We start from the raw sequence: 57,671 nt of genomic DNA on the forward strand, positions 1-57,671 counted from the left end.
CGGCGCGGGAGCCGGGGCCGCCGCGGCGGGGGCCGGCGTGGGCGCCGGGCCGGGTGCGGGCGGGGTCGTGGGTTCCGGCGCCGGCGGCGGGGCGGCGGCGGTTTCGGCAGCTTCCGCCGCCTGGCGGGCTTCCTCCTCGGCAAGCGCCTGGGCCTCGGCGGCCTCGCGCTCGCGGGCGGCCTCCTCCTCCTCGGCCTGGCGCCGGGCATCCTCTTCCGCCTTGCGGGCGGCTTCCTCGGCCGCGGAGCGGACCATCAGCGCCTGGCGCTCGCGCTCCTCGCGCTGGCGCTGCGCCTCCAGCCGGCGCTGCTCCTCCAGCACGCGCTGGCGGGTGGCCAGCTCAGCCTGGGTCAGCGGGCGGCCGGCCGCCGGGGCCGGGCCGCGCGCCTGCGGGCCGGCGGGGCGCTGGCCGCTCGTGCCACCCGCCGGGCGGGGGCCGCCCGGTGCTCCGCCGCTGCCGCCCTGGCCGGGCGCGGGGGGGCCGGCCGGGCGGGGGCCCGGCGTCACCACGCGCTTCTTCACCACCTCGACCTGCACGGTCTTGCTGCGACCATGGCTGAAGCTCTGGCGGACGCTGCCGGCGTCCACCGTCTTGCCGAGCTCCAGGCGGCTGCCGGCCGGCCGGAGGCTCAGCCTGCTCTTGCCTGCATCCTGGTCGTTCTGGTCACTCATGCGCTGGTCCGAACCCGATCCGTCTGCCGTCATGCCACTCATTTGCCATGGGAGTCAGACCGCATCGCCGCAGCCCTCGCCCCCGTTCCAACCCTGCGGCGCGACAGCCCGCGCCTGGCGTCAACTCTCCCTCCCCGGGCCGGGATTTTCCCGGCCCGTCCCGGCCGGCTGCGCCGCCGCCCCGGCCAGGCCGGAGAGGCGGCCCGCCTCCGCCAGGATGGCGTCCGCCAGCCGTCCGGGGGCGATCGCCACATGCACCGCGTGGTCGCGGCCGAAAATGCCGCCCAGTTCCGCCGCCGGCAGGGGCGCCACCACCGGGGTGCCGCGGCTGCCGACCAATCGCGCCCGTTCCGCCGGGCTGCCGTCCGAAGCCTCCACCAGCAGGCCCACCTTGCCGGCCTGCAACCACTCGCGTACCGCGACCCACCCGCTGACCGCCTGCCCGGCCCGCCGGGCCATGCCGACAAGGTCCCGGAGCCGGCCCCGCAGGCCATCCTCGATCCGCGCGCGAAGGTCGGGGGGCAGGTGCACGGTACCGCGGGCCGCCTTCTGGAAGGCGCCGCGCGTCACCGCGCGTTCTAACACATCGGCCCTGGCCGACAACCACATTCCCCGGCCCGGCAGCTTCCCCTGCAGATCCGGCACCAGATGCCGGTCCGGCCCGAGGACGAAGCGCAGCATTTCCTGCTTCGGCCGGACCTCCCGCGTCACCACGCAGCGGCGGAGGGGCCCCTTTTCCGGCAGCTCCTCCGTCTCGGCCGCCTCGGGCTCAGGCGGCCGGGCTGTCGCCATCCTCCGGCGCCTCCGTTTCCTCGCCCCCGCCTTCCCCTGCGGCCTCGGCCCCGCCTTCCTCGCCCTCGAACCAATGCTGGCGGGCCGCCATGATGATGGCGTTCGCCGTCTCCTCATCAAGGTCGTCGGCGCCGATGATCTCGATCAGCTCGTCGGAGGCGAGGTCGGCCAGGTCGTCCAGCGTCTTCACCCCCTTCTCGCCCAGCGCCACGAGCTGCGCCATGGTGAAGCCGCCGGCCTCGGCGACCGCATCCTCGACGCCCAGCTCCTGCCGGCGGGTATCCAGCTCCTCGTCGCGGCGGGCGAGGAAGGCCTCGGCCCGGCGCTTCAGCTCGGCGGCGACGCTCTCGTCGAAGCCCTCGATGCCGGCCAGCTCGTCATCCTCGACCGAGACGATGTCCTCGACCGAGGTGAAGCCCTCGGTCACCAGCAGGCCGGCGATGACGTCGTCCACGTCCAGCGCCTCGACGAAGAGGCCGCTACGCTTGCGGAATTCCTCCTGCCGGCGCTCGCTTTCCTCGGCCTCGGTCAGGATGTCGATGTCCCAGCGGGTGAGCTGGGAGGCGAGCCGGACATTCTGGCCGCGCCGGCCGATCGCCAGCGACAATTGGTCGTCCGGCACCACCACTTCAACCCGCCGCGCCTCATCGTCCAGCACCACCTTGGTTACCTCGGCCGGGGCCAGGGCGTTCACCACGAAGGTGGCGTTGTCCGGCGACCAGGGGATGATGTCGATCTTCTCGCCCTGGAGTTCCGCCACCACGGCCTGGACGCGGCTGCCGCGCATGCCGACGCAGGCGCCGACGGGGTCGATGGAGCTGTCCCGCGAAATGACCGCCATCTTGGCGCGGCTGCCGGGGTCCCGCGCCACCGCCTTGATCTCGATGATGCCGTCGTAGATTTCCGGCACTTCCTGGGCAAAGAGCTTTGCGAGAAAGCCCGGATGGGTACGGCTCAGGAAGATCTGCGGGCCGCGCGGCTCCTCGCGGACGTCGTAGATATAGGCCCGCACCCGGTCGCCGTTGCGGAAGGCCTCGCGCGGGATGGTCTCGTCGCGCCGCAGCAGGGCCTCGGCGCGGCCGAGATCGACCATGAGATTGCCGTATTCGGTGCGCTTGACCACGCCGTTCACGATCTCGCCGACGCGGTCCTTGTATTCCTGGAACTGCTTGCCGCGCTCCACCTCCCGCACCCGCTGGACGATGACCTGCTTGGCGGATTGGGCATTGACGCGGCCGAAATCGATCGGCGGCAGCGGGTCGATGATGAACTCGCCGGCCTGGATGCCGGGGCGGATCTTCTGGGCGATGCGCAAGGGAAGTTGCGTCGCCTCATTCTCCACCGGCTCCTGATCCACCACCTCGGTCCAGCGGGAGAGGCGGACCTCGCCGGTCTTGCGGTCGATGACCGCGCGGATGTCCTTCTCATGGCCGTATTTGGCGCGGCCGGCCTTCTGGATGGCCTCCTCCATGGCCGCCAGCACCTCGTCGCGCTCGATCATCTTTTCGCGCGCGACGGCATCGGCGACCTGCAGCAGCTCGGGGCGCGCGATGGCGATATCGACGGCCATGGGGTCAGTTCCTCTGGGTGGGCGCCGCGGTGGCGGCGATGAGTTCGTCGGTCAGCACCAATTTGGCCCGCCGGATATTGCCGCGCGGGAAGCTCATATCCGTCCCGTCCTCCAGCCGCAGCCGGGCCGTCTCGGCATCGGCGCCGAGGGCGATGCCCTTGAAGCGCTTGCGGCCCTCCTGCGGGACGAGAAGCTCGAGCTGCGCCAGATGGCCGGCGAAGCGGTTCCAGTCCTTGGTGCGGGTCAGGGGGCGGTCGATGCCGGCGGAGGAGACCTCCAGGGTCCATTCGCCCTTGATCGGGTCCTCGACATCCAGCACGGCGCCGACGGCGTGGCTGATCGCCTCGCAATCCTCGACGGTGAAGGGGGCCTCGTCGGCGCGGTCCGCCATGATCTGGACCACCGGGCGTTCCTTGCCGCTCACCTGCACGCGGACCAACTCGTAGCCCATATGCTCGATGGTCGGCGCCACCGCCTCGGCGATGCGCCCCTCCAGCCCCTCATGCTGCGGACGTTCGTGCTGCAAAAACAAAAAAGGCGGCCCGTGAAGGCCACCCCCCGAGAAACGGATGGTGTTTGATGCTGCCCTTTATAGGGGGGCGGGGGCGGGAATGCAAGCACGAGGTGCAGCAGCCGGCGGCGCCACGCCAGGCCGCGGCCAAGGCGTCAGCCGCCTCACCTGCCGGGCCGGGCAACCAGCCGGGCGTCCTCGGCCTGGTTCATTCGGCGAGGCCGGGACCGCTGCGACGCGTCCTCGGCGGGTTGCCGGTGCAGGTCGGCCACCGCCGGGGCTTCGGCCGCAGCGTCCTTCGCCTGCGACGGGCGGCACGCCCCCGGCCGCATCTCCTCCTCGAACCAGGCGATGCAGGCCCGCAGCCCGGTCTCCAGCGGCACGCAGGGCGACCAGCCGAGCAGGCGGCGCGCCAGGGTGATGTCCGGCCGCCGCCGCCGCGGGTCGTCGGCCGGCAGCGGGCGCCGCACCACGGCGGAGCGCGAGCCCGTCAGCGCCAGGACCCGCTCCACCAATTGCGCGACGTTGAGCTCCACGGGGTTGCCGAGGTTGACCGCGCTCGGCACCGGCGTCGCCAGCGATCCGAGCCGCCGCAGCCCGTCGATCAGGTCGCTGACATAGCAGAAGGAGCGGGTCTGGCTGCCATCGCCATACAGGGTGATGTCGGCGCCGGCCAGCGCCTGGGTGACGACGTTCGACACCACGCGCCCGTCATCCGCGCGCATGCGGGGGCCATAGGTATTGAAGATCCGCGCCACCCGCACATCGGCACGCCCGGCCCGCAGATAGTCGAAGCAGAGCGTCTCCGCCGCGCGCTTGCCTTCATCATAGCAGGCGCGGGGTCCGGTCGGGTTGACATGGCCCCAATAGCTCTCGACCTGCGGATGGATCTCGGGGTCGCCATAGACCTCGCTGGTCGAGGCCTGCACGAAGCGCGCGCCCGTGCTTTCCGCCAGGCGCAGCAGGTTGCGGGTGCCCAGCACGCAGGTCAGCAGCGTGTGCTCCGGATCCCCCTGGTAATGCGGCGGCGAGGCGGCGCAGGCCAGGTTGAACACCGCTTCCGGGCGCCGCGCCGCCAGGGCCGCCGGAAGCGGCTCCGTGATGTCGGCTTCGATGAGGGTGAAGCGCGGATCGCGCGCCAGATGCCGCAGGTTCTGCCGCCTTCCGGTGACGAAGCTGTCGAGGCAGATGACCTCGGCGCCTTCGGCCAGCAAGGCATCGCAGAGATGCGAGCCGAGGAAGCCTGCTCCGCCCGCGACGAGGGCTGTCCTATGCCTGCCGTTCCGCACCGGGTCACCTTTCAATCCACAGGTCCAGCAGCCATGCTCAGAAGCGATCCGCCACGAAGCGCCGGCCGCGCTGCCGCGGCCCGCAAATGGCCTTCGAATTCGGCGGCTCGATGGGCGGCCGTGTGCTGCCCGAGCACCCGGCGCCGGGCCGCCGCGGCCAGCCGGTCGCGCGGCGCGTCACGGCTGTCGAGCAGCACGTCCAGGACGGTTCCGGCGTCTGCCGCCAGCAGGATCTCCTCGCCCGGCATGAACAGCGTCTCCAGCCCGTCCCAGGCATCGGAGATCACCGGCGTGGCGCAGGCGGCGGCCTCGAAGAGCCGCACGCTCGGGCTGTAGCCGGCGCGGATCATGTCGGCGCGGGTGACGTTCAGGGTGTAGCGGCTGGCGGCGTAGAAGGCGGGGTGGTCGATCGGCGGCACATGCTGGATGCGCTCGACATTCGCCGGCCAGTCGATCCCGTCCGGATATTGCGCGCCCGCCACGGCGAAGCGGAGCTGCGGCGCCCGCCGCGCCGGCTCCAGCAGCAGCCGCTCCAGCGTCGGCTGCCGGTCGTCGCTATAGGTGCCGAGATAGCTGAGATCCCAGCGGCGCGGCAGGTCGAGTGGGCGATAGGCCTCGGCATCCGCGGAGCAATACAGGACGCGCGCCGCCGGCGAGCCGTAGCGGCGCATCAGCAGGTCGAGCGTCGGCCCGCCGGTGAAGGAGAAATAGACATCATAGCCCGGGATCAGCGCCGGCGAGAGGTAGTCCGCGTCACCGTGCGCCAGCCTGGCCAGCGTCACCGGCGTGTCGATGTCGTAGAAGGCGGTGACGCCGCCGGCTTCCTGCTGCACGAAGCGCCCGACCGCGACGCCCTCCGGCACGTAGGAGCCGACCACGACGGCATCGGCTGCGGCGATCTCCGCCCGCCAGTGCGCCAGCTCGTCGAGCCCGCGATAGAGCGCAAGCCGGCAGAAATCGGGTTCGGGCAGGTCGCGGTGGGCGGCGTACCAGGGCACGTCACGCTCCAGGAACAGCATTTCATGCCCGCGCGCGGCGAAGGCGCGCAGCAGGGCGCGCCAGGTGGTGGCATGCCCGTTCCCCCAGGCGGAGCTGAGGCTGAGGCCGAGAACGACGAGGCGCATGGGCGGCTCCGTCACGCCGCGCTCTCCCATTTGCGGCCAGCCTGCTCCCGCAGCAGCGCATCCACCGTGGCGCCGCGGCTGACATAGCAATGCTCGGCGAGGATGCGGGCCCGCGCCGCGGCGCCGATCCGCCGCGCGCGCTCCGGCGTCAGCGCTTCCAGATGCGCCGCGACATCGGCGCCGTCCCGCGCCACCAGCACCTCCTCCCCCTCCTGCAGAAACAGCTCGAGCCCGATCCAGGCATCGGTGATGAGGCAGGCGCCGGCGCCCGCTGCCTCGAAGACGCGGGTCGCGGGCGAGTAGCCGATGGCGGCCATGCTGTCCCGGGCGATGTTCAGCACCGCCAGCGGGGTGGTGTTGAAGGCGTTGTGCTCCCGCGTATAGACATGGCCAAGATGCCGGACATTCGCTGGCATCTCTTTGCTCTCCCAGCCATTGCCGCCGATCAGGAAGGCCCGCTGCGGCAGGGCGGCGGCGGGGCGGAGGAAGAATTCCTCCACCCGCGCCTCGCGGTCCGGCAGCCGGTTGCCGAGGAAGGCGAGGTCGGCGGCGAAGCGCGGCTCCGCTGGCACCGGATGGTGCGTCGCAGGGTCGAGCGCGTTGTAGACCGGGACGCAGCGCCGTGCGCCGAAGCCCTCATAGGCCGCGACGACCGGCGGCCCGCCGCCATAGGTGAGGACCAGGTCGAGTGTCGGCAGCGCCTGGCGCAACGGATCCCCGGGCCCGGCGTCCCGCAGCTCCGCCAGGGTCGCCGGCGCATCGACATCCCAGAAGATGCGGATGGCGTTCGGCCGCGCCGCCTGCAGGACGCCGGTGAGCAGCTCCTCATCATAGACGCCGACGCCGCTGGCCTTCACCACCACATCCGCCAGCGCCGCCTCGGCCACCACCTCGTGCAGCCCCGCCTCGGTCGCCGGCCAGACCCGGACCTCGGCCCAGTCCGGCGGGTCCATGTCGCGGTGCTGCTGCCGGCCGAAGGCGTCCGGCTCGTAGAAGGTGATGCGGTGTCCGCGCCGGGCGAGGTCCGAGAGCAGGCCGCGGTAATAGGTCGCGGCGCCGTTCCAGTAGGAGGACAGCAGGCTGGAGCCGTAGAAGGCGATTCTCATGCATGCACCCCCGTCATGGCGCCGATGATGTGCAGCAGCTCCTCGGCACGGTGGGCGCAGCTATGGCGCGCCCTGATCGTCGCCAGGCCATTCGCCACCAAAGCAGCCCGCAGCGCCGGATCGTCGCGCAAGGCGCCGAGATGGCGCGCCATCTCGGCCCCGTCGTGGGCGACCAGGTAATCCTGGCCCGGGCGGAACAGCCCTTCCTCATCGCGCCACGGCGCGGTCACCAGCGGGATGCCGCAGGCCAGCGCCTCGAAGACGCGGATGGTCGGAATGCCGGGCAGCAGGTCCACATAGAAGCGGCGTGGCACATGCACCGTCGCCAGATGCCGGGCGAAGGCCTCCGGGGCCCCGACATTGGGCAGCCAGCCGTGATAGCGCGCGCCGTACCGCGCCAATGTGGCCAGCGCATGCTGCGGGTAGCGGACGCCATGGATGTCGAGCGGCAGCCCGACCTCCCGTGCCGGACGCAGCAGGAATTCCTCCAGCTCCACGCTGCGCTCGTCATCGCCCCAATTGCCGATCCAGATGAGCCCATCGCGCTCGGGCTCGCGCACCGGCGGATGGAACAGGCCGGTATCGGCGGCCTCATGCCAGACGACGACGCGCCTGCCCCAGCCCCAGCGCCGATAGACGCGGGCCAGGGCCTCGCCAAAGGCCAGGATGCCGTCATAGCTTTCAAGGTCGTCGCGGCGCATCGACTCGGGGTCGCTGACCGCGCGGTGATGCGTGTCATGGAACAGCAGAAGGAAACGGCCGCCCTGCCGCCGCGCGCGGCCGAGCGCGGCGATCAGCCAGGGCTCGTTCCACTCATGCGCGATGATGACGTCGGCGCCCTCCAACGCTGGCAGCATCTCCGCCTCGCCCCGGTAGCGCTGCGACCGCAGCCCCGGATAGGCATTGCGCCAGATCTCCAGCGCCGCCGCGCCATGGTCGCGGCGCAGATTCTCGGCGCTCCATGCGTCGGCGGGCTCCCAGGCGCAGACATCATGGCCCCGCGCCTGCAATGCGCTCAGCACGCCCCGCAGGAAATGCGCGTTGCCATGATTCCAGCAGGAGGTCAGGGAGTGGGTGAAATAGACGAGCTTCACGCTGCCTCCCCTGCCGCCGCCGCGGCGGGCGCCTGCAGCAGCTCGGCATAGATGCGCAGCATGTCCCTGGCCATGGTCCCCCTGCCGTAGCGGCGTGCCCGCTCCCTGCTCGCAGCGCAGGACGCGGCCCGGCGTTCCCGGTCTTGCAGCAGGTCGCCGATGGCTGTGGCAAAAGCGCGCCCATCGCCGGGTGGCACGAAGAGCGCGGCGCCGTCCCATAGCTCACGGAAGCTCGGGATATCCGAGAGCACCAGGGCGCAGCCGGCCTGCGCCGCTTCCAGCACGGCGAGGCCGAAGGGCTCGTACCGCGCCGCGCTGACGAAGACGGGCCCCTGTGCCAGTACCGCGGCCATGGCTTCGGCGTCGAGCCGCCCGAGCAGCCGAAGGTGCTGCAGCGCGACGCAGGCGCCGTTCGGCCCGGCGACGGACCCGGCCGCGAGCACGGGCCAGCCGAGCTGCGCCGCCGCCCGGTCGAGGGTGGCGACATCCTTACCCTCGTCCCAGAGGCGTCCGGCGGTGAAGGCGAAGCCGGCCTGTGCGATGGCGGCTGCGCGTGGCGCGGCGCAGCCATTGTGGACGACGCGCGGCAGGCGCGGCAGGGCATAGGCCGCCGCCGTGGCCGCGGCGAAGGCGGCCGTCGGCGCGACCAGCATGTCGCTGGCGGCGTAGCCGGCAGCGAGCAGTCTGCTGCGCCAGGCGAAATCCGCCGGCATCGGCCCGCGGCGCATGCTGTGCCACCAGGTGGCGAGGCAGGAATGGCAAAGCCCGACGACCGGCACCCCGAAGCGCGTCCCGGCCGCGAGGGCCGGGTTGTTGAGATGGAGGAGGTCCACCCCCTCCCGTGCTACCCAATCGGCCAGCGCCCGGGTCGCCGCCGCCACTGCCTCGGGCGTCTCCGCCAGCCAGTCCAGCGGCAGGTTGCTCTCCCGCAGCTCCAGCCCCGGCACGGCAGCGGCCGCCGCCCGCTGCGCCGCATCGGCTGGCGGCCCCAGCAGAAGGAGCACCGTTGCGACGCCCTGCTCGGCAAGGCCGGCGGCAAGGTTGAGCGCATAGGTCCAGATCCCACCGACCGTGTCCGCGGTCATCAGGATGCGGCGCGGCCCGGGCCGCGCGCCTAGCGGCAACAGCTCGCCTCGAGCTCGGCCAGCGAGGCCGGATGCTCCTCCTGGATATCGCTGAGCCTGTCGAATTGCGCGAGGTAGTGGGCATGCGCGCGCTCCCAGGCTGCCTCGTCCGGCGCGCCGAACAGCCGGTGGTAGTCCGGTGAGCTGGGATAGGGGTAGAGCGGCACCGGGTCATTCGCCCATACGCCGCCACGCTGCAGCCGCTCTCGCCAGGCGGCAATCATCGCCTGGTCGTCGCCTTCCGTCCTGATGAGGTTGGCCTGGACGAAAGGGACCCGGCGCCTGGCGTAGAGCAGGCGGTCCGTCAGCTCCTCGGTCGAGCTGCGGCAGTTCTTGTCGAGCGCGGCGCGGCCCGCCTCGGTCAGGCTCTCGACGCCGGCTTCGATGGAGACGCAGCCGGCTTCGCCCAGCAGGTCCAGCATCTCGGGCTTCCAGAGGTCGATCCGCGTCTGCATCCCGAATTGCAGGTGGCGGGTCGCCAGCGCCTCCAGGAGGGCGCGCTGGGGCAGGAAGATCTCGTCGATGAAGTAGAGGTAGCCGACACCCTGGGCGCGCAGCCCGTCGATCTCCTCGAGCAGCAGCGGAAGGTCGCGGCGGCGATACTTGTCGCGGAAGTCGATCTTGGCGCAGAAGGTGCAGTTATAGGGGCAGCCGCGGGAGGCCTCGACCTCGGCGCCCGGCACATCCGGATGCGCGTCGAAGCGGTGATGGTGGTGCCGGTGCCGCGCGATCCAGGCCTCCGGCCAGCGCAGCGCCGGCAGGTCGGTGAAGCGCCCGGCATGCGGCGCCCCGGTGACGCGCACGGCGCCCGAGGCCTCGTGGAAGGCGATGGAGGGCGTGGCGGAAAGCGGGCCGCCTTCGGCCAGACGGGCGACGATCTCCTCGCACTCCCCGCGCACCACGACATCGGCGCCAAGCTTGCGCAGCGCCGCGCCGGGGGTGGCCGAGCCATGCGGGCCGACTGCCACCGTCCGGCCGCCGCGCGCGCCGAGCAGGGCGAGGAATTCCCGCGGCAGCCGCAGCTCCGGCTGGGCGCAGCGCCAGAAGAGATAGCTTGGCGCCGTGGTGACGACCGTCATCTCCGGTGCGTAGGCGGCGACCTGGGCCACCAGCTCCGCCATCGGCAGCCCGCAGAGATGCCCGTCCAGCAGCAGCACATCATGGCCCGCTGCTTCCAGCAGCGCCCTGCTGTAGCCGAGCTCCAGCGGCAGATGCGGCTCGCGGCAGCCGAAATAGATGCTGCCGGCGAAGTCCCAGGGCGGATTGACGAGGGCCACCCTCATCGCAGCGCCTCCATCACCTGCGGCCTGGGCCGCGGCAGCGTGGTGGCAACTGGCCCCTGTTCCCGCCGCAGCCATTCCAGCAGAAGGGCAACGCCGGTGCGCCAGGGCGTCGCCGGGCGCAACCCCAGCGCCTGCATCGCGCGCCTGGTGTCGGAGACATAGTAGCGCTGGTCGCCGGCCCGCCAATCGCCATAGGCCACGCGGACCGGGCGGCCGGTCAGCTCCTCGATCGCCTGCAGCAACTGCTGCAGGCTTATGGCATTGGCGGGGCCGCCGCCCAGGTTGAAGGCCTGGCCCGCCACCGCGCCGATCCGCCGCCAGGCCGCCAGATAGGCGTCCACCGCGTCTTCCACATAGAGCACGTCCCGCACCTGGCAGCCATCGCCATAGATGCTGATCTCCTCGTGGCGCAGGGCGCGCAGGAGGAAATGCGCCACCCAGCCTTGATCCTCGGTGCCCATCTGGTGCGGGCCGTAGATGCAGCTCATGCGGAAGACGGCGGTGGGGATGCCGTAGCTGCGCGCCCAGTCCAGCACGTACTGATCCGCCGCGCCCTTGGAGCAGCCATAGGGCGTGTGGAAGTCGAGCGGCCGGTCCTCGCCGATGCCGCGGGCGCGGAGCGCCGCGTCCCGCGGTAGGTAGGCGTTTTCCACCAGCGCCAGCGGGATATCGACCAGATTGCCATACACCTTGTTGGTGCTGGCGAAGATGACCGGCGTGGCAGTGCCACGCCGCCGCACCGCGTCCAACAGCAGAAAGGTGCCGTGGAGGTTGGTGCCGAAATCCTCCTCCGGCGCCAGCATGCTGGTGGTCACCGCTACCTGGCCGGCCAGATGGTACACCACCGCGACATCGCGGACGGACTCCGCCACCGCCGCCGCATCCCGGATATCGGCGATCCGGACGGAGATCCGCTGCGGGTGCTGCGCCTGCAGCCAGGCGAGGTTGCGCTCCACGCCCGGCCGCAACAGGGCGTCGAGGATCAGGACATCATGGCCTTCGCGGGCCAAGCGGTCGCAGAGATTCGCACCGATGAAGCCGGCGCCGCCGGTCACCAGCACCGGCTTGCGGCCGCCCGGCAGGGGCGCGGCGACATCGCCAGCCACCGTCACGCGACCAGCCCCCGCGCCTCAAGCTCCCGCCGTGCCTGCTGCACGCGGTCCTCCGCCTGCTGCTGCGCCACCCATTCCGCCAGCTCCGCCAGGCCTGCGCTGAAATCATGCCGCGCGGCATAGCCCAGCACCTCGCGCGCGCGGGTGAGGTCCGGAATGCAGTGGCGGACATCGCCGATCCGGGCCTTGCCGGTGATCTCCGGCGCCAGGGCGCGCCGGCCCATCGCCTCGGCCAGCAGCGCGGCCACTTGGCTCACCGTGCGGTCCTCGCCGCTGGCGATGTTGAACACGCCGCCGGCCGCACGCGGATGCTCCAGCGCGAGGATGAAGGCCTCGGCCACATCCTCGACATGGACGAAATCGCGGCGCTGCAGGCCATCCTCGAAGATCATCGGCCGCTGCCCGTTGTGCAGCCTGGCGGCGAAGATGGCGAGCACGCCGGTGTAAGGGTTCGAGAGAGCCTGGCCCGGGCCGTAGACATTCCACAGGCGGAGCGCAACGCCTTCCATGCCGTAGGCGGGCGCCAGGGTCAGCGTCAGGCGTTCCTGCACATATTTGGTGATGGCATAGACGGAGGCGAGCGCGGGCTGCTTCCATTCCGGCGTCGGCAGCGGCCGCAGCGGCTTCCCCCTGGAATCCACCGGATCCCAGGGGGCGTTGTCGGCCGCCCTGGGCAGCCGCACGACATCCTGCAGGCAGTTTCCCTGCGAGTCCTGGTACAGGCCCTCGCCATAGATGCTCATCGAGGAGGCGACGACCACGCGGCGGACCGGTTGCTCGATGAGCTGCTGGAACAGCACCGCGGTGCCGTGGTCGTTCACCGAGACGTAGCGGTCCACGGCATACATGCTCTGGCCGACGCCGACCTCGGCAGCCAGGTGCACCACCTTGTCCACGCCCTGCAGCGCGCTTTGCACCGCCGCCGTGTCCCGCACATCGCCGATGCGCAATTCTGCATCGGGATCGAGGCCCACCGGCTGCAACGCATTGCCATGAACCTGCTCGATCATGCTGTCCAGAATCCGCACGCGATGGCCGCGCGAGAGCAGCGCCCGGGCGAGGTGCCTGCCGATGAAGCCGGCCCCGCCGGTGATGAGGATGCTGTCACCCACTCTCTGCCTCCGATCCCGCGCGGGGGAGCATGGTCCGTTGCGGCCGAGCGCCACCGCGCGCGTGCGATCCTCGCGGCGCCGCGACATGTGACTGGTTGCTCGACCGTTCGCGCAACGCTGGGACCGGGGCGGAGATCAAACAAGAAGGTCGTCACAAATTGGTGTTCCCGGGATGATTGCCACGGGCAAACGGAACGCGAAGCGTTGCGCAGCGATCTCTGACCCGGGTGGCGCGGAACCTCGCCGCGACCCCGGGACCGATGGAGGGGAAGCTTGGGATCCAAGGCAGTGCGGGTGGCGCTGATCGGTATCGGCAACTGCGCGTCCTCCTTTGTGCAGGGCCTGTCCTACTACCGGGATACGCCGCCGGGGGCCGCGGTGCCGGGTCTCATGCACAGTGAACTCGGCGGCTACCGCATCGCCGATATCGAGCTGTCCGCGGCATTCGACGTGCATGCCGGCAAGGTGGGGCGCGATGTCTCGGAGGCGATCTTCGCCGCGCCCAACAACACGCAGCGCTTCAGCGCCGTGCCGCCACTGGGCGTCCCCGTGCAGCGCGGCCCAACGCTGGACGGCCTCGGCCGCCATCTCCGCGAGGAGGTAGAGGAGGCGGAGGCGCCGGTCTGCAACGTTGCCGAGGTGCTGGAGCGGTCCCGTACCGATATCGTCGTGTCCTACCTGCCGGTCGGCTCTCAGGCGGCGACGGAGTGGTACGCGGCACAGGCGCTGCGCGCCGGCTGCGCCTTTGTCAATTGCGTTCCGGTCTTCATCGCGTCGGACCCCGCCTGGCAGGAACGCTTCGCAGCGCGCGGCCTGCCGCTGGTCGGCGACGACATCAAGAGCCAGGTGGGCGCCACCATCGTGCACCGGCTGCTGGCCAACCTGTTCCGCGAACGTGGCGTACGCCTCGACCGCACCTACCAGCTCAATTTCGGCGGCAACACCGATTTCCTGAACATGCTGGAGCGCGAGCGGCTGGAGAGCAAGAAGATCTCGAAGACCCGCGCCGTGACCAGCCAGCTCGACGCGCCTCTGCCGGCGCAGGATGTGCATGTCGGGCCCAGCGATTTCGTGCCGTGGCTGGGCGACCGCAAATGGGCCTATATCCGCATGGAAGGCACCAGCTTCGGCGACGTGCCGCTCAATATCGAGCTCAAGATGGAGGTCTGGGATTCGCCCAACTCCGCCGGCGTGGTGGTCGATGCGGTGCGGTGCGCCAAGCTGGCGCTGGACCGCGGCATCGGCGGCGCGCTCGTCGGGCCGTCCTCCTACTTCATGAAGTCGCCGCCGCAGCAATTCACCGACAGCGAGGCCCGGGAGCGGACGCTGCGCTTCATCGCCGGCGAGAAGTAAGGCACGGGCGTGGCGACGACGGTCCTGCTCATCCGCCATGCCGCGCATGGCGTGGTTGACCAGCTTCTCTGCGGCCGCATGCCCGGCATCCATCTGGGCGAGGCGGGGCGGCGGCAGGCAGAGGCCCTCGCCGCGCGCCTCGGCGGGGCAGGGCTGCGGGCCATCCATGCCAGCCCGCTGCCGCGGGCCTGGGCAACGGCCCTGCCGATCGCGTCCCGGCATGGCCTCAGGCCGATGGCCTCAGAGGAGCTGATCGAGATCGATTTCGGCGCATGGACGGGCAGGAGCTTCGCGGCGCTGGGCGACGATCCGCATTGGCGGCGCTGGAACGCCGCACGTGCCGCCGAACGGCCGCCGGGCGGCGAAACCATGCAGGAGGCCGGGCAGCGTGCCTTCGCCTTTCTCCAGCGCGCGGCCGCGGAACATCCGGACGGTGTCATCGCGGCGGTCAGCCATGGCGATGTCATCAAGGCGGTGATCGCCCGGGTGCTGGGCGTCTCCGTCGATACCCATGCGCGGTTCGAGATCAGCCCCGCAAGCCTCAGCCGGATCCGGCTCTGGCCGGACGGTGCCAAGCTCCTCAGCATGAATGAGCTGCCTGACGAATGACCGACTCCTCCAAAGGCGATCCGCCGCATCACCTCGGGCCGGAGGCGATCCGCCGCCGCGCCGAGGCGCTCGGCCCCTGGTTTCACAACCTCGACCTGGGCGGCGTCCGTACGGCACCGGACCATTTTCTCGGTGATTATCCTGCGGTGAAATGGCGGCGCTTCGCGCATGCGGTTCCCCGGGATCTCAGCGGCAAGAGCGTGCTCGACATTGGCTGCAATGGCGGCTTCTACGCGCTGGAGATGAAGCGGCGCGGCGCGGCGCGCGTCGTCGGTATCGATTCGGACCCCGGCTACCTGGCGCAGGCCCGCTTCGCGGCCGAGGTGACCGGGTTGGACGTCGAGTTCCGCGCCCTTTCGGTCTACGACGTCGGCGTATTGCAGGAGCGGTTCGATCTCGTTCTCTTCATGGGCGTGCTGTACCATCTGCGGCACCCCTTGCTGGCGCTCGACCTGATCCATGAGCATGTCGCCGGCGACATGCTGATCTTCCAGTCCATGCAGCGCGGTTCGAGAAGGGTGGGCGCGGTGGTCGAGAACTACGAATTCTGGGAGACGGCGCAGTTCGACCGGCCCGACTATCCGAAGCTGCACTTCGTCGAGCATCGCTATGCGCATGACCCGACGAATTGGTGGGTGCCGAACCGTGCCTGCACCGAAGCCATGCTGCGCAGCGCGGGCTTCGAGATCACCGCGCATCCGGAGGAGGAGGTCTATATCTGCGGCTGCAACGCGGCCCGGCCGGCGGATGGCGCGGTTTATCCCGCACGGGGGAAGCACGCATGATCGAAGCGGCGATGATCTGGAATGAGCCGAACAACAAGTCGCATTGGGACCCTGAACTCGATCCGGGCTGGGGGCTCTTCGCCGAGATGGCGATCTGCGCCGCCCAGGCGATCCGGGCGGAGCATCCTGGCCTGCCGCGCGTGCTTGGCGGGATCTCGCCGATCGACCCCGCTTTCATTCGCACCCTCGAGACCCGTGGCGTCCTGGCGCATCTCGAGGCGGTCGCGGTGCATGGCTTTCCGCTCGACTGGAATCTGTGGCAGATCCACGAATGGCCCGCGAAGATCGAGGAGATCCGGGCGGTCACCAGCCTGCCGGTCTGGGTGTCGGAAGTCGGGGTATCCTCCTTCGGCGCCGAGGAAGTGCAGCTCTGGGGCTTGCAGCGGACGGCGGAACTGCTGACGGGCGTCGCGCCGCGCATCCAATGGTACAGCCTCTACGACCTGCCCCGCAGCTGGGAGGCCACGACCCGGCACAAGGAGGCGGAGGGCTCCTCCTACTACCGGCATTTCTACATGGGCCTCCTGCGCGAGGACGGCACGCCGAAGCCGGCGCTCGAGGTCTTCGCGCGGCACACGCCGGCGCTTGGCCTTTGCCAGTGGTTCCATTTCGAGGATCACCGCCTCGACGACGCCGTGGCGTGGATGAAGCGTCTGGGCGTGCGCTACCTGCGCACGGGCCTGTCCTGGGCCGACAGTTTCCGGCCCGATGCGCTGGCGTGGTTCGACCGGCAGATGGCGGCGCTGGAGGATTTCGACGTCACCATCACCTTCTGCTTCACGCCGGAGCATCGCGGCATCGCGCCGCACCACACCAGCCCACCTTTGGTGAAGGAGGAGTTCGCCGAGTTCTGCGCCGCGATGATCCGCCGCTACGCACGGCGCTGAGGCGGGGCGCCTATCCGGCGGCGCATGCCTGAGGGCCGTTCCGCCGCGCTGCGAGTTGGCGCAGCTCGGCGGCGACCCGGGTGATGACCGTGGACCAGTCGCCTGGCCGCGGCTGCCGGAACAGGCGCATGGTCGGGTACCAGGGCGTGTCCTCCCGGTCCTCCATCCAGCGCCAATCCGCCTCGTGGGCGAGAAGTGTCCAGACCGGCAGGCCGAGCGCGCCGGCGAGATGCGCTGGCATGGTGTCCACGCTGATGACCAGGTCCAGCCGGCACATCACCGTCGCGGCTTCGAGGATGTCATCCCTGCCCGCGGGAATGCCGAAACCCCCGGGACAGTCCCGCAGCGCCTCGCCCCGTTGCAGGATGTGCAGCGCGACGCCGGGGATGTCGCGCAACGGCGCCAGGGCGGGGAAGGGGACCGAGCGCTGCGCGAAATTCCAGTCTCCGGCACGCCAGACCAGGCCCACCGCAAGCTTGCGCCCGTGCCGCGGGCGTATGGGGGCAGGGGGAAACAGGTAAGGGATTCCGGCGGGCAGCGTCGCGGGCGTGACGCGCAGGATGTGCGGCAGCTCCATGATCTCCGCATCGACGTCATATGCGAATTCGGGCGTGCCGTTATGCAGGGGGAGCAGCCTGCCGCCATTTGGCATGGTGCGCAGCAGCGGGATCAGTGCCTCCTGCGCCCATATCGTCAGCTCGGCGGCACGCGCCTTCACGATGGGCGCAAAGCGGATGAACTGGATGGTGTCGCCCAGGCCATGATAGCAGCGCAGCAGCACCCGCCTGCCGTCGAGGGGCGTGCCGTTCCAGATGGCCTGCAGGTGGCGGGGCCGGTGCCAGTCCTGCGCATCGCCGCGTTGGTGCAGCACGGCATCGCTGATCCGCCAGGCGAGGTCCCATTCCCCCCGCAGCATGTGGCGTTTCCAGACAGCACCCAGGTCGCTGGTCACGAAGCGCTACTCGTCCGCAGTCCCGACGAGGCAGGAACGAGCTGCCCTTGCAGCGGTTCCACAAGGGCGGTGGAAATCGTTGCGCACGCGCCTCGGCCTGAACGGGCGATCGCCGTCGAGGTGAGCCGCCGCTCGAGCCAGGAATAGGGCCTGCGGCTGCTTTCCTCATCCGCGCCACTGCCCCGAAGTGGACGAGACGGTGCGCAGCAGGCTCAAGCTGCCCGGCCGCGGCGGAAGCCCCGAGCACAATGGCCGGGCGGCACCGCCCGCCTCACAGAGCGCTGGTCCGGGCATGGGCGAACCGCCTGGCAGCGGCCTGCAGCACATGGACCAACGAGGCGGTTCATGGTATGTTCCAGGCTTGCTATGGTGGCATGGGATGGACCGCCGATCTCCTCGCAAGATCATCCATGTGGACATGGACGCCTTCTACGCATCCGTGGAACAGCGCGATGACGCAACGCTGCGCGGCCGGCCCGTGGCGGTCGGCCATGGCGCGGCCCGCGGCGTCGTGGCCGCGGCCAGCTACGAGGCCCGGGCCTCCGGTGTCCGCTCCGCCATGCCCTCGATCACGGCGCTGCGCAAATGCCCCCAGCTCATCTTCGTACCGCCGCGCTTCGAGGTGTACCGCGCCATCTCCCAGCAGATCCGCGCCATCTTCGCCGAGTACACGCCCCTGATTCAGCCGCTCTCGCTGGACGAGGCCTATCTCGACGTCACCGAGAACCTGCGGGGCCTGCCGACGGCCTGGGCGACCGCCAAGGAGATCCGCGCCCGCATCCGAGAGGAGACCGGCCTGACCGCCTCGGCCGGTATCTCCTACAACAAGTTCCTGGCGAAGCTTGCCTCGGACCAGCGCAAGCCCAATGGCCAGTTCGCCGTCACGCCGGAGATGGGGCCGGCCTGGGTGGAGACGCTGCCGGTCGCGCGCTTCCACGGCGTGGGGCCGATGACGGCGAAGCGCATGCAAACCCTCGGCATCGAGACCGGCGCCGATCTCCGGGCGAGGTCGATGGAATTCCTGCAGGAACATTTCGGCAGCGCCGCCGCCTGGTACTACGCCATCGCCCGCGGCCAGGACGACCGGCCGGTGGACCCCGACCGTATCCGGAAATCCTCCGGTTCGGAGACCACCTTCGGCCGTGACCTGGTCGAGCCGGCCGAGATCGAGGCCGGCGTGCTGCGCATGGCCGATGATGTCTGGGCCTGGTGCGAGAAGATGCGGGCCTTCGGCCGGACCGTGACGGTGAAGGTGAAGTTCGCGGATTTCCGGCAGATCACCCGCAGCCGCAGCCACGCCTTCGTGCTCGCGGAGCAGGAGCAGCTCCGGCAGGTGAGCCTGGACCTCATCCGCTCGGTCTATCCGCCCCGGACGGGCATCCGCCTGGTTGGCGTGACCGTTTCCAACTTCGCCTCCGGCGAGCCTGGCGACCTGCCCCTCTTCGCGGAGGCGAGTTGATGGCGCGCCGCGCGGGCAGCGCCGACCTGCCGCTGCATGGCGGCCGCGTGCCGCCCTGGCTGGGCCGGCGCATGACGCGGCTGGGCGCGGTGATCACCGAGGCCATCATCCTGGAATACGGGCGCGACGAGCTGCTGCGGCGCCTCGCGCATCCCTTCTGGTTCCAGTCCCTCGGCTGCGTGATGGGGATGGACTGGCACTCTTCCGGCATCACCACCAGCGTGATCGGCGCGCTGAAGCGCGGGCTCGCGCCGCTGTCGAAGGAGCTGGGCCTGCATGTCTGCGGCGGCCGGGGCCGGCACAGCCGGGAGACGCCGGCGGAGCTCCTCGCGGTCGGCGAGCGCGTGGGGCTGGACGGCGAGGCGCTGGCCCGCGCGAGCCGCCTGGTCGCGAAGGTGGACAGCGCCGCGGTGCAGGACGGCTTCGACCTCTACCTGCACGCCTTCATCGTGGCGGATGACGGGCGCTGGGTCGTGGTACAGCAGGGGATGAGCGACGAGCGGCGGCAGGCCCGGCGCTACCACTGGCTCTCCGAGGGGATGGCGAGCTTCGTCGAGGCGCCGCATGCGGCGATCGAGGGCCGCGGCCAGGGCCGGATCGTGAACCTGACGGACCGCCGCGCGGCGGCCTCGCGCGGGCGCCAGCTCGACCTTCTCGGCGGCATCGGGCCGGACGGCATCCTGCGCGAGCTGGCGCGGATCGAGGGTCGGTCGGCCGGCCCGCAGCCTCTCCTGCCGCATCTCGTCATGCCCGCCCATCACGATGTGCGGGCGGAGGACGTGGTCGCGCGGCGGCTGCACGGCGCCCTGGCCGCGGCGGCGGATCGCGGGCCGCAGGATTTTTCCGAGCTCCTGCTGGTGCCGGGCATCGGGGCGCGGACGGTCCGCGCGCTGGCGATGGTGGCCGAGGTGGTGCACGGCGCACCCTGCCGCTTCACCGACCCGGCCCGCTTCTCGCTCGCGCATGGCGGCAAGGACCGGCATCCCTTCCCGGTGCCCATACGGGTCTATGACCGGACGATCGAGGTCATGAAATCGGCCGTCCTGAAGGCGAAGCTCGGCAATGAGGAGGAGCTGGCCGCGATCCGGCGGCTGGACGACCAGGCCAGGCGGCTGGAACGGGCGGCGACGGGCCCTTCGGTCCCGGCGCTGATCGCGGCGGAGCGCGCCAGCTCCCATGAATATGGCGGCCGCAGCGTCTTCGGCTGGGAGCCTCCGCCGGGCAAGGCGGAGACGGGCGGATGACCGATCTCTTCGGCACGCCGGTGCTCCCCGGGCTGGAGGCCGCGAGCGGGCTCGTGACGCCGGCGGAGGAGCGCGCGCTGATCGCCGCGATCGACGGTGCCGGCCTCGCGCCCTTCCGCTTCCAGGGCTGGGAGGGCAAGCGGCTGACGGCCTCCTATGGCTGGACCTATGATTTCGCGACCGGCCGCCTGAGCCAGGGCCAGCCGCTGCCGGGCTGGCTGCTGCCCTTCCGCGACCGTGCCGCCGCCTTCGCCCGGCTGCCGGCGGAGGAGCTGGTTCAGGCGCTGCTGATCCGCTACGGCGCGGGCGCCGGCATCGGCTGGCACAAGGACCGCCCCGCCTTCGGGCATGTCGTCGGCCTCTCGCTCGGCGCCCCGGCGGTCATGCGCTTCCGCCGGCGGCGCGGCGAGCGGTTCGAGCGCGCGAGCCTGCCGCTGGAGCCCCGCGGGGCCTATCACCTCAGCGACGAGGCCCGGCACGGCTGGGAGCACAGCATCGCCGAGATGGACCGGCCGCGCTGGTCGGTGACCTTCCGCAGCCTGGCTGGGCGGGTGCCCTAGTGTTCTGGTTCCGAACCCCTGCGGACTTCGAAACCAGGACACCAGCTTTTATTTTCAGTGGTCTGCTTGTCCGCTCCCTGTGCATTTGCCGCTCACCGCGCAGCCCCACAGCTTCACCGCGGCTCCGCACCGCCAAATGCCGGACGAGACATCCAGGTCTGAAGTCGGGCGCAGCGCATCATGTCCCCCGCCCGCCGGACCGTCGGTGGAGCAGCGAGAAACGCGATTGACAATCAGTCGCATATAGCCTGAGTTCTCGCCCGGGCCGCTTGCAGACGGAGGCTGACATGCCGCCAGGGCCGTTGGCGCGTCGGGACAGCTTGTGTCGCGGGTCAGCGCAGTGGACCCGTCGATGCCCGTCCGTATCCAGGATCATTTCCGGCGGCCGTGGCCCGGCATGCAGGCCAGCGCCTCGGCCGCTCCGACCGTCTGGCGCCCGCCGGTTCGGATGCGTGGCCGCCCCTCTGGCCAGCGCTTGCGCCGAGGTCGCCGCGCTGGACGTCCCCGGCAACGATGTGCTCGGCGCCGCAAGTGTGATCCTTGGCGTCGTTCTCGGATCAGGTGCCGCGGTCGCGGTGCCCGCCCGCAGGCAGGTCGTCGGCGGTGGCCCAGCGGTGCGCCTCTGATGGCTACCGTTCCGGCGACGGTGTCCTGGCGCTTGCCGGGTTTCGCGCCGGTGCTCGCCATCGCTTGCGGCGCTCTTTACGTCCTGAGGGGCAAGGCCGACTGGGCTGCCCTCGCATGGCTGGCAGGCTTTGTCGCGTCGAGCCTGATCCGGGCGCGTCGCACGCCGGGCTGGCGCGACAACCGGATCGACGATCGCCGTGATGTCGGGGAGGAGCGTATCCTGCTGGCCTTGGCTTTCCTTGGCATGATGGCGCTGCCACTGCTCTGGCTGGCGACCCCGCTGCTGGACTGGGCCGCGCGCCCACGCTCCGCCGCAGCGGCCTGGCTCGGCGTGGCGCTGTTGCCCCCCTATCTGTGGCTGTTCCACCGCTCCCATGCCGATCTCGGGCGCAACTGGTCGCCGACGCTGGAATTGCGCGACAGCCACAGGCTCGTCACGGCCGGCGTGTATGCCCGCATCCGCCACCCGATGTACGCTGCGATCTGGCTCGGCACCCTGGCGCAGATGCTGCTGCTGCCGAATTATGTCGTCGGGCCGGCTGGCGCGCTCGCCTTCGCGATCATGTATGCGCGGCGGGTGCCGCATGAGGAGGCCATGATGCGCGCGCGCTTCGGCGACGCGTATGACCGCTACACCGCCCGGACCGGGCGCCTGCTGCCCCGCTTTTGCGCCGCACCCGACCGCTGAGGAGTCGCAGCCAAGCCATGCATAGCCATTCGCCGGAAGCCTACGCCTACGACCACAGCTTCGGCCAGGACGCAAGACGGCCGCAGGAACGCGGCGTCGTGCTGGTCGCCTGGGTGACCGTCGCGGCCATGGTCGTGGAGGTCGCCGCCGGGCTCGCCACCGGCTCGGTCGCCCTGCTCGCGGATGGCGCCCATATGGGCACGCATGCGGCCGCGCTCGGCGCCGTGGCCCTGGCCTATCGCTTCGCCCGCGCCCGCGCCGGCGACGCGCGCTTCGCCTGGGGCACCGGGAAGGCGAATGCGCTGGCGGCCTTCGGCGCGGCGGTGATGCTCGGCGTCGTGGCGCTGGGCGTTGCGGGCGAGGCGGTGGAGCGGCTCTTCGCGCCAGCCCCGATCGCCTTCGGGCCGGCACTCTGGGTGGCGACATTCGGCCTGCTGGTGAACCTTGGCTGCGCCTGGCTGCTGCATGCCGGAGGGGAGCATGCCCACCATGAGCATGAGCCCCACAACCACGGGCACGGGCACGGAGACCATGCCCACCGCGCGGCCCTGCTGCATGTCCTTGCGGACGCGGCCACGTCCGTCGCAGCCATCGTGGCTCTCTGGGCGGCCTGGGGTACCGGGCTGTTCTGGCTGGACCCGCTGATCGGCCTCGCCGGCGCGGGCCTTGTCGCGCGCTGGGGCTGGTCGCTGGCGCGGGACAGCGCCGGCACGCTGCTCGACCGTGAGGCGCCGGCGCCGCTGCGCGACGCCGCCCGCACGGCATTGGAAGCCGACGGAGATGCGCGCGTTGCCGACCTGCATCTATGGTCGGTGGGCCCCGGCGCCTGGACGCTCGTCGCCTCCGTGGTCGCGCATGACCCGCGGGAGCCGGAAGTCTACAAGGCGCGGCTACCGGGCCATATCGCGATCCATCACCCGATCGTCGAGGTACGGCGGTGCGCGTGATTCCGCGTCGCGCGGCGCCATCGGCCTCGCCACGCCCATGGCCATCTCAGCGCGAATAGCCCAACCGGTCGACGCCGCGGCGACCGAAGGTCAGCCCTGCCGCAGCAGCACGGACGGGTTGACCCCGTAGCGGTCGCGGAAAAGCTGCGTGAAGTGGCGCGGATTGGCATAGCCGACGCGCCGTGAGACCTCGCCGACGGCCGCCCGGTTCTCCAGCAGTAATTGATGCGCCATGCGCAGTCGTGCGCGCGTCAGGCACTCATTGACCGTCGTGCCGAATTGCGCGCGGAAGCCGCTCTTCAGCTTGCGCTCGTTCAGGCCGACCTTGCGGGCCAATTCGCGGATGCACCAGGCATGGCCAGGGCAGGAATCCAGCATGCGCCGCGCTTCCCGCAACCGGGCGTGGTCCCGGTCGCAGCAGCAGATGTCGGGCGGCCGCCGCAACGCGCTCAACCCGGCGGTGGCCAGCTCCAGCGCGCCATAGGCGAGCAGCAGCAGCTCCTCGCCCCCGCCGGCCGTGCCGCGCAGGGCGATCTGTGTGGCGATGGATCCCATGGTCTCGGGCGTCGGCATGGCACCCGCCCATAATTCCGGGACATCCAGGCAGCATAGAGGGTGGCAACTGCCCAGGGATGGCGCTTCGTCGCCAAGCCGGTCCAGGAAGCAGAGCGAGAGCAGCACTTCCACGGCCAGCAGCCGCGCCCCCGGCGATATGTGCCATCGCCCCGCCAGCTCCCTCCGGGCGAAGCGCAGCGTGGTCGTTCCGCTTTTGCAGGGGAGGCTGCTGCCGGCTCCATCGCGATGCCGCAGCCTCTCCTGCCCGGCCCCGTCCAGCACCACCGTCAGGCTCAACCCCGGCTCGCGGGAAAACTCCACTACCGGGTCGGATGCCAGCTGATCCCAGACGGCCAGTTGCAGCCCGGGATGGATAGCCACGAACCGCGAATTGGAGCCGTATTCGGACTGGCGCCGGCTGGTTGGGGAGTGCGCCGGGCAAGCCTCGCAGCTTCCCGCGCAGCTTTCTCGGGGGATCGGCATGACTCGTGCATAATGATAATGACTATCATTTGCATGTCAACGCTCCTGCTCCGGCGATGCCGTCCTGTGCGATTTCGTCCCGATTGCTGCGATCGCCTGGCCCGTTCCCGGTAGTGGGCGGCGAGCAGCCACCGCAAGGTTACGCCCCTGAAGCTCACCGCATGTCCAGGATCCTATGGCCCGCTCCCGACCCTCCAGCCATGGCCTCAGGGGCCCCCGCGCCGTATTCCTGCTGGGCCTGTCCCTTGCTCCCTGCACATCCCTGGCCCAGGTGACAGGCCCCGGGGGCGGCCCTGACGCCTCCCCGGTCCAGGCGGAAACGCCCGGCATCGCCCTGCCCGAGCTGGTCGTCACCGGCACCAAGCGGGCGCAGGACCCGATGCGCGTGAACGGCACGCTGGAAGCGGTGGAGGCGGAGGATTTGGCCGCGCGCAATCTGCGCTCGATCGACTCCCTGCAGCGGATCTTTCCGGACCTCACCGTCCAGCCGCGCTCCGGACGCATCTATTCCAACGTCACGATGCGCGGGCAGACCTCGTCCGATTTCTACAACCCTTCGGTCCAGCTTCTGGTCGATGGGCTGCCGCAGGATTTCTCGCTGTTCGGCCAGCTCCTTCCGGTGCAGGTCGAGCGGGTCGAGGCGCTCTACGGTCCGCAGGGCACGCTCTACGGCGCGGGCGCGGTCGGCGGCGTGCTGAACGTCGTCACGCGCCGCCCCGACGACACCTTCCGCATCGGCGGCTCCGCCAGCTACAGCAGCCGGCAGCGCGACACCGGCGTGCTGCTGAACACGCCGATCGTGCCAGGCGCCCTCTATGCCGATCTCTCGCTGAATTGGCGGGAGCAGTTCGGCAATTACCGCGCCCCGCAGGGCGACGATGCCTTCGGCGGCACGCGCGACATCGGCGTACAGGGCCGCCTGCGCTACGCCCCGGCCGGCAGCCCCTGGGACATCATGGTCACCGCCCTCCACAACGTGGTGCATTCCGCCGAGGAGCAATTCGTGCTGGGCGATGCCGGGATGCGCAGCCGCCGCGTCGTGCCTTTCGATTCGCACTACCGGCTACGGACCGACAGCTACGGGCTGATCGCCTCCTACGACCTGGGCGGCGCGGTGGTCTCCGCCCTCACCGGCTACCAGGACCGCGATCTCGACCGCACCATTCAGGGCTTTCACACCCCGGAGACCCAGCGCTCCTTCAATCAGGAGCTGCGCATCGCCTCCACCCGCGGCGCGCTGCGCAGCCTGGACTACGTGGCCGGCCTCTACTTCCAGAACCTGGATTTCACCCGGCGCGTGCCACGGAGCCTGCAGACCTCCAGCCAGACGATCCGCTCCTACGCCGGATATGGCGAGCTGACCTGGCACGTCACCGACCGGCTGGACCTGACCGCGGGGCTCCGGGTGGACCGGATCGAGACGGAAGCGAAGGCCGAAGGGTTCATCAATTTCCGACAGAACCGGGACGACACCGCGGTCACGCCCAAGGTGGCGGTCGGCTACCAGATCACGGAAGGGCTGCGCGCCTTCGCGCTCTACAGCACCGGCTTCAAGCCGGGCGGCTTCACCCGCACCGTCTCCGCCCTCAACGCCTCCTTCGCCTACGGCACCGCGAACACCGATAATTTCGAGATCGGCCTGCGCGGGCTGCTCGATGAGGGGCGGTACGAATTCAGCATCAGCGGCTATTACAGCTACACGGATGGCTACCAGGCCTTCGTCGGGGCGCAGCCCTCCCAGTACCTGCAGAATGTCGGGGATGTGCGCTCCTACGGCCTCGATGCGCGGGTCACGGCGCGGCCCTTCCCGGGGGCGCGGATCACCGGGGCGCTGGGCCTGAACGACGCCCATTACGCCCGCTACCGCGACCCGACCGGCCAGGGCCAGGATTTCAAGAACAACCGCCCCGCCTACGCGCCGCCGGTGACGGCGAGCGCCGAGGCATCCTACGCCATCGACCTGCCGGGCACTGCCGGCCAGCTCATCCCCTTCGTGGCGCTGACCTATGTCGGCCGCACCTGGTTCGATGAGGCCAATACGGTGGGGCAGGGCTCCTACACGCTGGTGGATGCGGGGCTGAGCTGGGTGCTGAACCCCAACCTGCGCGCCGATTTCTACGCCAACAACCTCGGCGACAAGCGCTACGCCACCTATGGCTTCAGCGGCGGGCCGCTGGGGAATTTCTACCAGCTCGGCACCGGGCGCGATGTGGGCCTGCGGCTCACCGCGAATTTCTGACGGCGGCCATGGACCGGGCAGGCGCCCTTGCCGCGCTGGGCGGCATCTATCTCGGCCAGTCGCTCATCGGCGGGCTGACCTTCCAGGCGACGCCCGCCTTGCTGCGCGCCAGCGGCCATGGGCTGGAGCTGATCGGGCTGCTGCCGCTGCTGATGCTGCCCCAGGCGCTGAAATTCCTCTGGGCGCCGGCGGTGGAAAGGCTGCGCCTGCCCGCCGCGGGCGGGCGGCGATCCCGCCGCATCATCCTGGCGGGGCAGGTCGTGGCGGCGGCGCTGATCCTGCTGCTCGCCACGGGGTCGGAGCCGGGGCGCGTCCTGCCGCTGCTCGCCCTGGCGGCGGTGGTCGCCGCCACCCTCGACATCGCCTGCGACGCCTTCGCCACGGAGCAGCTCCCGCCACGCGCCTATGGCTGGGGCAATGCGATGCAGGTGGGCGGCGCCTATCTCGGCCTGATGCTGGGTGGCGGGCTGTTCCTGGTGGCGGTGGAGCGGCTCGGCTGGACCCCCGCCATCATCGCCCTGGCCGCCCTGCTCCTGCTCGCCGGGGTGCCGCTCTGGCGGATCGTCGAGGCGCCGCTGCCCGTTCCGGGCCAGGCCGCGCCGCCCGGCCGGCCGTCGCTGCGCCTCGCCCTGGCCAGGCCGGAGATGCGGCGCGGCCTCGGCGCGGTGGTGCTGGTCCAGCTTGGCCTGCGCATGGTGCTCGCGATCCAGACGCCCTTCCTGGTGGATGCCGGGCTGCGGCTGGAGGCGCTGGGCCTGCTGAGCGGCCTGGCCGGCACCGCCGCCAGCCTGCTGGGCACGCTGCTGGCGGCCGCGGCGGCTGCGCGCCGGGGGCCCTTCGCGCTGATCCGGCCGCTGCTGGCGGCGCAGGCCGTTCTCTTCCTGGCGCTCGCCGCCGCCGCTGCCGCGCCGGGCGTGCCGCTGGCCGTCCCCGTCGGGCTGGCGCTGCTGCTCGCCCTGGTCACCGGCATGACCTTCGTCTCGGTCTATGCCGCGATGATGGGCTGGGCCCGCGGCGCGCAGCCGGGGGTGGATTTCAGCCTGCTGCAATGCGCCGATGCGCTGACCGCCGCCCTGGCGGGGTCCGGCGCCGTCGCCCTGGCCGGGTGGCTGGGCTACCAGGCCGGCTTCGCCCTGGCGGCGCTGCCCGCGCTGCTGGCGGCCGGGCTGCTCGGCCGGACCGTCGCCGGCCGACCGGCGCTGGCGGAAGAGTCGCGGGCGGGATGACGCAGGCGGCAGCCGCGCCCCTGCGCGTCGCCATCCATTGGCGCTTCGTGGGCGGGTGCGGCCGCCCGGCCTTCGACGCCGCCGCGCTCACCGCCGAGGAGCGGGCGGCGGCTTGCCGCTTCCTACGCCCGGCCGATGCGGCGCTGTGGCTGGAAAGCCGCTTCCTGCTGCGGACGACGCTGGCGGCGCGCCTGGGGGTTGCCCCGGACCGGCTGACCTTCCGCCGCTCCCGCCATGGCAAGCCGGCGCTGGATGGGCTGCTGCGCTTCAACCTGTCGCATGCCGGCGGGCTGGCCCTGCTCGCCGTGGCGGAAGATCGGCTGGCCGAGCTGGGCATCGATGTCGAACGGGCGGACCGGCCGGTGACGGAGGCGCTGATCCGCGCCGCCACGGCGCCGGCGGAGGCGGCGGCGCTGCTCGCCCTGCCCGAGGCGCGGCGGGGCGCGGCCTTCCTGGAGCTGTGGACCCGCAAGGAGAGCCTGCTGAAGGCTGCCGGCTGCGGCCTCTCCCAGCCGGTGCGCGCGGTGGCGCTCGATCCGCGGGACGGGCGGCTCCTGGCCCTGCCGCCCGCGCTGGGCCGGCCGGAGGAGCACCGGCTGCTGAAGCTGGCGCTGCCGGCCCCCTACCTCGCCGTCCTCGCCGTCCGCGACCCGCTGCGCCGCCCGGTGCTGCCCGAGATGACGCCTCCGGCGTGAGGCGCGCCGCTGCCCGCCAGGGGGCGGTCCGGCGGGGCTGGCGTCGCCGCCCCGGCCCGCGCCACCTGGGAGGGCGGGGCGCCGTATTCCCGGCGGAACAGGAAGGCGAAATGGCTCGGATTGGCGTAGCCCACCGCCAGCGCGGCCTCGGTGATGCTCGCCCCGTCCTCGGTGATCATGCGGTGCGCCGTCCGCAGCCGCACCTGCTGCAGGAAGCGGTTCACCGTCACGCCGAAGCGCTGGCGGAAGCCGAGCTTCAGCCGCTTCTCCGTCAGCCCGGCTTCGCGGGCCAGGGCCGCAATGGTCCAGGGCTCCTCCGGCCGGGCGGAGAGCAGCGCCCTCGCCTGGTGCAGCGCCTCCAGGTCGCGCGGCGCCGGGCCCGCGAGCACGGGCGGCTGCCGGATCAGCCCGGCGCAGGTGAAGAGCATGTCGAGCGCCCCGCGCTCCAGCACCAGGTCGCCTTCCGGCCGCGTGCTCGGCAGGCGGCTCAGCATGGCCGCGACGGTGGCGAGCCGCTCCGGCGTGGGCAGGAGGCCGATCCAGACGGAGTCGAGGGCGATGTGGGTCAGGGGATGGCCGCGCCCGGCGCCGGCGAGCGGCTCGAGCAGGCCGAGGCCGCGCAGGAAGTCGAGATCCATCCGCAGCTCGGCCGCGCGGAACCGGGAGCGCCGCGGCAGGCGCATGCCGCCGGTCACGGCCTCCTGGCAGAAGCAGAAATAGGTCATCCCGCCGGCATAGGGGATGGGGCGGGAGGCGGCGCGGCCAGGCTGCCGCACCCAGCTCTGCCCGGCCCCTTCCAGCAGCACGGTCACGGTGAGGCCCGCCGAGATCTCGCCGCCATCCGGCATCTCCCCGGTGAGGGTGATATCGTAGAGCCCCAGGTCGAAGCCCGGGCGGATGCAGAGGCGGCGGCAGGCGCCGGTCATGGTCTGCGGGCCCGCCAGGCGTGCCGCCAGCTCGGCCTCCAGCATGGGGAGGATGTCCGTCGCCTCGGCGTGGCGCAGGGCGCGCTCCTCCAGCGTCAGTTCGTCGGTCAAGGCATAGGTCGGTGGCATGGTCGCCCCGGCTAAATGCGAATGCGTCTCATTATCAAAATGTCGCCCCCGACGCAATGCCAACTTGTGCCAAATCCGTCCATCCCCGGCCCTGCATCCGGTGGTTGTACCGCCCCCCCTTGCTTTAGCCATTCGCCCCGCAAGCCCTGGCAGGGGGACAGCCGAATGGATCGCGCAGACGCTGCGGAGGAAGGGCCCCCGGACAAGCCCGCGGCCCACGGCAAGAGCCCACCGGGGGGCGTCGGAGCCCTGTTGCGCCTGGTGGCGCCGGTGCGCGGGCGCCTCTTCCTCGCCTGCCTGCTCGCCGTGCTGGGCACCCTCTCGGCGATCGCGCCGCTGCTGCTGCTGGGCGGGATGATCGCCGCCGCCGCCGCGGGGCAGGTGGAGCGCGTGCCCGTCCTGGCGCTCGGCGCAGCGCTCGCCCTCCTGGTGCAGGGCCCCGCCATGGGCGCCTCCACCGGCATCGCCCACCACGCCGCCTTCGATTTGCTGCACAGCCTCCGCCGCCGGCTGGTGCGCCACCTCGCTACCCTGCCGCTCGGCTATTTCACCGCGCGGCAGACCGGCTCGATCAAGCGGGTGCTGAACGAGGAGGTCGAGGCGATCGAGCTGTTCGCCAGCCACCAGCTACCGGACGTGGTGGCGGCCGGCGCGACCGTGCTGGCCCTGGCCGGCGTGCTGGTCTGGGCCGATTGGCGCATGGCCCTGGCGGTGATCGCCGTCATCCCGCTCGCCAGCCTGGCGCAGATGCTGATGATGCGCGGGCACGGCACGAAGATCGGCAGCTATTTCGGGCGCATCGGCCAGGTGAACGCCGCCGCCGTGGAACTGGTGCAGGGGCTGGAGACGCTGCGCACCTATCCCGGCGCCCGGATCATCCGCGACGGCATGCACCGCCAGATCCGGGAGCTGCACGCCTTCTCCGAGGCATGGCGGCGCGAATGGATGCCGCCCTGGGTCTTCTACACCGTCATCATCGGTGCCTCGCCGCTCTTCGCCCTGCCGCTCGGCCTCTGGCTGCACGGCACCGGGCGGATCGAGGTGCCGACGCTGATCTTCTGCCTGCTCGGCGCGACGGGCCTCGGCCTGCCGCTGCTCAAGCTCGCCCTCTACACGGAGATCCTGCTGCGGGTGCAGCAGGCCGAGAGGAAGATCCGGGCCCTGCTGGAGACGCCCTCCCAGCCCGTGCCCGCCGCGCCGCTCGCGCCCGTGCCGGGCGACATCGTCTTCGAGGGGGTGTGGCTGGAGCAGGAAGGCCACGCCACGCTGCAGGAGGTGGATCTGCGCATCCCGGCCCAGGGCATCACCGCCATCGTCGGCCCTTCCGGCGCGGGCAAGACCAGCCTCGCGCGGCTGATCGACCGCAGCCTCGACCCTACGCGCGGGCGCGTGCTGATCGGCGGCCAGGATATCGGCGAGGCCGACCCGGCGGCGCTGGCGCGGCTGGTCGGGGCGGTGACGCAGAACATCTTCCTGTTCGACGACACGATCCACGAGAACATCCGCATCGCCCGGGCCGGCGCCACGGATGCGGAGGTGGTGGCGGCGGCGCGCGCGGCGCATTGCGACGGCTTCATTGCCGCCCTGCCGGAGGGCTACGCGACCCGGGTGGGGGAAGGCGGCGCCAGGCTGAGCGGCGGCCAGCGCCAGCGCCTGGCCCTGGCGCGCACGCTGCTGGCGGAGCTGCCGATCCTGGTGCTCGACGAGGCGACGAGCTTCGTCGACCCGCTGCACGAGGTGCTGCTGCAGGATGCGGTCGGGCGGCTCGTCGGGCGGCGCACGGTGATCGTCATCTCCCACCGCCTCGACAGCGTCGAGCATTGCGACCGGATCGTGCTGATGGAAGGCGGCCGCATCCTCGGCGCCGGCACCCATGCGGCGATGCTGGAGAGCGTGCCGCGCTACCGCGCGCTGTGGCAGATGCAGAGGGAAAACCTGGCCTGGGAGCTGGGGCAGGAGGGCGCCCAGGCGGCACCGCCCGAGCCGGGCCGCGTCGCGGCGGGAGGCGTGCCATGAAGGCGATCCTCCAGCTCTTGCGCGTGGCCAGGGAGGAGCGGCAGGCCATCCGCCGCGCCATCGCCTGGCGCCTGGCGGAGAGCGTCTGCTCGATCCTGCCCTTCCTGGTCCTGTTCCTCGCCTTGCTGCCCCTGCTGGACCCGAACGATGCCCGCGCGCCGGACTGGCTGCGCGGGCCCCTGGCGCCGCTCTGGGCGGCGCTGCTGATGCTGCTCGCCTATCTGGGCCAGGCCTTCTGCGCCAACCGCGCGGCGGAGCTGGGCTACGGCGCTGGCTACCGGATGACGGCGCGGCTCCGCGCGCGGCTGGTGGATCACCTGGCGCGCCTGCCCATGGAGTATCTGCGCGGCCGCGACACCGGCGACCTGACCGCCGTGCTGATGCAGGACGTCACCGCCGTCGAGATGATGCCCGGCCTGCTGCTGCCGCGCTTCGTTGCCGCGGTGAGCCTGCCGCTGCTGGGCGTCGCGACGGCCTTCGCGGTCGAGCCCCGCGCCGGGCTGGTGCTGCTCCTCGCCCTGGCGGTGGCGGTGGCGGTGCTGGCGGTCTGCCAGCGCATGCTGCGCGTCGCCAGCGAGCGGCGGAGCGAGGCCATGGCCCGGCTGAACGGCCGGCTGCTGGAATTCGTGCAGGGCATCCAGGTGGTGCGCGCCTTCGGCCTGGCCGAGGGCCGGCTGCGCCGCCTGGAGGAAGCGCTGGCGGAGGGGCGGAACAGCGGCCGCGCCATCACGCTGCGCTTCGTGGTCCCCGCCGTGGCGGTGCCCGTCGCGCTAGCCCTGGGGGCCGGGCTGCTGCTGGCCCTGGTCGCGGAGCGGCTGCTGGCCGGCGGCCTGGGCAATGCCGAGGCGCTGCTGCTGGTCCTGGTGGCGCTGCGCCTCTTCGCGCCGCTGGCCGAGGCGGTGGAGTTCTCCGCCATGGTCCGGCAGATGGAGGTGGCGGTCGCCCGGGTGGACGCCGTGCTCGAGGTGCCCGCGATGCCGGCGCCGGTGGCCGGGCCCCGCCCGGCCGACACCACGATCCGGTTCGAGAACGTCTCCTTCAGCTATGGCGGCGTGCCGGTGCTGCGCGACGTCTCCTTCACCGCCGGGGGCGGCGGCGTCACCGCCCTGGTCGGCGCCACGGGCGCCGGCAAGACCACCATCGCGCGGCTGCTGACGCGGGAGTGGGACCCGCAGGCAGGGCGGGTGACGATCGGCGGCATCGACCTGCGCGACCTGCCGCCCGGGGCCATCGCCGAGCTGATCGGCGTCGTCTCGCAGACCATCGTCCACTTCTCCCTCTCGGTGCGCGACAATCTGCGCATCGGACGGCCCGAGGCCACCGAGGCGGAGCTGCGCGCCGCCCTGCGCGCCGCGCGCTGCGAGGAATTCGTCGAGCGGCTGCCGCAGGGGATCGACACCGTGCTGCGCGGCGCCGGCGCCGCCCTGTCCGGCGGCGAGCGGCAGCGCCTGGCCCTGGCACGGCTGTTCCTGAAGGACAGCCCGATCATCGTGCTGGACGAGGCGACCTCCGCCCTCGATGTCGAGAATGAGCGGCTGGTTCAGGAGGCGCTGGCGGAGCTGGTGCGCGGCCGCACCGTGCTGGTGATCGCCCATCGCCTGTGGACCGTGCGCGGGGCGCAGCGGATCGTGGTGCTGGACCAGGGCCGGGTGCTGGAGCAGGGCGACCATGCGTCGCTCTGGGGCACCGACGGCGCCTATCGCGCCCTGTGGCAGGCGCTCCGCCAGGCGCCCGGCTGGCGCCGCCTGGACCCCGCCGCCCCCATCCCCAGCCTGCCAGGAGCCGCCGAATGAGCCGCACCGCCGTGCAGCCCCACAGCATGCCGGTGCTGACGCCCGACCCGGCGAACCGGCACGCGCCCTTCCCGCTCACGGACATCCAGCACGCCTACTGGATCGGGCGCGATGCCACGCTGGAGCTCGGCAACGTCTCCTGCCACGCCTATTTCGAATGGCGCCTCGCGGCACTGGACATCGCCCGGCTGGAGGCGGCTTGGAATCGGCTCGTCGCTCGCCATGACATGCTGCGCGCCATCGTGGAGCGCGACGGCCGCCAGCGCATCCTCCCGGAGGTGCCGCACCACCCGGTTCCGGTGGAGGATCTCTCCGCGCTCCCCGAGGCGGCGCGCGCGGCGCGGCTGCTGGCGGTCCGCGAGGCGATGCAGCAGCGCGTGCCGGAGGCGTCGCACTGGCCGCTCTTCGCCATCCGCGCCACGCGCCTCTCGGCCACCGAGCTGCGCCTGCATATCGATCTCGACCTGCTCACCGTGGATGTGCAGAGCTTCCACATCATCCTGGGCGAACTGGAACGGCTCTATGCGCGGCCGGAGGCGGAGCTGCCGCCGCTCACCCTCTCCTTCCGCGACTATGTGCTGGGGCGCGGCGCTTTCGGCGACCAGGCCCGCCATGCCGCCGACCGCGCCTGGTGGCTGGAACGGCTGGAGACGCTGCCGCCTGCGCCGCAATTGCCGCTCGCCGTTGCGCCGCACAGCATCGCGCGGCCGGATTTCGTCCGCCGCCACGCCACCATCCCCGCCGATGCCTGGCGCCGGTTCGAAGGCTTCGCCGCGCAGCGCAACCTCACCGCCTCCGGGGCGCTGCTCGCCGCCTATGCCGAGGTGCTGGGGCAATGGTCGCGGCAGGAGGCATTCTGCCTGAACCTCACCCATTTCCACCGCGAGCGGCTGCACCCGGACGTGGACTCCATGGTGGGAGATTTCACCTCCGTCGTGCTGGTGCCGCGCTCCGCGCCGGAACCGGGTGCCGGCTTCGCCGCCCGCGCCCGGCAGATGCAGAAGGAGACCTGGTCCGCGCTGGCGCATCGCCAGTTCAGTGGCATCGAGGTGATCCGTGCGCTGGGGAAGCGCGATGGCGGCGGCCGCGGCACGCCGATGCCGGTGGTGTTCACCAGCCTGCTCGGCCTTGACATCGATGCGCTGGTCGCCCATGGCGGCGAGGGCGCGCCGCTGCTGCCGGAGCCGGAGATCGTCTACACCGCGACGCCGCAAGTGTGGTTCGACCACCAGGCGATGGTCCGCCAGGGCTCGCTCGTCTTCAACTGGATCACCATCGACGCGCTGTTCCCGGACGGCATGGTCGCCGCCATGTTCGGCGCCTATTGCGCCCTGCTGCGCCGCCTCTGCGAGGAAGAGGCGGCCTGGGACGCGCCCGTTCCCGCCCTGCTGCCGCCGGCGCAGCGCGCCGTCCGCGCCCAGGCGAACGCGACCGCGCGCGAGATCCCGCCGCGCCTGCTGCAGGCAGGCTTCCTGGACAACGCCGCGCGCAGCCCGGAGCGGGTGGCGCTGCGGTGGCGCGACCAGACCTGGAGCTATGGCCGCCTCGCCGCCGCCTCCGCCGCCATGGCGGCGCGGCTGCGCGACGCGGGGGTGGCGCCGGGCGGCCGCGTGGTGCTCTCCCTCCCGCGCGGCCCGGCGCAGATCGTGGCCGTGCTCGGCATTCTCCAATCGGGCGCCGCCTATGTGCCGGTGGCCACCGACATTCCCGCCGACCGCCTCCGCCTCATACTCGAGGATGTCGGCGCCGCCGCGCTGGTGACGGAGCGGGCGGAGTGCGCCTGGCCCGTGCGGCTGGCGCCCGGGCTCGATGCCGCCGCCATGCCGGCGGCGCCAGCCGGCGCGCCCGGCAGCCTCGCCTATATCCTCTACACCTCCGGCTCCACCGGCCGCCCCAAGGGCGTCGCCATTTGCCACGAAGCGGCGTGGAACACCGTGGCGGATGTCAACCACCGCATCGGCCTCGGCGGGGATGACAGCGTGCTGGCCGTCTCCTCCCTGGGCTTCGACCTTTCCGTCTATGACATCTTCGGCCCGCTCGCGGCCGGCGGCGCCGTCGTGCTCTGCGAGGATGCGCGCCGCCTCGATCCGCGCCACTGGCTGGAGCTGCTGCGGGCGCATGGCGTCACGCTGTGGAATTCCGTGCCGGCGCTGCTCGACCTGCTGCTGGACGAGGCCGGCGACACCGGTAGCCTGCCGCTCCGGGCCGCGCTGCTGAGCGGCGACTGGATCCCGCTCGGCCAGCCCGCCCGGCTGCGCAAGCTGGCGCCGGCGGCGCGCTTCATCGCCATGGGCGGCGCCACCGAGGCGAGCATCTGGTCCAACATCATCGAGGTGGAGAGCGTGCCGCCGCACTGGCGCAGCATCCCCTACGGCTTCCCGCTGGCCAACCAATCCTACCGCGTGCTGGACCGGGAAGGGCATGACCGGCCGGACTGGGTGACCGGCGAGCTGCATATCGGCGGTGCCGGCCTCGCGGAGGGCTATTGGAACGATGCGGCGCAGACCGCGCGCGCCTTCATCGCCGCGCCGGATACCGGCGAGCGCCTCTACCGCACCGGTGACCTCGCCCGGTACTGGCCGGATGGCATGCTGGAATTCCTCGGCCGCGAGGACACCCAGGTGAAGATCGCTGGCCATCGCATCGAGCTCAGCGAGATCGAGGCGGTGCTGGCGGCGGCGCCCGGCGTGCGCGAGGCGGTGGTGACGGTGGTGGAGCGCGAGGCCGGCACCCGCCAGCTCGCCGCCTTCGTGCTGGACGAGCCCATGCCGGCCCCGCACCCGCCCGCCGACGCGGCCGCCATCGCCTGCGCGGCGGGCTATGCCGAGGCCGCCATCTCGCCAGAGGGCCTCCGCCGGGTGCGGGAATTCCAGGCCGCGGCAGACCGCGTGGCGCGCATCGCCGTGACGCGCACCCTGGCGCAGCTCGCCGCCGGTGCGCTGCTGCCCGACCCACGCTTCGCCATGCTGCTGCGGCAATGGCGGCGCATGCCGGCGGAGCAGGGCGATCTCGACGCCGCCTGCGCCGCGCTGCGGGACATGCCGGCCTGGCCGGGCGCGGAGCTGCTAGCCGGCTGGATCATTGCCTGTGCCCATCAGGCCGGCGAATTGGTTGCCGGCCGGCAGGCGCCGCTGGAACTGCTCTTCCCGGGGGCCGGGCTGCAGCATGCCGACAGCCTCTACCGCCACAACCCGGCGGCCGAGAGCCTGGGCCAGGTGGCGGCCACCATGCTGGCCGCGGCGCGGCGGCCGGCGCCGCTGCATGTGCTGGAAGTCGGGGGTGGCGTCGGCTCCGCCACGGCACCGCTGCTGCCGGTGCTGGAGGCGCCGGGCCTGTCCTATCACTTCACCGATGTCTCGCTCTTCTTCCTCGATGCGGCGCGCGAGCGCTTCGGCGCCTCCGGTGCGCTGTCCGTCGGGCGCTTCGACATCAACCGCGACCCGGTGGGCCAGTCCCTGCCACGGGAGAATTTCGACCTCATCATCGCCTCCAACGTGCTGCACGATGCGGCGGACCTGCCGCGGAGCCTTTCCTGGCTGCGTGGGCTGCTGGCGCCGGGCGGGCGGCTGCTGATCATCGAGGCGACGGTGAACACGCCGGTGCAGATGATCACCGGCGGCTTCCTGGAAGGCTTCGTCGCCTTCGCCGATTTCCGGCGCGCCGCGGGGCTGCCGCTGCTCAGCCTGCCGCAGTGGCAGGAAACCCTGGCCCATGCCGGCTTCGACCTGGTGCATGTGGCGGGCGAGGCGCTCGGCCTCGGCCAGCACGTCCTCCTGGTGCAGCGCCAGGACGGGGCAGATGCCGCCGCGCTGCGCCAGCACGCGGCGCGGCGCCTGCCGGGCTACATGGTCCCCGCCTTCCTCCGCGTGCTGGACCGGCTGCCGCTCAGCGCCAATGGCAAGGTGGACCGCAATGCGCTGAAGGCGCTGCTGCCGCCGCTGGGAAGCGGCGCTGCCGGGACGGAGGGCCGGGAGCCCCGGACGGACGCCGAGCGTGCCCTGGCGGAGATCTGGTCCGGGCTGCTCGCCACGCCCATCCGCTCGGCGGAGGCGCATTTCTTCCGCTGCGGCGGTGACAGCCTGCTGGCCATCCGCCTGGTGCAGCGCGTGCGCGAGAGGCTGGGGCGCGAGCTGCCGCTGCGCAGCGTGTTCGACCTGCCGGTGCTGCGCGACCTCGCCGCCTCGCTGGACGCCGGGCCGCAAGCGGGCGAGGGGTCGCGCCCGGTGCTGCTGCTTTTCCCGGGCAGCGACGGCGTGCCCCGGGCTTTCGCCGCGATCGAGGCGGCGCTCGGCGAGGCGGTGGAATGCCGCGCGCTGGACCTCGCCTCGCGCGATCCCATGGCCTTCGCGCGCGACCCCTTCGCGGCGGCGGCGCGCGTCGTGGAGGAGGCGCTGGGCGGCAGGCCGGAAACCCGTGCCGTGCTGCTCGGCGGCTGGTCCTCCGGCGCGGTGCTGGCGGCGGCGGTGGCCGCGCGGTGGGAGGCGGCCGGCCGCGCGCCCGCCGGGCTGGTGCTGCTCGATCCGGTGGACTGGCACCGGCACGAGGCCTTCGCGCGGCGCGCGGAAGCGCTGGCGCACCAGGCGCCGGACTGGATGCGCCGCATCGTGGCGGCGCAGCTCGGGGCGCTGGCGGGTTTCCGCCCTGTCGCCATCTCCTGCCCTGCCCTCTGCCTCTGGGCAGCGCGGCGGGAGGCAGGCTGGCCGCCACCGGAGCCCGCCTGGGCCGGCATCCTCGCCGGGCCAAGGCGTGATCTGCGGCTCGACGCCGACCACTGGTCGCTGCTGCGCGACGGCGGCAGCGTCGCCGCCATGGCGGCCGCCATCGACGATTTCATCGCAACGGAGGCCGTGCCGTGAGCAGGGACAGCTTCCCGCATCTCTGCGCCCGCATCGCCGGGCATGCGGTCCGCCGCGGCGACCATGTGGCGCTGCGCTTCGACGGCGCGCCGGGCGCCCCGGCGGGCGTTCTGACCTACGCGGCGCTGCATGCCCGGCTGGAGGCCATGGCCGCGGCGCTGCTGCGGCAATTCCGTCCGGGCGACCGCGTGCTGCTGCTGCTGCCCACGGGGCTGCAATATGTGGAGGCGATGCTGGGCTGCTTCCGCGCCGGCATCATCGCCGTGCCGGTGAACCTGCCCGGCCCGTCGCGCGTGCGGCGTGTGCTGGGCAAGATCGTGCCCATCACCCGCGACGCCACGCCCGCCGGCGTCGTCACCACGCGGGAAATCGCCGCGGAATCCGGCGCGGCCTTCGCCGAATTCGCGGCAGCGCACGGGCTGCTTCCCTTCCTGCTCGAGGATGCGGCGGAAGGCGGACGGCCGGAGGCAGTGGCGCCGCGCGGCGAGGAGATCGCCTTCCTGCAATACACCTCGGGCTCCACCGGCGAGCCCAAGGGCGTGATCAACACCCATGCCGCGCTGCTCGACAATTACGGCGCCATCAGCCGGGTCACCGGAAGCGGCCCGCAGACGGTGCTGGTCAATTGGATGCCGCTCTATCACGATATGGGGCTGATCGGCGGCGTGTTGCATGTGCTGCATTTCGGCGGCACCTCCGTCCTGCTTGCCCCGGCCCGCTTCGCGCAGGACCCGCTGCTCTGGCTGCGCCTCGCCACCGAGCATCGAGCCACCCTGCTGCCGGCGCCGAATTTCGCCCTCGACCTCTGCGTGCGGCGTGTGCCGGAGGAGGCGCTGCCCACCCTCGACCTCGCCAGCGTGGACAGCGTGGTGGTCGGCGCCGAGCCCATCCGCCCCGCCACCCTGCGCGCCTTCGTTGAGCGCTTCGCCCCGGCGGGGCTGCGGGAGGAGGCGCTGTGCCCGTCCTACGGCCTAGCCGAGGCCACGCTCATGGCCTGCGGCACGCGGCGGCGCGGCAGGCTGGCGCCGCTGCATCTCGATGCCGGCGAATTGCTCGCGGGCCGCGCCGTCACGGTGGCGGCGGAAGCGCCGGGGGCGCGCGCCTATGCCGCCAGCGGCGATGATTTCGTCGGCCAGGAGCTCCGCATCGTCGATCCGGCCACGCGGCGGGAGCGGCCGGAGGGCCATATCGGCGAGATCTGGTTGCGCGGCCGCTCGGTGGGCCCCGGCTACTGGAACCGGCCCGAACTGACTGCGGAGACCTTCCGCGCCGCCCTGCTGGCCGAGGATGGCACGGAGTGCGGGCGCTATCTGCGCACCGGCGATCTCGGCTTCGTGCTCGGCGGACGGCTCTGCGTCACCGGCCGAACCAAGGACGCCATCATCCTGCGCGGCGAATGCCACTATCCGGCCGATGTCGAGCATACGGTGGAGGGGCTCGACCCACGCCTCGTGCCGCAGGGTGCCGTCTGCTTCGGGGTGGAGACGCCGGCAGGCGAGGGCGCCGTGCTGCTGCTGGAAGCAGCGCGCGCCACGCCGGAAGACGATGCGCGGCTGATCGAGGCGGTGCGCGCGGCCGTGGCGGCCGGGCACGGCTTCACGCCGCATGCCGTGGGCCTCATGCGCCATGGCATGCTGCGCCGGACCACCAGCGGCAAGATCCGCCGGGTGGAGATGCGCCGCGCCTGGCTGGCGGACGAGATCCCGCTGCTCGCGGAGCGGCGCTGGTCGGCGGAGGCGCCACCACCACCGCCGCCCGCGATGACGGAGGATCTGCAAGCAAGGCTGCGGCGCGCGGGGCCGGCGCAGCGCAGGCTGCTGCTGCTCGACGCGATCGGCGCGGCGGTGCTGCCGCTGCTCGGCCGCGCCCCCGGGGAGCGCCTGCCGGAGGAAGCCGGCTTCTTCGATCTCGGCCTCGATTCCGTCTCCGCCGTGGAGGTGGCCGCGACGCTGCAGGCGCGGCTCGGCCTGCCCTTGCCGGAACTCGCCGCCTTCGAGAATCCCACGATCGGCAGGCTCGCCGACCACCTGCTGTCGCTGCTGGCGCAGCAGGATGCGGCCGCGCCCGTGCCCGCCGCGCCGCGCGTGCCGGGCGACGAGCCCATCGCCGTGATCGGCATGGGCTGCCGCTTCCCCGGCGGCGCGCTGGGCGATCGGCGGAGCCCGGACGAATTCCTCGACATACTGCTGGAGGGCAGCCCCGCGATCCGCGCCGAGACGCGCGACGGCACGCGGCGCGAGGGCCATCTGCTCGAGGCGATCGAGGGGTTCGACGCCGCCTTCTTCCGGCTTTCCCCGCGCGAGGCTGCCTCGCTCGACCCGCAGCACCGGCTGGTGCTGGAGACCGCCTGGCATGCGCTGGAGGATGCCGGCATCCCGCATGACAGGCTGAAGGGCAGCGCAACGGGCATCTATCTCGGCATCACCGCGGGCGAATACGGCATGCTGCCCTTCGCCGCCGGCGACGCCGCCGCCTTCGACGCGCATTACGGCACCGGCAACGCGCCGGCCGCCGCCGCCGGCCGCCTCGCCCACCTGCTCGGGCTGGAAGGCGAGGCCGTGGCGGTGGACACCGCCTGTTCCTCCTCCCTCGCCGCGCTGCATTTCGCCTGCCGCAGCCTGCGCGCGGGCGACACCGACCTCGTCCTCGCGGGCGGGGTACAGGTGCTGCTGGCCCCGGAGGTGGAGGGCGCGCTGCGCCGCGCCGGCATGCTGGCGGCCGATGGGCGGTGCAAGACCTTCGACGCCGATGCGGATGGCTATGCGCGCGGCGAGGGGTGCGGCGTGCTGGTGCTGCGCCGCCTGGCCGATGCGCAGCAGGATGGCGCGCGGATCCACGCCGTCATCGCCGGCACCGCGCTGCGGCAGGAAGGCCCGCGCAGCGGCCTCACCGTGCCGGACCAGGCGGCGCGCCTGGCGCTGATGCAGGGCGGGCTGCGCCGCGCCGGCTGGCGGCCGGAGGAGATCGACTATGTCGAACTCCACGGCACCGGCACGCGGCTGGGCGACCCGATCGAATTCCGCTCCCTCGCCAGCCTCCATGCCGGCGTGGCGCGGCAGGCGCCGCTGCTGCTCGGCACCGCCAAGACCGCGATCGGCCATCTGGAGGCGGCGGCGGGGATTGCCGGGATGATCCGCACCGTCGCGGCGCTGCGGCGGGGCGTGGTGCCGCCGCATCCGCTGCGGCGCCTCAACCCGGCCATCGACCTGGCGCGCATCCCCGCCGCGCTGCCGGAACGGGCGGTGCCCTGGCCGCGCCTCGGCAGGCAGCGCCGCGCCGCGGTGGTCTCCTTCGGCTTCTCCGGCACCATCGCCCAGGCCCTGGTGGAGGAAGCGCCGCCGGCCGCCGCGCCAGCGGCCGAAGCGCCGCCGCCCTGGCTGATGCTGCCCGTCTCCGCCCGCTCCGCCGCCGCCTTCGCACAGCTGCGCGATGCCTGGGAGGCGCGCATCGCGGTAGGCGATGCCGCCGCCCTCTGCCGCGGCGCTGCGCGCCAGCGGCCGCATCTCGCTTGGCGCGGCTGCGCCCATGGGGTGGACCCTGCCGCGCTGCTGGACTCCTTGCGGTCGCTGAAGCCGATGGAAGCCGCCGCGGCGCCGCGCATCGGCCTGCTCTTCACCGGCCAGGGCGCGCAATATCCCGGCATGGCGCAGGGCCTGCTGGAAAGCAGCCCCGCCTTCCGCGCCGCGCTGGAGGAGGCCGATGGCGCGCTGCGCCCCTGGCTCGGCCGCTCCGTCATCGCGGCGATCCGTACCGCCGATGCGGCAAGGCTCCGGCAGACCGCGCTCGCCCAGCCCGTCATCTTCGCCATCGGCTACGCCCTGGCGCGGATGTGGGAAAGCTTCGGCATCCGCCCTGCCATGGTGGCCGGGCATTCGGTGGGCGAATTCGCCGCCGCCGTGGTCGCCGGCCATCTCGCCCTGGAGGATGCGGCGCGCTTCGTGGCGGAGCGCGGCCGGCTGATGCAGGCCCTGCCGCCGGGGGCCATGCTCGCCCTCCGCGCCACGGAAGCGGTGGCGCTGCGCCTGGCGGAGGGGCTGCCCGGCCTCTCCCTCGCCGCCGCCAACGGCGCCGAGGCGATGGTGCTGGCCGGCGAGACGGCGCAGATCGAGGAGGCGGCGCGGCGCGCGCAGCAGCACGGCGTGCTGGGCCAGCGTCTCGACGTCTCCCACGCCTTCCATTCACCCATGATGGAGCCCGTGCTGGGCGCGCTGTGCGAGGTGGGCGAGCGGCTCAGGCCGGGCACGGAACGCATGGTCTTCATCTCCACCCTGCGCGGCGCGGCGGTGGTCCCGGCGGAGCTGGCCTCCGGCGCCTATTGGGCAGCGCATGCGCGCGAGCCGGTGCGCTTCGCCGAGGCGCTGGGCGCCATGGCAGGGCTGGGCTGCGACGTCCTGCTGGAGATCGGCCCGCGCCCCACCCTGCTGCCCCTGGCCCGCCGCGCCTGGCCCGGCGCCGCGCCCGCGCCGCTGCTGCTGCCCAGCCTCGATCCGGCTCGCGCCGATGCCGCGGTGCTGGCCGGCAGCCTCGCCGCGCTCTACGCCGCCGGGGCGGAGCCGGACTGGCAGGCGGTGCTGCCCGGCGCGCTGCCGCCGCCCGATTCCCTGCCGCTCTACCCCTTCGAACGGACGCCGCACTGGTACGGCTTCGCGCCGCGCGCCCCGCAGCCCGTGACGCCGGCCGCGCCCGAGGGGCTCTACGCGCTGGACTGGGAGGAAGTAAGGCATGGCGCGCCCGCCTGGCCGGAGCGCCTGGTGATCGTGCCGGACCATGGCGGCGTGGCGGGGCGGCTGCTGCCGCTGCTGCAGGCGCGCGGCGTGGCGGCGCGCGCCGTGGACGGGCGCGACCGGCGCGGCCTGGAGGCGGCGCTGCGCCCGGGCGACGAGCTCCTCTTCCTGCGTGGCCTCGATGGCGGGGAGGATGGCGAGGAGGTGGTCGCGGAACTCCTCGCTTTGGCGGACCACCTGAACCGGCACCATGCCGGCTGCACCCTCCGCATCGTCACGCGCGGCGCGGTGGCGCCGGCCGCGGGCGAGGCGCCCTTGGCCGCCGCGGCGATGGGCTGGGGCGCCGGCTGGTCGCTGATGGCGGAATGCCGCGACATCGCGCTGCGCCTGGCGGATCTCGACCCAGGCGTGGAGCCGGAGGCGGATGCCATCGGCGCGCTCCTCGCCCCGGACCTGCCGCCCGCCGCCGCCTGGCGCGGCGGGCAGGTTTTCCGGCCGCGCCTCGCGGCGCTGGCGCCAGCCGGCAAGGCCGCGCCGGGCGTCCGGCCGGATGCGGCCTATCTCGTGCTGGGCGGCTTCGGCGCCATCGGCAGCGCCATCGCGCGCTTCCTGGTGGCGCGCGGCGCACGGCATATCACCCTGGCATCGCGGCGCGCCCCGGATGCGGCGGGGCAGGCGCTGCTGGCCGAATTGCGCGCCGCAGGGGCAGAGGCCACCGCCATCTCCTGCGACATCGGCCGGGAAGAGGAGGTGGCGGCGCTGATCGCTAGCCTGCGCCATGGCCCCGAATTGCGTGGCGTCTTCCATGCCGCCGGGCTCGGCCTCTGGGGGGAGCTGGGGGCGGACAGCGCGGCGCAGTTCCGCCGCATGGCGGCGGCGAAGGTGGCCGGCAGCCTGAACCTGGACCGCGCCACGCGCGGCCTGGCGCTCGACCATTTCGTGCTGTGCAGCTCCATCGCCGGCATCTGGGGCTCCCGCTGGCAGGCGGGCTACGCCGCGGTGAACGCCTTCCAGGATGCGCTGGCCGCCGCGCGCCGGGCCGAAGGGCTGCCGGGTACCGCCATCGCCTGGGGCCCCTGGGCGGGCGAGGGCATGGCTGCCGACGCGGCGGCGCGGCAGGCGCTGGAAGCCACCGGCATCGGCGTGGCCGCGCCGGCCTGGTATCTGGAACGCCTGGCGCATCTGCTGGACGGCGAGGGACCAGCCTCGGTCGTCTGCGCCGATATCGGCTGGAACCGCTTCGCGCCGCTGCATGAGGCGGTGACCGGGGCGGGGCTGTTCGTCCGGCTGGCGCCGGGCGCCGTCACGCCGGCCGCGCCGCCCGCCCCGGCGCCGCCGGGCGACGCCGCGGCGCTGCTCGCCGGCATCGTCGCCGAGGCGCTGCGCCTGGACCCCACCGCCCTGGCGCCGGAGACGAACCTGCTGACGCTCGGCATGGATTCCATCCTGGCCATGGACATCGCCCAGCGCGTCCAGGCCGCGACCGGCCTGGCGCTGCCGCTGCGCGAATTGTTCCGCACCCCCAGCATCGCCGCGCTCGTCGCGCTGCTCGGCCCGGCGCCGCAGCGCGAGCCCGCTCCCGCCTTCACCATCACGCCCGATCCAGCGACGCGCCACGAGCCCTTCCGCCTGACGCCGCTGCAGCACGCTTATTGGGTCGGCCGCAATCCTGGCCTCGTCCTCGGCAACATCGCCTGCCATGCCTATCTCGAATTCGATCTCGAGGATCTCGATCCGGCGCTGCTCGAGGCGTGCTGGAACGCACTGATCCGCCGGCACGACTCTCTGCGCCTGGTCTTCGACCGCGCCGGACGCCAGCGCGTGCTGCCCGAGGTGCCGCGCTACGCCGTGGCGGTGCAGGATCTGCGCGGCAGGCCGGCGGAGGCCGTGGCAGCCCGCCTGACGGCCTGGCGCGACGAATTGTCGCACAAGCTCCATGAGGCGAGCGCCTGGCCGCTCTTCGCACTGCGCGTCAGCCAGCTCGACGCGCGGCGCTCCCGCCTGCATCTCAGCATCGACCTCCTGGTCGCCGATGCCACCTCCGGCCAGATCCTGCTCGCCGAGCTGGAGCGGCTGATGCGGCATGGCGGCGATGCGGCGGCGGCCGGGCTGCGCCCCATCGGCCTGTCCTTCCGCGACTACGTGCTGGCTGCCGACGATCCGGCGAGCGGCCTGCCGGCGCAGCGCGAGCGGGATCGCCCCTGGTGGGAAGCGCGGGCGGCGGAGCTGCCCCCGCCGCCGCGCCTGCCGCTGGCGCTGCGGCCGGAAAGCATCGCCGCGCCGCGCTTCACCCGCCGCCGCACCGTGATGGCGGCGGCGGAATGGGCGGCAGCCAAGGCGCGCATCGCCGCGCGCGGCCTCACCCCCTCCTCCTTCCTGCTCGCCCTCTTCGCCGAGGTGGTGGGGCGGTGGAGCGCGGTGCAGCAATTCACCCTGGCGCTCACCCTTTTCGACCGCCGCCCCTGGCATCCCGACATGGAAGGGCTGATCGGCGACTTCACCACCGTCACCCTGCTGCCGGTGGATCGCGGCGCCGCGCTGCCCTTCGCCGAGGCCGCTGCCACGCTGCACGAGGCCATGCTGGAGACGCTGGAGCACCGTGCCTTCGACGCGGTGGAGGTGCTGCGCCTGATCAACAACGGCCGCGGCGAGGAGGAGCGGGTGATGATGCCCGTGATCTTCACCAGCCAGTTCGGCGTGGCGGGCGAGGAGGCGGGGCTGATGGCGCATCAGCATGACGCCATCACCCAGACGCCGCAGGTCTGGCTCGACCATCAGGTGATGGAGATCGGCGGGGCGCTGGTCTGCAACTGGGACGCGGTGGAGGCGCTCTTCCCGCCCGGCGTGCTGGACGCCATGGCGGCAGCGCATGCGGCGCTGCTGCGCCGCCTCTGCACCGCGGAGGCGGCCTGGCGGGAACCCGCCGGCGACCTTTTGCCCGCCGCGCAGCTCGCGGTGCGCAGCCGCGTCAACGCCACGGCGGCGCCGCTTCCCACGCGTTGCCTGCACGAGCTCTTCTTCGACAGCGCCGAGCGCGAGCCGGACGCCATCGCCCTCATCGCGGCCGATGGCGTTGCCTGGCGCTATGGCGATCTCGCCGCGCAGGCCCTGGCCCTGGGCAAGGCGCTGGCCGATGGCGCGACGGCGCCGCTGCTGGGCCAGCGCATCGCCGTGCTGATGCAGAAATCGCCCTGCCAGGCGCTGGCGGTGCTCGCCATCCTCAGCCAGGGCGGCGTCTATGTGCCGCTCGATCCTGAGCAGCCCGATGCGCGGCTGGAGGCGATCCTGCGCGGCTCCGGCGTGATGCTGGCGGTGACGGAAGGCGCGCCGCCGCCGCGCCTCGCCGCGCTGCTGGAGCGCCTCGGCGTCACCGCCATCGCGGCCGCGCTGGGCGGGGAGGCACCTGCCACGCCGTTGGCGCGGCCGGCGCCGGCCGTGCAGCCGCGCGACCCGGCCTATCTGCTCTACACCTCGGGCTCCACCGGCACGCCCAAGGGGGTGCTGCTGGATCATCTGGGGCCGGTGAACACCGTGCTCGACATCAATGCGCGCTTCGGCGTGACGGGGAAGGACCGGCTCTTCGCCCTCTCCGCCCTCGGCTTCGACCTCTCGGTCTATGACCTGTTCGGCGCCTTCGCGGCCGGGGCGGCGGTGGTGTTCCCCGCTGCCGCCGCGCGGCGCGATCCGGCGCACTGGGCGGGGCTGATCCGCGAACACGGCGTCACCGTGTGGAATTCCGTGCCCGCGCTGTTCGACATGCTGGTGACGGAGGATGACCGCGACGCCCTCCGGCGGCTGCGGACCGTGCTGCTTTCCGGGGACTGGGTGCCGCTCTCGCTCCCCGGCCGCTTCCGCGCGGTGAATGCGGCGGCGCGGCTGATCGCCATGGGCGGCGCCACCGAGGCCAGCATCTGGTCCAATTGGTTCGAGGTGACGGAGGTGCCGGAAAGCTGGTCCTCCATCCCCTACGGCTATCCGCTGACCAACCAGCGCTACCACGTGCTGGATGCCGCGCTGCGCCATCGCCCGGACTGGGTGGAAGGCGATCTGCACATCGCCGGGCACGGCCTCGCCCTCGGCTACGAGAACGACCCGGCCCGCACCGCCGCCAGCTTCTACCCGCACCCCGCGACGGGCGAGCGCCTCTACCGCACCGGCGACCTCGCCCGCTACTGGCCCGACGGCACGCTGGAATTCCTCGGCCGGCGCGACATGCAGGTGAAGATCGGCGGCCACCGCATCGAGCTCGGCGAGATCGAGGCGGCGCTCGCCGCGCATCCCGCCGTGGCCAAGGCGGTGGTCGACGCGGTGGCGGAGGAGGGCGCGGACAAGACCTCCCGCACCCGGCGCCTGCATGCCTGGGTAGTGCTGAAGGAGGTGGGCGACGACCCCGCCCACCCCGTGCGCCGCCAGTTTCGCATCGGGGCGGAAGAGGCGGCGGCGCGCTGGCGCATGGCACGGGACGCCGCCGCCCTGCGGCTCGCCAGGGAGGCAGGGCCGGGCGACGCCGCTGCTCTTCGCAGCCTGCTCACCCGCGTGGCGCGGCAGGCGGCGCGGGACAGTCTGCGCGCCCTCGGCGTGACCGGCCGGCCCGGCATGCGGCTCGACCGCCGCGACGCCGCCGCGCGGCTCGGGGTGAGCGAGGCGATGCGCCCGGTGCTCGCCGACTGGCTCGCCCTGCTGACGGAGTCCGGCGATCTGCTGGAAGAGGGGGAGACGCTGATCGCCCCCCAGGGTTTCGCCGACACGGCGTGGCAGGGGCTGGCGGCGGAGGGCGCAGCGCTCGGCCTCGATGCTGCGCCGCTCGCCAGGCTGCGCGACGACGCCGCGCGCCGCGCTGCCGTGCTGCGGGGCGAGGCGAAGGCGCTCTCGCTCTTCTTCGGCAGCGGCGATGCCGCCCTTTCCCCGGAGGCGCTGTCGCGCGGCAGCCCCTCCGGCCCCGCCATGCTCGCCGCGCTGGCCGAGGCCCTGGCCGGGCTGGCAGGGCAGGACGGCACGCTGCGCATCCTGCAGCTCGAGGCGAGGCACGGCCTCGCCACGCTGGACCTGCTGCGTGCCCTGCCGGCAGCGGGTTGGTCCCTGACCGTGGCCGATTCCTCCCCCGCCTTCCTCGCGGAGGCGCGGGCCACGCTGGCGGCGGGCGGCTTCGCGGAGCATCCCGCCATCGCCTTCCACAGCATCGACCCCGCGCGCCCGCTGGCGGCGCAGGGCGTCGCGCCGGCGGCATGGGATGCGGTGCTGCTGTTCAACGCCCTGCACCGGACGGCGGATGTCGCCGCGCAGCTTCCGCGCCTCCGGGAGATGCTGGCGCCGGGCGGGCTGCTGCTGGCGCCGGAGATGGTGGCGGATAACGACCTTCAGCGCGTCACCATCGCGCTGCTGGGCGAGGGCGCGGCCAGCGTCGCCGACCGGCGGCGCGACATGGGCGTATGGCAGATGGGCGCGCAGCCCTGGTGCGAGGCGCTGCGCGATGCGGGCTTCACGGCCGCCGAGGCGCTGCGCCCGGCGAAGCCGCGCGACGATTTCGCGCTGCTCCTCGCGCAGCAGGCGGATCGCGTGGAGCTGCCCGAGATGGCGGCGTTGCGCGCCTTCGCCGCCACGCGGCTGCCGGCCTATATGGTGCCGCAATCCGTCATGGCGCTGCCCGCCCTGCCGTTGAGCCCCACCGGCAAGGTGGATCGGCGCCAGCTTCCGCTGCCGCCGCGGCACCGGGCCGCGCTTCCGGCCGAGGCGCTGGAGGGCATGGAGGCCACCATCGCCGAGGCCTGGCAGCAAGTGCTGGGCGTGGCGGTGGCGCAATCCGGCCAATCCTTCTTCGACCTCGGCGGGGACAGTCTCAGCGCCGTCCGGGTGGTGGAGGCGCTGCGTCGCCGCACCGGCATCCCCCTTCAGGTGCGCGACCTGTTCGAGCAGCCAATCCTCTCCGGCTTCGCCGCGCGGCTCCGGGAACGGCAGGCGGAGGCGCCGGCGGTGGAGGAGGATCTCCCCGCCCTGCTGCCGGCGCCGGCCGAGCGCCACGCACCCTTCCCGCTGACGGATGTGCAGGAGGCCTATTGGATCGGGCGGCAGGAGGGCTTCGCCCTCGGCCAGGTCTCCGCCCATCTCTACACCGAGCTGGAGGTGGACGACCTCGCCTTCGAAGCCGTGCAAACCGCCTGGCACCGCCTGGTCGCGCGCCACCCGATGATGCGCGCCGTGGTGGGGGAGGATGGCCGCCAGCGCGTGCTGCCCGCCGTGCCGCAGCTTCCGGTCCCGTATCGCGTGGCGGAGGACGCGGCGGCGGAGGCGGCGATCACCGCGGAGAACCGCGCCGCCATGTCGCATTGCCTGCGGCCGGCGGATCGCTGGCCGCTCTTCGAGGTGCGGGCGCTGCGCCGCGCCGATGGCGGGCTGCGCCTTTTCGTCTCGCTGGAGAACATGGTGTTCGACGGGCGCAGCATGGGCATGCTGCTGGCCGAATGGGGCGTCCTCGCCCGCGCCGCCGATCCCGACAGCGCGCTGCCGCCCATCGGCTGCGATTTCCGCGACTACGTGCTGGCGCTGCGCGCGGCGGAGGACACGCCGCGCTGGCACCGTGCGCTGGACTACTGGCTCGGGCGGCTGGAGACCCTGCCTGCTGCTCCCGCCCTGAAGCTGCTGCCCGCCGGCGAGGCGCCGCCGCGCTTCGCCCGCCGCGCGGCCGTGCTGCCCGCCGCCTCCTGGCAGGCGCTGCGGCGGCGCGCGCAGCAGCACGGGCTCACGCCCAACGCCGTGCTGCTTGCCATCTATGCCGAGGTGCTCCGCGGCAGGAGCCGCGCCGCGGATTTCACCCTGAACCTCACCCTGTTCCAGCGCCTGCCGCTGCATCCCGATATCGACCGGGTGGTGGGCGATTTCACCTCGCTGATCCTGCTGGAATGCCGCGGGGAGGAGGCGGCCGACCTGCTCGGCCGGGCGCAGGCGGTGCAGCGCCAGGTCGCCGCCGACCTCGCCCATGCGGAGGTGTCCGCGGTGCGCGTGCTGCGCGAGATGGCCCGCCGCACCGGCCGCCAGACCGGCCTGGCCTGCCCCGTGGTCTTCACCTCGGCGCTGGGCGCCGCGGGCGGGGCGGATGCCGGAACGGCGCTCGGCCGCATGGGCTGGGGCGTGAGCCAGACGCCGCAGGTCTGGCTGGACCAGCAGGTGCGCGAGGAAGCGGGCGCGCTGCTGTGGAACTGGGATGCGGTGGAGGCGCTGTTCGAGCCCGGCCTGCTGGACACGATGTTCGAGGCGCAGCGCCGCCTGCTGGACCGCCTGGCGACCGACGCGGCGGCCTGGACCGAGCCGCTGGAAGCGCTGCTGCGCGGGGCGGGGATTCCCCGCCCCGCGCATGGCCCGGCCGCCAGGCTGCTGCCGCCCCGCACGGCGCCGGCGCTGCGCAGCGTCGCATCCGCCGCCGATGACGCGGTGGCACGGCTGGAGGCGCTGGTGATGGCGGCGCTGGAACGCGAGACCGGCCTCGCCGCCGCGCGCGACGTCAATTTCTTCGAGGCCGGCGCCACCTCCCTCTCGCTGATCCGCGTCTGCCAGGCGCTGCGGAGCGAGCTCGGCATCGTACTGCCGGTGGTGGCGCTGTTCGAGCATGCCAGCCCGGCGGCGCTGGCGGCGCACCTGCGCCATCTCGCCGAACCCGTGGCGCGGCAGGCCGGGGCCGCCGCGCTGCTGCCCCCGGGCGCGTCGCGCCGGCCGCCTGCGGCGCGCCGCGTCGCCGCGCGGCAGCGCGCCCGCGCCCTCTGACCCCTTCCCGAGCAGCAGGACGAGCCAAGCACAGATGCCCGACGCGAACGCCGCCCCGAACCCCGTTCTCGACGACGTGCCGGAGCTGGACGGCCCCGTCGCCATCATCGCCGCCGCCTGCCGCATGCCCGGCGCGCCCGACCCGGCCGCCTTCTGGCGCCGCCTCTTCGAGGGCGAGGATTGCGTCCGCGCCTTCACCCCGGCGGAGCTGGCGGAAGCCGGCATCGACCCTGCCACCGCCGCGCGGCCAGACTATGTCGGGCGCGGCGCCATCCTCGACGATGCCTGCGATTTCGATCCCGCCTTCTTCGGCTATGCCGACCAGGAGGCGCTGGAGATCGACCCGCAGCAGCGCCTCTTCCTCGCCTGCGCGGCCGAGGCGCTGCAGGTGGCAGGCTATGGCGGCCGGGCGCCGCGCGGGAGTGTCGGCGTGTTCGGCGCCGCGCGGATGAGCACCTGGCTGCGTCCGGACCGCGAGATGATGCTGGGCATCGCCGCGCCGCGGAACTTCCAGGCGCTGACCGGCAACGACAAGGACTACCTGGCGACTCGCGTCGCCTACAAGCTGGACCTTTCCGGCCCCGCGCTCACCGTGCAGACGGCCTGCTCCTCCTCCCTCGTCGCCGTGCACATGGCCTGCGAGCAGCTCCGCAGCGGCGCCTGCGACATGGCGCTGGCCGGCGGCGTGGGCATCAGCTTCCCGCAGGCGCTGGGCTACTTCCATCGCGAGGGCATGATCTTCTCGCCGGACGGGCATTGCCGGCCCTTCGCCGCCGATGCGAACGGCACGGGCATTGGCCACGGCTGCGGCGTGGTGCTGCTGAAGCGCCTGGCCGATGCGCTGGCCGATGGCGACGAGGTATGGGCGGTGGTGCTCGGCTCGGCGGCCAACAACGACGGCGCCGCCAAGGCGGGCTTCACGGCGCCGAGCGTGGAGGGGCAGGCCGCGGTCATCGCCGAGGCGCTGGAGATGGCGGAGGCCGACCCGGCGACCATCGGGCTGGTGGAGGCGCATGGCACCGGCACCCCGCTCGGCGACCCGATCGAGGTGGCGGCGCTCACGCGTATCTGGCGCCGCTCCACCGACGCCCGGCAATTCTGCGCCCTCGGCTCGGTGAAATCCAATCTCGGCCATCTCGACACGGCGGCGGGCATCGCCAGCCTGCTGAAGGCGGTGATGGCGCTGCGCCACCGCGTGCTGCCGCCCACCCTGCATGCGGAGGCGCCCAACCCGGCGCTGGAGCTGGCGGACAGCCCCTTCTTCCTGCCCGCCTATGCCCTGCCCTGGGAGGGCGAGGGGCCGCGCCGCGCCGCCGTCAGCTCCTTCGGCATCGGCGGCACCAATTGCCATGTGGTGCTGGAGGAGGCGCCGCGCCGCGCCACCCCGCGCCCGGCGGCGCGGCCCGTCGCGCTTCCCGTGCCGGCGCGCAGCCCGGCGGGGCTCGCGCGCCACGCCGCGCGGCTGGCGGCGCGGCTCGGGGAGGGCGATGTCTGCCCGGCGACGCTGGCGGCGACGCTCGCCCATGCCGGGCCGGAGGCGCGGGGCGGCGCCGCGCGGCAGATGCTGCGGGCCATCGCCACGGCGCCACTGCCGGGCGGCGCGCGCGCGGCGCTGGAGGCCCTTGCGCAGGGCGCCGTGCCCGGCCTCGCGGCGCTGGGCGAGGGCGGGCTCCTGCGCTTCACCGGCGCCACGGAGGAGGCCGCCACCGCCTGGCTGCGGGCGGCCTGGGGCGGCGGCGAGGATCCTTTCGCCCTCGCGGCGCTTCCCGTCCCCGCGGCGCTGCAGCGCTGGCGCGAGCGGGCGGCGGGAGCGCTGCCGCCCTCCGGCCTGCTGCTGCCGCAACTCGCCTTGGTGACCACGCTGCTCGCCCTGCCGGGCGGCGCGGTGGAAGGGGAGGGGGCGGGGGCGCTCGCCGTCGCCCTGGCCCGCGCGGACCTCCCGGAGGCGGCGCTGCTCGCCTGGCTAAACGCGCTGGACCGGGGCGAGGCGCCGCCCCCGACCGGCGATGCCGTGCTGGACGGCTGGGCCGCCGCGCCCCTCGCCCTCAGCGGCGCACCCGCCTGGCCCGCGGCGCCGGGCCTTGCCGTGCATCTCGCCGAGCCCTCGCCCACCGCCTTCCGTCATGGGCTCGAGCTGGCGCTGTGGCAGGCGGGCCTGGGCGAATGCCCGGCGCCCGCCCCGGCGCGCCGCGTCAGCCTGCCGCCAATGCCCTTCGAGGAGCGCCGGCTCTACCGCCCCGTCGCCGGCAGCGGCGCCCCGCCCGATGCCGGGTGGGCGGCGGTGCTGGCGGCGGGCGATGCCGCCGTCGCCGCCATCACCGTGGACGCGGCGCGCGTGCGGCGCGAGCATGCAGCGGTGGCGGCGCTGCACCGCCACCATGTGGCGCAGGCCTTCGGCGCCCTGGGCTGCCTCGGGGACGCGGCGCCGCGCGACCTCGACGCCGTGCTGCGGGAGGGCGGCATCGCCCCTGGCTTCCGCCAGCTCGCCGGCAGGTTGCTGGAGGATCTGGCGGCGGAGGGCGGGGTCTCCCGCGATCCGGATGGCCGCTATCGCGGCCCGCTCCGCCCTGGCGCGCCGCCCGAGGCAGGCGACCTGGTGGCGCCGAGCCTCGCCGGGCTGATCGCCCGCACCGCGCCGCATCTGGATGCCGTCCTGGCCGGGCGCATGAAGCTGGTGAACCTCGTCTTCCCCGAGGGCGACACCTCCGACGCCGCCGATCTCTACGAGAGCCACCATTACAGCCGCCACCTGAACGACATCGCGGCGAAGCTGGCCGGCGCCGTGGCGGGGGCGGCCGGGCGGCGCGTGACGGTGCTGGAGGTGGGGGCCGGCACCGGCGGCACCACCGGCGCCATCCTCGCCGCGCTCGGCCCGCGCCTGGCGCGCTACATCTTCACCGATATCGGGCCGCTCTTCCTCGCCCGTGCCCGGGAGCGCTTCGTCGGCGTAGCGGGCATGGAATTCCGCCCGCTGGACATGCTGCGCGACGTGACCGCGCAGGGCTTCGCCCCCGCCTCCTGCGACCTGATCGTGGCGGCGAACGTGCTGCACAATGCCCCGAGCCTCCCCGGCGTGCTGCGCAACCTCTCCCGCCTGCTGAAGCCGGGCGGCGTGCTGCTGCTGCGCGAGCTGGTGGAGCGCAAGCCGCTCTTCGACCTCGTCTTCGGCGCGCTGGCCCCGGAGGTGGAGGACCACGTGGTGCGCGGCGGCCTCTTCGCCCCGGCGGCCCTGTGGCGCCAGGCGGCGCAGGAGGCGGGCTTCGCCGCCACCGCCAGCTTCCCGGAGGAAGACACGCCCCAGGCGGCGATGGGCGAGGCCATCATCCTCGCCCGCCTGCCGGGGGCCGCCGCCCCGGCGACGGCGGAGGCCGCCCCGCCGCTCTGGGAGGGCGAGGTGGCGCAAGGAACCTCCCCGCTGGGGGCCCTGGTCGAAGCCGCCCGCGCCGCGCTTCTGCTGCCCGGCCGGCTGGAGGAGATGGCCGCTGCCGCCATGCCGCCCGTCGGCGCGCCCCTGGCGCTGCGGCGGGAGGGCAGCGTCCTGCGGCTGGACTCGGGCGGCACCCTTGTCGCCCGGGCGCGTCTCGGCGCGCCGGGCGCGGAGCTGCCGGCGGTGGCGCGCTGGCTCGGCCCGACGCCACGCGGCCTGGGCGCCCTGCTGGAGGAGCTTGGCGCCCCGGCCGCCGCCCTCACCGTCGCGGCCCTGCCCGGCGAGGCGCCGCTGCATCTCGCGGCGGTGGCAGGGGGCGGGCTGGCGCTGGTGGGGGAAGGGGCGGAATTCCCCCTGGCCTGGGCCAGCCCCGCCCCGGCGCGGCTGATGCTGCCGGCGGCCCCGGAAGCCCTGCCGCTGCTCGCCGCCGCGCGCTGGGAGGCGGTGCCGGCCACCGCGGCGCCCCTCTCCGAGGCGAGCCGCCTGGTCGGCCCGCCGGGCGGCGCGCTGACCGAGGCGCTGCTCGCCGCCGGCCGGGATTGCGTCCTGCTCGACGGGGTGCCCGAGGCGCTGCCCGGTGGGGCCTCCACCCTGCTCCTGGCCGATGATTTCATCGCCGACGCCGGGGCCGCCCCGGCCGAGCGGCTGCGGCCGCTCCACAACGCCCTCGCCGCCCTGGCCCGCGCCGCCCGCCGCGCCGGGCCCGATGCCCGCGCCATGATCGTCACCCGCCAGGCCCTGGCCCTGCCCGGCGAGGCGGTGGAACGGCCGCTCGCCGCCCTGGCCCATGGCATGGGCCTCGCCCTGGCGCGGGAGAATGTCGCGCTGCCCATCGCGGTGCTGGATACCGACCTCGCCCCGGCGAGCCTTGCCCGCCTGCTCGCCCCGCCCGCCGCGCTGCGCGGCGCCGCCGCCTTCGGCGCGCTGCGGCGCGGCCAGGGTTTCCGCCGCCGCTTCGCGGCGCTGCCCGTGCGGGAGGATGCCGCCTGGTCCTTGCCGGAGGGCGGCACGGTGGCGCTGACGGGGGGCCTCTCCCGGCTAGGCCGGGTGGTGCTGGGCTGGCTCGGCGCGCAGGGGGTGCGCGACGTCACCCTCTTCCTGCACCGCAGCCCGGACGCGGCGGAGGCGGCGGCGCTGGCGGCATTGCGCGCGGCCCATGGCATGGAATTCCGGCTGCTGCCCGGCATCGACTGCGCCGACCCCGCCGCCATCGCCCGCGGCTTCAGCGCGCTGGAGGCGGCGGGTGCCGCGCCACGCGCCGTGTTCCACCTGGCCGGCATCGTGCGGGACGGGCTGGTGGAGCAGCAGAGCTGGGAGGCGGCCGGGCCGGTGCTGGCGGTGAAGCTCAATGCCGCCGCCGCGATCCTGGAGGCGCTCCGCCCGCATCCCGGCGCACGGGCCGTGTTCTTCTCCTCCCTCGCCGCAGCGCTCGGCCCGCCCGGCGAGGGCGCCCATGCTGGCGCGAATGCCGCGCTGGAGGCGATGGCCGGCGCGGCGCGGAGCCAGGGCATCGCCGCCACCGCCATCGCCTGGGATTACTGGCGCGAGGCGCTGCGGGAGGAGCACCAGCCCCTCGCCGCCCGCTTCGCCACCGCCGGCCTTTCCAACGCCGCGGGGCTCGCAGCGCTCGGCGCAGCCCTGGCCCAGGGGGAGGCGGCGATCGTCGCGGCCGACCCGGCGGCGCTCGCCCTGCTGGCGGGCGCGCCCGCCGCCGGGGTGGCGGCGGATACCCCGGCGGCGGGGCAGGAGGATGTGCTGGCCTGGCTGCGCGGCGCGGTGGCGAAGCTGGTGGGGCGCCCGCCCGGGGAGGTCGATCCTGGGGCGGGGCTGATCCAGCTCGGCATCGACTCCCTGATGTTCCTCGATCTCGGCGAGCGCGCCGCGCGCGAGCTCGGCGTGACGCTCAGCGCCGAGGCGGCGCTGGGCGCGGAGAGCCTGGCGGAGCTTGCCGCCCTGCTCGAGCGGGAGCGGGCGGGGCGATGAGCGGCACCCCCGGCACCCCCGGCGCCCCGCTGCGCCTCGCGGTCTGCGGCACGCGCTTCGGCGAGACCTACCTCAAGGCCCTGCGGGACGGCGTGCCGGGCCTCGTCCTCGCCGGCCTCCTGGCCCGCGGAGGCGAGCGCTCCCGGCGGCTGGCGGCGGCGCTGGGCGTGCCGCTCTGGCTGGACACCCGCGAGGCCGCGGCGGCGAGCGACGCCGTGGCGGTGGTGGTGCGGGCCGGCGCCATGGGCGGGCGCGGCACGGCGCTGGCCGAGGCCTTCTTGGCAGCCGGCCTGCCGGTGCTGATGGAGCATCCGCTGCATCCCGTGGAGATGGTGCGGCTGCTGGAGCTGGCAGCGCGGCGCGGGGTGCCCTTCCACGTCAACAGCGTCTATCCGCATCTGCCGGCACCGCGCGGCTTCATCCGTGCGGTGCAGGCGTGGCACGCGGGCGCGGCGCCCGACCGGCCGGCCTATGCCGAGGCGACGACGAGCCGGCAGCTCCTCTACTCCACCCTCGACATGCTGGGCCGGGCCCTGGGCGGGCTGGGGGAGCTGTGGCTGGAACGCGGCGGCGGCCATGCCGGGCAGCCCTTCACGGCGCTGGAGGGCGAGCTGGGCGGGCTGCCCTTCTCGCTGCGCCTGCAGAGCTATCTCGACCCGGCCGATCTCGACCACCATTCCCTGGTCATGCACCGCATGGCCGTGGGCGGCGCCGAGGGCAGCATCGCTCTGGCCAGCAGCTTCGGCCCGGTGCTGCGCAGCCGCCCGCTCTACATGCCGGGCTATGCCGAAAGCGAAACCTCCCTGCTGCTGCCGGGCGGCGAGCCCGCGGCGGCGCTGCCCTTCCTCGATGCGCCGCTGCTGGCGGTGGAGGCCGGCGCGGCGCTGACCGGGCGCGAGGCGGTGCGGGAGGCGCTGCCCGGGGCCGTCGCCATCGCCCTGGCGGAATTCGCCGCCGCGGTGCGCGGGGGGCCGGCGCCCGCGGGCCAGACGCCGGAATTCCTGACCCTGCTGGCGCGCGCCTGGCTGCTGGCCGGGCAGAAGGCCGGCGCGCCCGCCTGCCGGCCGCTGCGGCCGCCGCCGCCCCCTGCGGCGGTCGGCCTCCACGCCAGGGAGGCGGTCCATGCCGGCGGCTGAGGAAAGGCTGCGCCGCAATGCCCGGATCTATGCCGAGCTCGACCGGGCGCTGGCGGCGCGCGGCATGGCCGGGCAGGCCCTGTTCCTCAATTGGGGCTATGCCGCCGCGCCGGAGGAAAGCGAAGCGGCGCTGGAACCGCCGCCGCATGTGCCGCAGCGCGCGCAGTGGCGCCTGGTGCTGGAGGCGTTGGGCGGTCTCGACCCCTCCGGGCAGGAGGTGCTGGATGTCGGCTGCGGCAGGGGCGGCGCCCTGGTGGTGCTGGCGCGGCTGTTCCGCTGCCGCTCCCTTGCCGGCCTCGATATCGGCGCCGCCAACATCGCCCATTGCCGCGCCCTGCCGGAGCTGGCCGGGGCGCGTTTCCAGCAGGGCGATGCCTGCCGCCTGCCCTATGGCGATGGCAGCTTCGACCTCGTGCTGAACATCGAGAGCTCCTGCGCCTATCCGGATTTCCCGGGCTTCCTGCGCCATGTCCATCGCGTGCTGCGGCCGGGCGGGCATTTCGTCTTCGTGGATCTCGTCCCGGCGGCGGCGCGCGAGGCGCTGCACGCGCTGCTCGCCGCGCGGGGCTTCGAGATGCTGCGCGCACGGGACGTGACGGCGGCGGTGCTGCGTGCGCGGGCGGCGGCGGCGGCGGCGGAGGATGCCGTCTTCGCCGGGATCGCCGCCGCCGCGCCGGAGACGGCCGGCTTCCTCGACACCTACCGGGCGGGGCCGGAGACGCCGCTGCACCGCGCCATGCGGCAGGGCGCGGTGCGCTACGTGATCCACCATCTGCGGCGGGGGGAGGCGGCGGCGGAGGAGACGCTGCCCGCCATGCCGGACCGTGG

Annotated in this window: 34 protein-coding genes (1 of these 34 running past the window's edge); 19 read left to right on the forward strand and 15 right to left on the reverse strand. The window is 73.3% G+C overall.

Translation table 11 applies throughout. The features are described 5' to 3' along the window. The 12 genes from E5N76_RS06745 to E5N76_RS06800 form a co-directional block, all read right to left on the reverse strand. On the reverse strand, positions 1-672 hold a 672-nt coding region (locus E5N76_RS06745; RefSeq protein WP_187830019.1), incomplete at its 3' end, for a translation initiation factor IF-2 associated domain-containing protein. Positions 673-792: 120 nt separating this feature from the next. Further along, the gene (locus E5N76_RS06750; RefSeq protein ID WP_149536530.1) at positions 793-1,464 is read right to left on the reverse strand and encodes an RNA-binding protein; all 672 of its coding nucleotides are present in this window, start codon (positions 1,462-1,464) and stop codon (positions 793-795) included. Continuing rightward, positions 1,442-3,034: a transcription termination factor NusA gene (gene nusA / locus E5N76_RS06755; protein WP_149536531.1), complete on the reverse strand. Its 1,593-nt coding sequence runs from the start codon at positions 3,032-3,034 to the stop codon at positions 1,442-1,444. The genes E5N76_RS06750 and nusA overlap by 23 nt, the downstream gene beginning before the upstream one ends. A 4-nt stretch (positions 3,035-3,038) precedes the next feature. Continuing rightward, positions 3,039-3,560 (reverse strand): ribosome maturation factor RimP, encoded by a 522-nt coding sequence (gene rimP, locus E5N76_RS06760; protein ID WP_149536532.1) that lies wholly within the window; start codon positions 3,558-3,560, stop codon positions 3,039-3,041. A 149-nt stretch (positions 3,561-3,709) separates the two neighbouring features. Further along, a complete protein-coding gene (locus E5N76_RS06765) occupies positions 3,710-4,834 on the reverse strand; it encodes a UDP-glucuronic acid decarboxylase family protein (RefSeq protein WP_149536533.1) in 1,125 nt (374 codons plus the stop codon). 11 nt (positions 4,835-4,845) lie between these two features. Continuing rightward, positions 4,846-5,973 carry a CgeB family protein gene (locus E5N76_RS06770; protein WP_149536534.1) on the reverse strand — a complete coding sequence of 376 codons (1,128 nt, stop codon included), beginning with the start codon at positions 5,971-5,973 and terminating at the stop codon, positions 4,846-4,848. Further along, positions 5,970-7,064 (reverse strand): CgeB family protein, encoded by a 1,095-nt coding sequence (locus tag E5N76_RS06775; RefSeq protein WP_149536535.1) that lies wholly within the window; start codon positions 7,062-7,064, stop codon positions 5,970-5,972. Before E5N76_RS06775 ends, E5N76_RS06770 begins: the two co-directional genes overlap by 4 nt. Further along, entirely contained in the window at positions 7,061-8,158 is a 1,098-nt protein-coding gene (locus E5N76_RS06780) for a CgeB family protein (protein WP_149536536.1), read from the reverse strand. The genes E5N76_RS06775 and E5N76_RS06780 overlap by 4 nt, the downstream gene beginning before the upstream one ends. Continuing rightward, entirely contained in the window at positions 8,155-9,243 is a 1,089-nt protein-coding gene (locus tag E5N76_RS06785) for a glycosyltransferase family 4 protein (RefSeq protein ID WP_149536537.1), read from the reverse strand. Before E5N76_RS06785 ends, E5N76_RS06780 begins: the two co-directional genes overlap by 4 nt. A gap of 29 nt (positions 9,244-9,272) precedes the next feature. Next, complete coding sequence (locus E5N76_RS06790) at positions 9,273-10,565, reverse strand: TIGR04295 family B12-binding domain-containing radical SAM protein (protein WP_149536538.1); 1,293 nt, start codon at positions 10,563-10,565, stop codon at positions 9,273-9,275. Then, positions 10,562-11,677, reverse strand: a complete 1,116-nt coding sequence (locus E5N76_RS06795; RefSeq protein ID WP_235907598.1) for an SDR family NAD(P)-dependent oxidoreductase — start codon at positions 11,675-11,677, stop codon at positions 10,562-10,564. The genes E5N76_RS06790 and E5N76_RS06795 overlap by 4 nt, the downstream gene beginning before the upstream one ends. After that, on the reverse strand, positions 11,674-12,789 hold the full coding sequence (locus tag E5N76_RS06800) for an NAD-dependent epimerase/dehydratase family protein (protein ID WP_207791889.1): 1,116 nt from the start codon (positions 12,787-12,789) through the stop codon (positions 11,674-11,676). The genes E5N76_RS06795 and E5N76_RS06800 overlap by 4 nt, the downstream gene beginning before the upstream one ends. A gap of 273 nt (positions 12,790-13,062) precedes the next feature. Between E5N76_RS06800 and E5N76_RS06805 the strand changes: the two genes are divergently transcribed. Genes E5N76_RS06805 through E5N76_RS06820 form a run of 4 tightly spaced genes read left to right on the forward strand, consistent with a single transcriptional unit; the run spans position 13,063 to position 16,423 of the window. After that, the gene (locus E5N76_RS06805; protein WP_149536540.1) at positions 13,063-14,142 is read left to right on the forward strand and encodes an inositol-3-phosphate synthase; all 1,080 of its coding nucleotides are present in this window, start codon (positions 13,063-13,065) and stop codon (positions 14,140-14,142) included. Positions 14,143-14,151: 9 nt separating this feature from the next. Then, the gene (locus E5N76_RS06810) at positions 14,152-14,751 is read left to right on the forward strand and encodes a histidine phosphatase family protein (protein ID WP_149536541.1); all 600 of its coding nucleotides are present in this window, start codon (positions 14,152-14,154) and stop codon (positions 14,749-14,751) included. Further along, positions 14,748-15,536, forward strand: a complete 789-nt coding sequence (locus E5N76_RS06815; protein ID WP_149536542.1) for a TIGR04290 family methyltransferase — start codon at positions 14,748-14,750, stop codon at positions 15,534-15,536. Before E5N76_RS06810 ends, E5N76_RS06815 begins: the two co-directional genes overlap by 4 nt. Beyond that, a complete protein-coding gene (locus E5N76_RS06820; protein WP_149536543.1) occupies positions 15,533-16,423 on the forward strand; it encodes a glycoside hydrolase 5 family protein in 891 nt (296 codons plus the stop codon). The genes E5N76_RS06815 and E5N76_RS06820 overlap by 4 nt, the downstream gene beginning before the upstream one ends. Before the next feature lie 10 nt (positions 16,424-16,433). Here E5N76_RS06820 and E5N76_RS06825 read toward each other — a convergent pair whose 3' ends face one another. Further along, positions 16,434-17,375 carry a glycosyltransferase family 9 protein gene (locus E5N76_RS06825; RefSeq protein WP_149536544.1) on the reverse strand — a complete coding sequence of 314 codons (942 nt, stop codon included), beginning with the start codon at positions 17,373-17,375 and terminating at the stop codon, positions 16,434-16,436. Between the two features lie 418 nt (positions 17,376-17,793). On the opposite strand from E5N76_RS06825, the gene dinB reads away from it, so the two are divergent. The 5 genes from dinB (at position 17,794) to dmeF (ending at position 22,900) form a co-directional block, all read left to right on the forward strand. Continuing rightward, positions 17,794-18,834, forward strand: a complete 1,041-nt coding sequence (gene dinB / locus E5N76_RS06830) for a DNA polymerase IV (RefSeq protein WP_408021694.1) — start codon at positions 17,794-17,796, stop codon at positions 18,832-18,834. Continuing rightward, complete coding sequence (locus E5N76_RS06835; protein WP_149536546.1) at positions 18,834-20,078, forward strand: DUF763 domain-containing protein; 1,245 nt, start codon at positions 18,834-18,836, stop codon at positions 20,076-20,078. Before dinB ends, E5N76_RS06835 begins: the two co-directional genes overlap by 1 nt. After that, on the forward strand, positions 20,075-20,638 hold the full coding sequence (locus tag E5N76_RS06840; protein ID WP_149536547.1) for an alpha-ketoglutarate-dependent dioxygenase AlkB: 564 nt from the start codon (positions 20,075-20,077) through the stop codon (positions 20,636-20,638). Before E5N76_RS06835 ends, E5N76_RS06840 begins: the two co-directional genes overlap by 4 nt. Before the next feature lie 625 nt (positions 20,639-21,263). Continuing rightward, entirely contained in the window at positions 21,264-21,953 is a 690-nt protein-coding gene (locus E5N76_RS06845) for a protein-S-isoprenylcysteine O-methyltransferase (protein ID WP_207791890.1), read from the forward strand. A 17-nt stretch (positions 21,954-21,970) separates the two neighbouring features. Beyond that, a complete protein-coding gene (gene dmeF / locus E5N76_RS06850; RefSeq protein WP_149536548.1) occupies positions 21,971-22,900 on the forward strand; it encodes a CDF family Co(II)/Ni(II) efflux transporter DmeF in 930 nt (309 codons plus the stop codon). Between the two features lie 90 nt (positions 22,901-22,990). On the opposite strand, the gene E5N76_RS06855 is transcribed toward dmeF, so the two are convergent. Beyond that, entirely contained in the window at positions 22,991-23,776 is a 786-nt protein-coding gene (locus tag E5N76_RS06855) for a helix-turn-helix transcriptional regulator (RefSeq protein ID WP_187830020.1), read from the reverse strand. Between the two features lie 433 nt (positions 23,777-24,209). On the opposite strand from E5N76_RS06855, the gene E5N76_RS06860 reads away from it, so the two are divergent. Genes E5N76_RS06860 through E5N76_RS06865 form a run of 3 tightly spaced genes read left to right on the forward strand, consistent with a single transcriptional unit; the run spans position 24,210 to position 28,098 of the window. After that, positions 24,210-26,177 (forward strand): TonB-dependent receptor, encoded by a 1,968-nt coding sequence (locus tag E5N76_RS06860; protein WP_187830021.1) that lies wholly within the window; start codon positions 24,210-24,212, stop codon positions 26,175-26,177. Between the two features lie 8 nt (positions 26,178-26,185). Beyond that, a complete protein-coding gene (locus tag E5N76_RS29385) occupies positions 26,186-27,403 on the forward strand; it encodes an MFS transporter (RefSeq protein ID WP_187830022.1) in 1,218 nt (405 codons plus the stop codon). Beyond that, complete coding sequence (locus E5N76_RS06865; protein WP_187830023.1) at positions 27,400-28,098, forward strand: 4'-phosphopantetheinyl transferase family protein; 699 nt, start codon at positions 27,400-27,402, stop codon at positions 28,096-28,098. Before E5N76_RS29385 ends, E5N76_RS06865 begins: the two co-directional genes overlap by 4 nt. Here E5N76_RS06865 and E5N76_RS06870 read toward each other — a convergent pair. Continuing rightward, positions 28,026-29,135, reverse strand: coding sequence for an AraC family transcriptional regulator (locus tag E5N76_RS06870; protein WP_187830024.1), 1,110 nt, complete (start codon positions 29,133-29,135; stop codon positions 28,026-28,028). The two genes, E5N76_RS06865 and E5N76_RS06870, sit on opposite strands and share 73 nt — an antisense overlap. A gap of 279 nt (positions 29,136-29,414) precedes the next feature. On the opposite strand from E5N76_RS06870, the gene E5N76_RS06875 reads away from it, so the two are divergent. The 7 genes in view from E5N76_RS06875 to E5N76_RS06905 are tightly spaced (at most 34 nt apart) and all read left to right on the forward strand, a layout consistent with a single transcriptional unit that may run on beyond the window. Beyond that, positions 29,415-31,169, forward strand: coding sequence for an ABC transporter ATP-binding protein (locus tag E5N76_RS06875; RefSeq protein WP_235907623.1), 1,755 nt, complete (start codon positions 29,415-29,417; stop codon positions 31,167-31,169). Beyond that, positions 31,166-32,962: an ABC transporter ATP-binding protein gene (locus tag E5N76_RS06880; protein WP_149536554.1), complete on the forward strand. Its 1,797-nt coding sequence runs from the start codon at positions 31,166-31,168 to the stop codon at positions 32,960-32,962. Before E5N76_RS06875 ends, E5N76_RS06880 begins: the two co-directional genes overlap by 4 nt. Further along, complete coding sequence (locus tag E5N76_RS06885) at positions 32,959-37,818, forward strand: non-ribosomal peptide synthetase (RefSeq protein ID WP_149536555.1); 4,860 nt, start codon at positions 32,959-32,961, stop codon at positions 37,816-37,818. Before E5N76_RS06880 ends, E5N76_RS06885 begins: the two co-directional genes overlap by 4 nt. Then, complete coding sequence (locus E5N76_RS06890; protein WP_149536556.1) at positions 37,815-50,297, forward strand: non-ribosomal peptide synthetase/type I polyketide synthase; 12,483 nt, start codon at positions 37,815-37,817, stop codon at positions 50,295-50,297. The genes E5N76_RS06885 and E5N76_RS06890 overlap by 4 nt, the downstream gene beginning before the upstream one ends. 34 nt (positions 50,298-50,331) lie before the next feature. Continuing rightward, positions 50,332-55,707, forward strand: coding sequence for a beta-ketoacyl synthase N-terminal-like domain-containing protein (locus E5N76_RS30960; protein ID WP_149536557.1), 5,376 nt, complete (start codon positions 50,332-50,334; stop codon positions 55,705-55,707). Beyond that, positions 55,704-56,843, forward strand: coding sequence for a Gfo/Idh/MocA family oxidoreductase (locus tag E5N76_RS06900; RefSeq protein WP_149536558.1), 1,140 nt, complete (start codon positions 55,704-55,706; stop codon positions 56,841-56,843). The genes E5N76_RS30960 and E5N76_RS06900 overlap by 4 nt, the downstream gene beginning before the upstream one ends. After that, a protein-coding gene (locus E5N76_RS06905; protein ID WP_149536559.1) for a class I SAM-dependent methyltransferase crosses the window boundary here: on the forward strand, positions 56,830-57,671 show its 5' portion. The gene runs 52 nt beyond the window's last position; the window shows 842 of its 894 coding nt (coding positions 1-842); the start codon lies at positions 56,830-56,832; its stop codon lies beyond the right edge, outside the window. Before E5N76_RS06900 ends, E5N76_RS06905 begins: the two co-directional genes overlap by 14 nt.

This window comes from Siccirubricoccus phaeus (genome assembly GCF_008360935.1).
GTDB classification, from domain to species: Bacteria; Pseudomonadota; Alphaproteobacteria; order Acetobacterales; family Acetobacteraceae; genus Siccirubricoccus; species Siccirubricoccus phaeus.

Excerpts from the sequence above, each read along its gene's own strand:
- E5N76_RS06750 (WP_149536530.1), bottom strand. The coding sequence starts at position 1,464 with ATGGCGACAGCCCGGCCGCCTGAGCCCGAGGCGGCCGAGACGGAGGAG.
- nusA (WP_149536531.1), bottom strand. The coding sequence starts at position 3,034 with ATGGCCGTCGATATCGCCATCGCGCGCCCCGAGCTGCTGCAGGTCGCC.
- E5N76_RS06775 (WP_149536535.1), bottom strand. The coding sequence starts at position 7,064 with ATGAGAATCGCCTTCTACGGCTCCAGCCTGCTGTCCTCCTACTGGAAC.
- E5N76_RS06785 (WP_149536537.1), bottom strand. The coding sequence starts at position 9,243 with ATGACCGCGGACACGGTCGGTGGGATCTGGACCTATGCGCTCAACCTT.
- E5N76_RS06790 (WP_149536538.1), bottom strand. The coding sequence starts at position 10,565 with ATGAGGGTGGCCCTCGTCAATCCGCCCTGGGACTTCGCCGGCAGCATC.
- E5N76_RS06815 (WP_149536542.1), top strand. The coding sequence starts at position 14,748 with ATGACCGACTCCTCCAAAGGCGATCCGCCGCATCACCTCGGGCCGGAG.
- E5N76_RS06820 (WP_149536543.1), top strand. The coding sequence starts at position 15,533 with ATGATCGAAGCGGCGATGATCTGGAATGAGCCGAACAACAAGTCGCAT.
- dinB (WP_408021694.1), top strand. The coding sequence starts at position 17,794 with ATGGACGCCTTCTACGCATCCGTGGAACAGCGCGATGACGCAACGCTG.
- E5N76_RS06835 (WP_149536546.1), top strand. The coding sequence starts at position 18,834 with ATGGCGCGCCGCGCGGGCAGCGCCGACCTGCCGCTGCATGGCGGCCGC.
- E5N76_RS06840 (WP_149536547.1), top strand. The coding sequence starts at position 20,075 with ATGACCGATCTCTTCGGCACGCCGGTGCTCCCCGGGCTGGAGGCCGCG.
- E5N76_RS06845 (WP_207791890.1), top strand. The coding sequence starts at position 21,264 with ATGGCTACCGTTCCGGCGACGGTGTCCTGGCGCTTGCCGGGTTTCGCG.
- dmeF (WP_149536548.1), top strand. The coding sequence starts at position 21,971 with ATGCATAGCCATTCGCCGGAAGCCTACGCCTACGACCACAGCTTCGGC.
- E5N76_RS29385 (WP_187830022.1), top strand. The coding sequence starts at position 26,186 with ATGGACCGGGCAGGCGCCCTTGCCGCGCTGGGCGGCATCTATCTCGGC.
- E5N76_RS06865 (WP_187830023.1), top strand. The coding sequence starts at position 27,400 with ATGACGCAGGCGGCAGCCGCGCCCCTGCGCGTCGCCATCCATTGGCGC.
- E5N76_RS06880 (WP_149536554.1), top strand. The coding sequence starts at position 31,166 with ATGAAGGCGATCCTCCAGCTCTTGCGCGTGGCCAGGGAGGAGCGGCAG.
- E5N76_RS06885 (WP_149536555.1), top strand. The coding sequence starts at position 32,959 with ATGAGCCGCACCGCCGTGCAGCCCCACAGCATGCCGGTGCTGACGCCC.
- E5N76_RS30960 (WP_149536557.1), top strand. The coding sequence starts at position 50,332 with ATGCCCGACGCGAACGCCGCCCCGAACCCCGTTCTCGACGACGTGCCG.
- E5N76_RS06900 (WP_149536558.1), top strand. The coding sequence starts at position 55,704 with ATGAGCGGCACCCCCGGCACCCCCGGCGCCCCGCTGCGCCTCGCGGTC.